This window comes from uncultured Porphyromonas sp., from assembly GCF_938039215.1.
Taxonomy (GTDB): domain Bacteria; phylum Bacteroidota; class Bacteroidia; order Bacteroidales; family Porphyromonadaceae; genus Porphyromonas.
The window spans coordinates 1-56,086 of the sequence record NZ_CALHVI010000020.1; the positions used below are offsets into that span (position 1 = coordinate 1).

General features: G+C 54.6%; 56 protein-coding genes and 1 riboswitch (1 of these 57 cut by a window edge). Of the genes, 20 read left to right on the top strand and 36 right to left on the bottom strand.

The features are described from left to right. Nucleotides 1-225 precede the first annotated feature (225 nt). Together Q0336_RS02405 and Q0336_RS02410 are read left to right on the top strand one after the other, a co-directional pair. Nucleotides 226-819, top strand: a complete 594-nt coding sequence (locus Q0336_RS02405; protein WP_298525441.1) for a 7-carboxy-7-deazaguanine synthase QueE — start codon at nucleotides 226-228, stop codon at nucleotides 817-819. Nucleotides 820-832: 13 nt separating this feature from the next. Then, complete coding sequence (locus Q0336_RS02410) at nucleotides 833-2,758, top strand: OmpA family protein (RefSeq protein WP_298525217.1); 1,926 nt, start codon at nucleotides 833-835, stop codon at nucleotides 2,756-2,758. A gap of 83 nt (nucleotides 2,759-2,841) precedes the next feature. Here Q0336_RS02410 and Q0336_RS02415 read toward each other — a convergent pair whose 3' ends face one another. The 3 genes from Q0336_RS02415 to Q0336_RS02425 all read right to left on the bottom strand — a co-directional run bounded on the left by Q0336_RS02415 (nucleotide 2,842) and on the right by Q0336_RS02425 (nucleotide 5,948). Then, nucleotides 2,842-4,992: a TonB-dependent receptor gene (locus tag Q0336_RS02415; protein ID WP_298525220.1), complete on the bottom strand. Its 2,151-nt coding sequence runs from the start codon at nucleotides 4,990-4,992 to the stop codon at nucleotides 2,842-2,844. A gap of 248 nt (nucleotides 4,993-5,240) precedes the next feature. Continuing rightward, entirely contained in the window at nucleotides 5,241-5,540 is a 300-nt protein-coding gene (locus tag Q0336_RS02420) for a glutaredoxin-related protein (protein WP_298525222.1), read from the bottom strand. A gap of 21 nt (nucleotides 5,541-5,561) precedes the next feature. Next, nucleotides 5,562-5,948 carry a rhodanese-like domain-containing protein gene (locus tag Q0336_RS02425; RefSeq protein WP_298525225.1) on the bottom strand — a complete coding sequence of 129 codons (387 nt, stop codon included), beginning with the start codon at nucleotides 5,946-5,948 and terminating at the stop codon, nucleotides 5,562-5,564. 564 nt (nucleotides 5,949-6,512) lie between these two features. Here Q0336_RS02425 and Q0336_RS02430 point away from each other — a divergent pair. Then, nucleotides 6,513-7,574 (top strand): acyltransferase, encoded by a 1,062-nt coding sequence (locus Q0336_RS02430; RefSeq protein WP_298525228.1) that lies wholly within the window; start codon nucleotides 6,513-6,515, stop codon nucleotides 7,572-7,574. Between the two features lie 304 nt (nucleotides 7,575-7,878). On the opposite strand, the gene lpxA is transcribed toward Q0336_RS02430, so the two are convergent. The 6 genes from lpxA to Q0336_RS02460 all read right to left on the bottom strand — a co-directional run bounded on the left by lpxA (nucleotide 7,879) and on the right by Q0336_RS02460 (nucleotide 17,616). Continuing rightward, nucleotides 7,879-8,649, bottom strand: coding sequence for an acyl-ACP--UDP-N-acetylglucosamine O-acyltransferase (gene lpxA / locus Q0336_RS02435; protein ID WP_298525231.1), 771 nt, complete (start codon nucleotides 8,647-8,649; stop codon nucleotides 7,879-7,881). A gap of 21 nt (nucleotides 8,650-8,670) precedes the next feature. After that, complete coding sequence (locus Q0336_RS02440; protein WP_298525234.1) at nucleotides 8,671-10,047, bottom strand: efflux transporter outer membrane subunit; 1,377 nt, start codon at nucleotides 10,045-10,047, stop codon at nucleotides 8,671-8,673. Next, nucleotides 10,031-13,234: an efflux RND transporter permease subunit gene (locus tag Q0336_RS02445; RefSeq protein WP_298525237.1), complete on the bottom strand. Its 3,204-nt coding sequence runs from the start codon at nucleotides 13,232-13,234 to the stop codon at nucleotides 10,031-10,033. Before Q0336_RS02445 ends, Q0336_RS02440 begins: the two co-directional genes overlap by 17 nt. A 30-nt stretch (nucleotides 13,235-13,264) precedes the next feature. Beyond that, nucleotides 13,265-14,464: an efflux RND transporter periplasmic adaptor subunit gene (locus tag Q0336_RS02450; protein WP_298525240.1), complete on the bottom strand. Its 1,200-nt coding sequence runs from the start codon at nucleotides 14,462-14,464 to the stop codon at nucleotides 13,265-13,267. A 461-nt stretch (nucleotides 14,465-14,925) separates the two neighbouring features. Continuing rightward, nucleotides 14,926-15,155, bottom strand: a riboswitch (cobalamin riboswitch). Between the two features lie 170 nt (nucleotides 15,156-15,325). Next, entirely contained in the window at nucleotides 15,326-16,303 is a 978-nt protein-coding gene (locus Q0336_RS02455) for an ecotin family protein (protein WP_298525243.1), read from the bottom strand. Nucleotides 16,304-16,416: 113 nt separating this feature from the next. After that, entirely contained in the window at nucleotides 16,417-17,616 is a 1,200-nt protein-coding gene (locus tag Q0336_RS02460) for an aminotransferase class I/II-fold pyridoxal phosphate-dependent enzyme (protein WP_298525246.1), read from the bottom strand. 585 nt (nucleotides 17,617-18,201) lie between these two features. Between Q0336_RS02460 and Q0336_RS02465 the strand changes: the two genes are divergently transcribed. The 5 genes from Q0336_RS02465 (at nucleotide 18,202) to rpsO (ending at nucleotide 25,178) form a co-directional block, all read left to right on the top strand. Beyond that, the gene (locus Q0336_RS02465) at nucleotides 18,202-21,432 is read left to right on the top strand and encodes a S41 family peptidase (protein WP_298525248.1); all 3,231 of its coding nucleotides are present in this window, start codon (nucleotides 18,202-18,204) and stop codon (nucleotides 21,430-21,432) included. 93 nt (nucleotides 21,433-21,525) lie between these two features. After that, the gene (mutY, locus tag Q0336_RS02470; protein ID WP_298525250.1) at nucleotides 21,526-22,638 is read left to right on the top strand and encodes an A/G-specific adenine glycosylase; all 1,113 of its coding nucleotides are present in this window, start codon (nucleotides 21,526-21,528) and stop codon (nucleotides 22,636-22,638) included. A gap of 73 nt (nucleotides 22,639-22,711) precedes the next feature. Then, nucleotides 22,712-22,864, top strand: a complete 153-nt coding sequence (gene rpmH, locus Q0336_RS02475) for a 50S ribosomal protein L34 (protein WP_021667957.1) — start codon at nucleotides 22,712-22,714, stop codon at nucleotides 22,862-22,864. A 214-nt stretch (nucleotides 22,865-23,078) separates the two neighbouring features. Further along, nucleotides 23,079-24,617 (top strand): FadL protein, encoded by a 1,539-nt coding sequence (locus Q0336_RS02480; protein ID WP_298525253.1) that lies wholly within the window; start codon nucleotides 23,079-23,081, stop codon nucleotides 24,615-24,617. A gap of 291 nt (nucleotides 24,618-24,908) precedes the next feature. Continuing rightward, nucleotides 24,909-25,178 carry a 30S ribosomal protein S15 gene (rpsO, locus tag Q0336_RS02485; protein WP_021667960.1) on the top strand — a complete coding sequence of 90 codons (270 nt, stop codon included), beginning with the start codon at nucleotides 24,909-24,911 and terminating at the stop codon, nucleotides 25,176-25,178. Nucleotides 25,179-25,292: 114 nt separating this feature from the next. Here rpsO and Q0336_RS02490 read toward each other — a convergent pair whose 3' ends face one another. Next, a complete protein-coding gene (locus Q0336_RS02490) occupies nucleotides 25,293-26,165 on the bottom strand; it encodes an NAD(+)/NADH kinase (protein ID WP_298525256.1) in 873 nt (290 codons plus the stop codon). 110 nt (nucleotides 26,166-26,275) lie between these two features. Between Q0336_RS02490 and Q0336_RS02495 the strand changes: the two genes are divergently transcribed. From Q0336_RS02495 to Q0336_RS02515, 5 genes are read left to right on the top strand one after another with little or no spacing between them, the layout of a single operon-like run. Next, the gene (locus Q0336_RS02495) at nucleotides 26,276-26,995 is read left to right on the top strand and encodes a pyridoxine 5'-phosphate synthase (RefSeq protein ID WP_298525258.1); all 720 of its coding nucleotides are present in this window, start codon (nucleotides 26,276-26,278) and stop codon (nucleotides 26,993-26,995) included. A 36-nt stretch (nucleotides 26,996-27,031) separates the two neighbouring features. Continuing rightward, nucleotides 27,032-27,712 (top strand): MotA/TolQ/ExbB proton channel family protein, encoded by a 681-nt coding sequence (locus tag Q0336_RS02500; protein WP_298525260.1) that lies wholly within the window; start codon nucleotides 27,032-27,034, stop codon nucleotides 27,710-27,712. A gap of 33 nt (nucleotides 27,713-27,745) precedes the next feature. Continuing rightward, the gene (locus Q0336_RS02505; protein WP_298525263.1) at nucleotides 27,746-28,177 is read left to right on the top strand and encodes a biopolymer transporter ExbD; all 432 of its coding nucleotides are present in this window, start codon (nucleotides 27,746-27,748) and stop codon (nucleotides 28,175-28,177) included. A gap of 3 nt (nucleotides 28,178-28,180) precedes the next feature. Next, complete coding sequence (locus Q0336_RS02510) at nucleotides 28,181-29,044, top strand: energy transducer TonB (protein WP_298525265.1); 864 nt, start codon at nucleotides 28,181-28,183, stop codon at nucleotides 29,042-29,044. 30 nt (nucleotides 29,045-29,074) lie between these two features. Continuing rightward, nucleotides 29,075-29,629: a DJ-1 family glyoxalase III gene (locus Q0336_RS02515; protein WP_298525268.1), complete on the top strand. Its 555-nt coding sequence runs from the start codon at nucleotides 29,075-29,077 to the stop codon at nucleotides 29,627-29,629. A gap of 2,039 nt (nucleotides 29,630-31,668) precedes the next feature. On the opposite strand, the gene Q0336_RS02520 is transcribed toward Q0336_RS02515, so the two are convergent. The 17 genes from Q0336_RS02520 to Q0336_RS02600 form a co-directional block, all read right to left on the bottom strand. After that, entirely contained in the window at nucleotides 31,669-32,538 is an 870-nt protein-coding gene (locus tag Q0336_RS02520) for a hypothetical protein (protein ID WP_298525271.1), read from the bottom strand. Nucleotides 32,539-32,549: 11 nt separating this feature from the next. Next, nucleotides 32,550-32,834 carry a hypothetical protein gene (locus Q0336_RS02525; protein ID WP_298525274.1) on the bottom strand — a complete coding sequence of 95 codons (285 nt, stop codon included), beginning with the start codon at nucleotides 32,832-32,834 and terminating at the stop codon, nucleotides 32,550-32,552. Nucleotides 32,835-32,848: 14 nt separating this feature from the next. Continuing rightward, nucleotides 32,849-33,400, bottom strand: coding sequence for a hypothetical protein (locus tag Q0336_RS02530; RefSeq protein ID WP_298525277.1), 552 nt, complete (start codon nucleotides 33,398-33,400; stop codon nucleotides 32,849-32,851). Nucleotide 33,401: 1 nt separating this feature from the next. After that, on the bottom strand, nucleotides 33,402-34,376 hold the full coding sequence (locus Q0336_RS02535; RefSeq protein ID WP_298525280.1) for a hypothetical protein: 975 nt from the start codon (nucleotides 34,374-34,376) through the stop codon (nucleotides 33,402-33,404). Nucleotides 34,377-34,379: 3 nt separating this feature from the next. Next, a complete protein-coding gene (locus tag Q0336_RS02540) occupies nucleotides 34,380-34,973 on the bottom strand; it encodes a DUF6046 domain-containing protein (RefSeq protein WP_298525283.1) in 594 nt (197 codons plus the stop codon). Between the two features lie 11 nt (nucleotides 34,974-34,984). Continuing rightward, on the bottom strand, nucleotides 34,985-35,449 hold the full coding sequence (locus Q0336_RS02545) for a terminase (protein ID WP_298525287.1): 465 nt from the start codon (nucleotides 35,447-35,449) through the stop codon (nucleotides 34,985-34,987). Then, nucleotides 35,418-35,642 carry a hypothetical protein gene (locus tag Q0336_RS02550; RefSeq protein WP_298525290.1) on the bottom strand — a complete coding sequence of 75 codons (225 nt, stop codon included), beginning with the start codon at nucleotides 35,640-35,642 and terminating at the stop codon, nucleotides 35,418-35,420. The genes Q0336_RS02545 and Q0336_RS02550 overlap by 32 nt, the downstream gene beginning before the upstream one ends. A 7-nt stretch (nucleotides 35,643-35,649) precedes the next feature. Further along, nucleotides 35,650-37,242 (bottom strand): hypothetical protein, encoded by a 1,593-nt coding sequence (locus tag Q0336_RS02555; RefSeq protein ID WP_298525293.1) that lies wholly within the window; start codon nucleotides 37,240-37,242, stop codon nucleotides 35,650-35,652. A 1-nt stretch (nucleotide 37,243) separates the two neighbouring features. After that, nucleotides 37,244-39,496: a phage tail tape measure protein gene (locus tag Q0336_RS02560; protein WP_298525296.1), complete on the bottom strand. Its 2,253-nt coding sequence runs from the start codon at nucleotides 39,494-39,496 to the stop codon at nucleotides 37,244-37,246. Nucleotides 39,497-39,887: 391 nt separating this feature from the next. Next, the gene (locus Q0336_RS02565) at nucleotides 39,888-40,208 is read right to left on the bottom strand and encodes a hypothetical protein (protein ID WP_298525299.1); all 321 of its coding nucleotides are present in this window, start codon (nucleotides 40,206-40,208) and stop codon (nucleotides 39,888-39,890) included. A 24-nt stretch (nucleotides 40,209-40,232) separates the two neighbouring features. Next, on the bottom strand, nucleotides 40,233-40,682 hold the full coding sequence (locus Q0336_RS02570) for a hypothetical protein (RefSeq protein WP_298525302.1): 450 nt from the start codon (nucleotides 40,680-40,682) through the stop codon (nucleotides 40,233-40,235). Between the two features lie 5 nt (nucleotides 40,683-40,687). Further along, nucleotides 40,688-41,896, bottom strand: a complete 1,209-nt coding sequence (locus Q0336_RS02575; protein ID WP_298525305.1) for a DUF2586 family protein — start codon at nucleotides 41,894-41,896, stop codon at nucleotides 40,688-40,690. After that, on the bottom strand, nucleotides 41,889-42,482 hold the full coding sequence (locus tag Q0336_RS02580; protein WP_298525308.1) for a hypothetical protein: 594 nt from the start codon (nucleotides 42,480-42,482) through the stop codon (nucleotides 41,889-41,891). The genes Q0336_RS02575 and Q0336_RS02580 overlap by 8 nt, the downstream gene beginning before the upstream one ends. After that, a complete protein-coding gene (locus tag Q0336_RS02585; RefSeq protein ID WP_298525311.1) occupies nucleotides 42,440-43,066 on the bottom strand; it encodes a hypothetical protein in 627 nt (208 codons plus the stop codon). Before Q0336_RS02585 ends, Q0336_RS02580 begins: the two co-directional genes overlap by 43 nt. Before the next feature lie 118 nt (nucleotides 43,067-43,184). Further along, nucleotides 43,185-43,649: an N-acetylmuramoyl-L-alanine amidase gene (locus Q0336_RS02590; RefSeq protein ID WP_298525314.1), complete on the bottom strand. Its 465-nt coding sequence runs from the start codon at nucleotides 43,647-43,649 to the stop codon at nucleotides 43,185-43,187. A 3-nt stretch (nucleotides 43,650-43,652) separates the two neighbouring features. Continuing rightward, complete coding sequence (locus Q0336_RS02595) at nucleotides 43,653-44,741, bottom strand: phage capsid protein (RefSeq protein ID WP_298525317.1); 1,089 nt, start codon at nucleotides 44,739-44,741, stop codon at nucleotides 43,653-43,655. Nucleotides 44,742-44,771: 30 nt separating this feature from the next. Continuing rightward, on the bottom strand, nucleotides 44,772-45,713 hold the full coding sequence (locus Q0336_RS02600; RefSeq protein ID WP_298525320.1) for a hypothetical protein: 942 nt from the start codon (nucleotides 45,711-45,713) through the stop codon (nucleotides 44,772-44,774). A 135-nt stretch (nucleotides 45,714-45,848) separates the two neighbouring features. On the opposite strand from Q0336_RS02600, the gene Q0336_RS02605 reads away from it, so the two are divergent. From Q0336_RS02605 to Q0336_RS02635, 7 genes are all read left to right on the top strand, one after another. Next, nucleotides 45,849-47,399, top strand: a complete 1,551-nt coding sequence (locus Q0336_RS02605) for a hypothetical protein (protein WP_298525323.1) — start codon at nucleotides 45,849-45,851, stop codon at nucleotides 47,397-47,399. A 30-nt stretch (nucleotides 47,400-47,429) separates the two neighbouring features. Next, entirely contained in the window at nucleotides 47,430-47,699 is a 270-nt protein-coding gene (locus Q0336_RS02610) for a hypothetical protein (protein WP_298525326.1), read from the top strand. Between the two features lies 1 nt (nucleotide 47,700). Beyond that, nucleotides 47,701-48,120 carry a phage protein Gp36 family protein gene (locus Q0336_RS02615; RefSeq protein WP_298525329.1) on the top strand — a complete coding sequence of 140 codons (420 nt, stop codon included), beginning with the start codon at nucleotides 47,701-47,703 and terminating at the stop codon, nucleotides 48,118-48,120. 2 nt (nucleotides 48,121-48,122) lie between these two features. Next, nucleotides 48,123-49,394 carry a DUF935 family protein gene (locus Q0336_RS02620; protein WP_298525332.1) on the top strand — a complete coding sequence of 424 codons (1,272 nt, stop codon included), beginning with the start codon at nucleotides 48,123-48,125 and terminating at the stop codon, nucleotides 49,392-49,394. A gap of 218 nt (nucleotides 49,395-49,612) precedes the next feature. Continuing rightward, nucleotides 49,613-50,758 (top strand): phage minor head protein, encoded by a 1,146-nt coding sequence (locus Q0336_RS02625; protein ID WP_298525335.1) that lies wholly within the window; start codon nucleotides 49,613-49,615, stop codon nucleotides 50,756-50,758. A gap of 95 nt (nucleotides 50,759-50,853) precedes the next feature. Continuing rightward, complete coding sequence (locus Q0336_RS02630; RefSeq protein ID WP_298525338.1) at nucleotides 50,854-51,378, top strand: phage virion morphogenesis protein; 525 nt, start codon at nucleotides 50,854-50,856, stop codon at nucleotides 51,376-51,378. A gap of 18 nt (nucleotides 51,379-51,396) precedes the next feature. Then, entirely contained in the window at nucleotides 51,397-51,900 is a 504-nt protein-coding gene (locus Q0336_RS02635; protein ID WP_298525341.1) for a hypothetical protein, read from the top strand. A 43-nt stretch (nucleotides 51,901-51,943) separates the two neighbouring features. On the opposite strand, the gene Q0336_RS02640 is transcribed toward Q0336_RS02635, so the two are convergent. The 9 genes from Q0336_RS02640 to Q0336_RS02680 all read right to left on the bottom strand — a co-directional run. After that, the gene (locus tag Q0336_RS02640; RefSeq protein WP_298525343.1) at nucleotides 51,944-52,159 is read right to left on the bottom strand and encodes a hypothetical protein; all 216 of its coding nucleotides are present in this window, start codon (nucleotides 52,157-52,159) and stop codon (nucleotides 51,944-51,946) included. Nucleotides 52,160-52,315: 156 nt separating this feature from the next. Further along, nucleotides 52,316-52,972: a DUF3164 family protein gene (locus Q0336_RS02645; RefSeq protein WP_298525346.1), complete on the bottom strand. Its 657-nt coding sequence runs from the start codon at nucleotides 52,970-52,972 to the stop codon at nucleotides 52,316-52,318. A gap of 39 nt (nucleotides 52,973-53,011) precedes the next feature. Beyond that, nucleotides 53,012-53,377 (bottom strand): hypothetical protein, encoded by a 366-nt coding sequence (locus Q0336_RS02650; RefSeq protein WP_298525348.1) that lies wholly within the window; start codon nucleotides 53,375-53,377, stop codon nucleotides 53,012-53,014. Nucleotides 53,378-53,383: 6 nt separating this feature from the next. After that, on the bottom strand, nucleotides 53,384-53,620 hold the full coding sequence (locus tag Q0336_RS02655) for a hypothetical protein (protein ID WP_298525351.1): 237 nt from the start codon (nucleotides 53,618-53,620) through the stop codon (nucleotides 53,384-53,386). Nucleotide 53,621: 1 nt separating this feature from the next. Beyond that, nucleotides 53,622-54,176 (bottom strand): hypothetical protein, encoded by a 555-nt coding sequence (locus tag Q0336_RS02660; RefSeq protein WP_298525354.1) that lies wholly within the window; start codon nucleotides 54,174-54,176, stop codon nucleotides 53,622-53,624. A 1-nt stretch (nucleotide 54,177) separates the two neighbouring features. After that, a complete protein-coding gene (locus tag Q0336_RS02665) occupies nucleotides 54,178-54,717 on the bottom strand; it encodes a hypothetical protein (protein ID WP_298525357.1) in 540 nt (179 codons plus the stop codon). 4 nt (nucleotides 54,718-54,721) lie between these two features. Continuing rightward, entirely contained in the window at nucleotides 54,722-54,940 is a 219-nt protein-coding gene (locus tag Q0336_RS02670; protein ID WP_298525360.1) for a hypothetical protein, read from the bottom strand. Between the two features lie 22 nt (nucleotides 54,941-54,962). Next, the gene (locus Q0336_RS02675; protein WP_298525363.1) at nucleotides 54,963-55,424 is read right to left on the bottom strand and encodes a hypothetical protein; all 462 of its coding nucleotides are present in this window, start codon (nucleotides 55,422-55,424) and stop codon (nucleotides 54,963-54,965) included. A 4-nt stretch (nucleotides 55,425-55,428) separates the two neighbouring features. Then, a protein-coding gene (locus tag Q0336_RS02680) for an ATP-binding protein (RefSeq protein WP_298525365.1) crosses the window boundary here: on the bottom strand, nucleotides 55,429-56,086 show its 3' portion. It continues 59 nt past the right edge of the window; 658 of the gene's 717 nt are visible here — the last part of the coding sequence; its start codon lies beyond the right edge, outside the window — the gene reads right to left on this strand; it ends in the stop codon at nucleotides 55,429-55,431.

Genomic DNA, 56,086 nt, shown 5'->3' on the forward strand with positions numbered 1-56,086 from the left:
GGTCGACCGACCTACCGTAGGTCGTCGATGCGACCCACAGTAGGTTTTCTTGGCGACCTACCGTGGGTCGTATTTTGGGGATGCTTTAGGGCGGTGGCGTAGCGGGTGGAGCAAGGGGAGAAGAGCCAGCTGTTCCTAGTCTTCGGGAGGGAGGGGCGTAGGCCTTGGGACGTAAGGGCTGGGGGAGTCGTCGTATCTTTGTCTACGATGAACGAAAAGAATACTATGCTTGTCAATGAGATATTCTACAGCCTGCAGGGCGAAGGGGTACACATGGGGAAGGCCTCCATCTTCATCCGCCTGAGCCGATGCAACCTCCGCTGTAGCTTCTGTGATACAGAGTTTGACTCGGGAGTCGAGATGACTCTGGAGGAGATCCGTGATACCATCGCCGTCTATCCAGGAAGACGCATCATCTGGACGGGCGGAGAACCCACCCTCCAGCTCACCGATGAGGTCGTCGCCTACTTCAAGGCACTCGGCTACTATCAGTCCATCGAGACCAACGGCACACGCCGCCCCCCTCGTGGGCTGGACTACATCACCTGTAGCCCCAAAAGAGAGGCAATGCGCCTCCTGCACCAGAACTTCCCCGAGGGCGTGGGGGAATTCCGTTTCCCGATCGGTCGTGATGTAGATCTCCCTCCTGCCATCAGCGACCTTCCTCCTGCGGGGGCGTACCTCGTGAGTCCGATCTTCGTCGGAGAGACGCAGGGCGATGTCGACCGTGAGGCGGTAGAGCTCTGTGTGAAGTACGTCCTAGAGCATCCCGAATGGCAACTGAGCCTACAGATGCACAAGCTTATCCACATCCCTTAGTCTCTACATCCACATGCCCTCGCTTCGTCACGGACTGCATGCCCTCTTCCTCATCTTCCTCCTCGCCTCGTGTGCCCCTTCGGTGCTGCGTGAGGCTGAGGAGGCGAAGCGTGCTGGGGCATACCATCGTGCCGAGCAGCTCTATAAGCGTCTGTATGCGAGCACTCCACGTAAGAAGGCGGGGGATAAAGGGCACTTTGCCTACGAAGCGGGGATCGTAGCCCTAGAGGCAAGGCACTACGCTGCGGCGCAGAACCTCCTGAGGGCCGCAGAGCGCCTACATATCCCCGACAGCCTACTTCGAGAGCCCCTAGATCGGGTACGCTTATCCACCGAGCTGGCCTCGATGGCGGAGCAAGTGGAGACTTCTCCCTATGAAGTGCTCCCCTTCGAGCCTCTTCGCTCAGCCTACAGCGACTATGGGGTCACGTACAGCGCAGATGGGAAGACCCTCATCTTCGGAAGCAATAGAAGGCGCTACGGAGCGAAGAAGGACGATTCGCCTGTGACGGGTGAACCCCTAGGAGCGCTCTATTCTCTTAGCCAGCGTGCCGATGGGTCGTGGGCGGTGCGTCCCGATAGCCTCAGGGGGCTGAGCCTTCCGAGAGTAGAGCAGGGTGCGCCAAGCCTCAGCCCTGATGGGAGAAGGCTCTACTACAGCATGGTCGGCTTCGATCGGGGAAGGCGCAATGTCCCGAAGATCTATGTCTCGGAGCAAGGGGAGCGGGGTGAGTGGCGAGGAGGTCGGGAGCTCCGTCTCTTCGCCGACAGCACGATCCTCGTGGCTCATCCTTCGGTGAGCCCGTCGGGGCATGTGCTCTTCTTCGTCAGTGATGCCCCAGGAGGACGAGGGGGTAAAGACCTCTATCAAGTGCGCCTCGATGGCGGGCGTGTCGGAGAGCCCTTCCCTCTAGGCGCTGAAGTCAATACCTCGGGGGACGAACTCTTCCCCTATGCCGTGTCGGACAGCATCCTTTACTTCTCGTCGGATAGACCTAGCGGGCTGGGCGGGCTCGATATCTATCGGGCGGTCTTATCCCCCGAAGGTGTGTATCGGGTGACAGCTCTTCCTGCCCCGATCAATAGCCCTTCGGATGACCTAGCCTTTGCCCCTAGCCCCGTCCCCGATGCGTGGCCTCGTGGGGAAGGTGAAGACCTTGCCGAAGTGGGACTTTTCGCCTCAGCAAGGGACGATGCTCGGGGTCGCCCGCATCTGTATGAGTTCCGTAGGGCGAAGGTCACGACGACGATCATGGGGCTCGTCCTCGATCGGGAGGGTGAGCCTATCCGAGGAGCTACGATCCATTTGGTGGGCAATCATGCCGAGGAGATGGAGCGAGTAGTCACGACGGATGGGGAGGGAGCCTTCCGTCTCCCTGCCCGCTCAGCTATGGAGTATGTCATGCTGGCCTCTGCTCCGAACTACCTCAATCAGTATGTGCGTCTCAGCACCGATCCAAGTGGGGAGAGCGAAACTTATTCGGTGGAGTTCTACCTCGCCTCTCGTGTCGCTGTTGAGCAACTGAGGGAGGTGCACTATGCCTTCGATAGGGCAGAAGTCTTGCCCGAGAGTGAGCCCGCACTTCGGTCGCTCTACAAGCTCCTCACCGACAATCCCGAGGTGTCTATCCGCCTCCTCTCCCATACTGACCGCCATGGACCTGCGGGCTACAACCTTCGTCTCTCCCAGCGCCGAGCCGAAGCGGTCGTCCGCTACCTTACCGAGCTTGGGATCGCACCAGAGCGCCTCCGAGCAGAGGGCTATGGGAAGTCCCGCCCCTATGTCGTCTCCCGACGGACGGCAGAGGCTTATCCCTTCCTCGCAGCAGGGAGCACGCTGACGGAGGACTTCATCGCCCAGCTCTCTTCTCCCGAGGAACAGGCGATCTGCGATCAGCTCAATCGGCGCACGGAGTTCCAAGTCATCGACTCGGAGTAGACCCTTCTCTCCCGACCCATATATACACGCCGTGGGGCAGTCTCCAGCTGGAGGAGACTGCCCCACGGCGTATATGAAGTATGCTAGAAGCGGTAGCTGAGGGAGAGGGTCGTCATACGCCCATTTCCCTGGACGTACTCAGCATCACGGGCGACGAGCTGTGACTGGACGGGGTAGTAGCTCGTGTTGAGGAGGTTCTCTACCCCTACCCCGAGGGTGAAGTGTCCTAGAGCATAGCTAGCCTGTCCACTTACGAGGGTGACGGGCTGGACGGGACCTTCGGCCTCTTGGTAGTCATTCCCTCCTGGGGTGGCAGGGGCGAACCGAGCACGCCGCCCCGTATGTAGTCCGTAGAGTCGAAGGGATAGCTCCTGGATCGGACGGTAGGTCACATGAGCGGTGACCTTCAGAGGAGGGATGGACTGCCCAGACATGTAGGTAGACCAAGCTCCCTTACTCGTCTCCTTGTATCCCTCCAGAGCAGAGAAGGTAGCTCCTACAGAGAGCTTAGGGCTGAGCGTGGCATCAGCAGAGAGCTCGACGCCTAGGATACGCTGGGGGGATCGGTCTACGACCCAGAAGCCACTCTCACTCTTGAGGTCGCTCCCGAGGGCAGCATAGGTATAGTAGACAGCTCCCTGGAGATCTAGGCGTGTCCCCTCACCGAAGAGATGCTCCAGAGGAGAGTAGAAGCCCAGTTCATAGTTGTGCGTGCGTACGGGGTCGGTCTCGATCTTACCGAGGACATCGGACTTAGCTGAGCGTAGGGTGCGCCCTAGGTCATAGATAGAGAAGCCTTGGGAGTAGGCGAAGTAGGGCTGGAATGAGTGCAGTCCGTTGTAGGTCAGCCCAGCATTCACCGACAGATTGCGATAGCGTAGGGTCCCGCCAGAGACGTGTATCTGAGGGTCTGTCTTACGTACACGCAGTACGTCGTAGTCGGGGACTTGGACATTGATCCAGTCGTAGCGTGCACCAGCCTTGAGGGTGAAGTGATCGGCCAGATTCAGCTTCCCTTGGGCGAAGGGCGCATAGTTATACGCCTTGAGTTCGGGTACCCAGTATCTTCCGTCGACGAGTGGTTGGCTGGTCTTGTCGAGGAGGAAGTCTACGCCATAGAGGAGATGGAGGGTCGTCTCACTGGCTAGACGAAGGCGGGAGAGGAGCTGTGCCCGTGCACCCGTCTGTAGCGCCTTGGTCAGTGCCTGTCCACTGGTCTCCTCCCAGCGAGGGCTCTTAGGATTGTGCTTGCGGTAGTCGGTGACGACCTTGACACCACGAGCGAAGAGCGATACTTCGAGGTCTGTGTGGCTGAATAGCTCCTGAGAGGTCAGCTTGATATAGGCGTTGTGGTTGTGGGGTATCCCTTCAGGGATGGCTTCTGCAGGTTGTTTCCCTGGCACACCGATACGGGGCGATACGAGGTACTTCCCTCCCGAAGCGATGAGCGGGCTCTGCTGCTCGGAGCGGAAGAGATTGTACATCGCCTCGAGGTGGGTACGCTCACTGAAGGCATAGCCGAACTTCACCAGAGCATTCAGACTCTTCGTGTCTCCCAGCCCGTAGCGTGGTGAGAGGTAGACACCACCAGCGCTGATAGGCGAGCCTGTCTGAGTGAAGGTACCGCTAGCTAGATAGCTGAAGTCTCCTACCTCGCCATAGATCTGACCGCCGGCTCGGTAGCCTGAGGTCTTCTCCGAAGTCTTGAAGAAGTTGTGATCGGTATAGGCAAGGGTCGCCATCCCGCCTAGGGGGCGATGCTCCTTGTTCTGCTTGGTGATGATGTTGATGATCCCCCCATTGGCCCCGTTCCCGAAGATCGCTGTAGCGCCCTTGATCACCTCGATACGCTCGACGGCGGAGGGATCAATGGTGCGTAGGTCTCGGCTAGTAGCACGGAGCGGGGTGGACTGAGGGATGCCGTCGATGAGGACGAGGATGCTACGCCCTCGGAGGGTATTGTAGCGCTCGTTGACGGAGTTCCCCGTGGGAGGTACGCCAGGGACGAAGTAGCCGACGATCGCCTGCATGTCAGGTAAGATCTGGCTCATCTCTTGGATCTGCTTGGCTGAGATGATGGTGATGCTAGCAGCTGCATTCTGCTTGACCTCGGGCATACGTGTCCCGACGACAGTGACCCCATCGAGGGTGCGGTCGATAGCCTCGGTCTGTGCTAGGGCGGGTAAGCTCATACTTCCCAGTACGAGCATGAAGGATAGATGTCTGGATATCATGAAGTCATCAGTATAATGAAGGGTCATACCCCGCTTCTCTTAGCTTTGAGAGGGTATGACCGGGGGAAGACCTCCTGAAGTAGAAGGGATATGCAAAAGTACGTAAATGCGATGCTCCTGATTCGTAAATTCCAAATTTCCCTACATATAGGTAGATCCCGCCCGTGGGACTACGAAGTCATCTACCTACAAGCGTGGAGAGGATAAAAGAAGATCGCCCCATCCAGCGGATGAGGCGATCTAGATGCTTAGCACCCCGAGCCATCGAGGCTACAGGTGGCGCCTTCTTGGGGCGGACGACTCTGCAGTCCCGCCTCTTCGGGAGAGAGCGTCACGGAGCCATCTTCGAGGACGAAGCAAGGGATGCCCACGGCTCCTCGCTTCTTAGCTTCATTGAAGAGCGTGAGCTCATCTCTTAGTTTGAGGAAAGCTTTCAGCTCCCGTACACTGAGCCCAAAGTCGATGACCTCGTAGCGTGCATCCCCTTGGACTTGCTCCCAGACATGGGTACAATCGGGGCAGGAGGCCATCCCATAGATCTTGATCATCTGGAGTCTAAGGGTGCGGGGTTATTTCTCTACGGGAAGTCCTTCGGATACCCAATTTAGGTAACCTCCTTCCATCTCGACGATCTTGAAGCCACGGGACTGCATCAGCGTGGCGGCAGCGTGGCTACGCTTGCCACTGCGGCAATAGACGTAGTGGGTGCGCTCTTTGTCGAGCTTCTCGAGTCCTTCGATGAAGGTCTTTTCGCTCAGCCAGTCCAGGAGGATAGCTCCCTTCAGGTGACCTTCGGCAAATTCGGCAGGACGGCGAACGTCTAGGATGACAGCGGTGCTGTCTGCCTGAGCAGCAGCGATGAAGGCCTTAGGGGCAAGGAGCTGGATAGGCTCGTCGGTAGCAGATCCCGAGCAAAGGCCCAGGGAGGAGATGAGGGTCATGATCAGATGTTTCATATAAACGGCGGGTGATGATGAGGCGAAGGGAGTACGTATGCTCCCCTCCTTTTGTCCCTGCAAAGGTCGAGATTTCCCCCGAGATAAGCATCGGCTTCGCTCCGTAGCCCTGAGCTAAGACTTTCTTGGGTCGAAGAGGTGGGCTACTTTATCCCTTTAGGGTAGGCTCTGAGGAAGGAGTGAAAAGTGACCTATGGTGGGTCGCCGAAAAAACCTACAGTAGGTCGCTTCGACGACCTACCGTGGGTCGTCAAGGCGACCCACAGTGGATTTTTCTTGCGACCTACGGTAGGGTTGTTTTTGGGGGTGCGCTAGCCCGCTCAGCAAGCGGGCAGTGGCGATGGGGAGAGCTGAAGGATGGATGCGGTTGGAGAACGGACATAGATGTGGAGGTTTCTTGACCTGTCTGACCTCCTGCTGGAGCCCTTTATTAGGGAGGAGTGATTAGAGGAAGATTGTGTTGTTATGCGTTAGCTCTGGGATTATTCTTGAGGGGCAGCTTCCAGGACTTTGACGTATATTAGCGCCAATTTAAGAGTAAATTTCCTTTCAACGAAAGCTAATATGATCACTTCTCTACAAGCTTTACGCTTCATCTTTGCGCTGTTTGTTTTTGTGGAGCACTTCCCTGTAAATGCGGAACAGACTAGCCTCCTCCACGGTGCGGGGCCTATGGGCGTTTCCTTCTTTATTGTACTCAGTGGTTTCGTTATGAGTATTGGCTATGAGAAGCGTGTGCAAGAGGCTTCCTTTCGGTGGAAGGACTTCATGTTCAAGCGTCTCATTCGTCTATGGCCCCTACATCTTCTGTGTCTAGGTGCATGGATTATCCTAGCCTATGGAGCCTGGGGAAGTAGTGCCATATATCCTCTACCTCTGCTGGGAAATGCTTTGCTACTGCAGTGGTTGCCGATTGAGCATATTGAAGGTAATGGTGTGGCTTGGTGCCTATCGGTCTTGGTCATTTTCTATGCTGTCTATCCTTTCGTTGCACGGTTCAAGACACGCAGCCTTCTCCTGCTTCTTGCTGGGATCAGCATAGGGCTCCATGTCTTAGCCGCTGTCTATGAACCCACGAATACGAATGCATACTGGTATTTCTCGCCTGCTAGCCGCATGCTCGATTTCCTATTGGGGATGATTGCTTTTCGTTGCTATCAAAGTGCTCTGGAGTATGGTTGGGAGCAGAAGTGGTCTCGCCTGCCTGCTGTGTTTCGCTGGGGGATCGAACTTCTTCCTTTTGTCTTGTATGCTGTAGCTCTCTTCTATTTGATACTTGACTTTACGCACCTCAGGTGTGTGATCCTCTTCTACCTACCTAGCTTCCTCACGATATTCCTATTTGCTCTTGCCTCTAAGAGTGGAGAGAAAGACGGGATTCCAGAGTTGCTTAGCAAGAAATGGCTCATCTATCTGGGTCAGGTCAGTTTTAGCTTCTACATGGTGCATAACCTAGTGATCCTCTCGGTAAAGAAGGGGCTCGAGTATTTTGCTCCTACAACTCCATGGGAGTTACGTCTCGTGATCAGCTTAGTAGGAGCTATCATAGCAGGAATCCTCGTAAACCGCTACTTTGAGACTCCAGTGGCAAATCGTCTAAGTAAGCTTCTCCCTGCAAAGAGATAGCATTTGATACATCTTCTCCCTGCTTCTCCCTTTGGGAGATATCTATATCACATGGAAAGGATATATCTCCTGATCAACGTCTGACTCTTAATGATGTATGACGCTTTTTCTCTTTTCCTATGAATTGGATTAGTTGAAGAACTAGGAGGATTAACAGGGTACTTCAAAAGCTGATATGGGCAAAAGAATAGGTCCCGCTCCGACGAAGTCGTCGGGGCGGGACCTTGCTATTTCTCCGCAGGGAAGGCGGGTAGCGAAGGGCTGGGACTTGGGGGACTCGGCTAGACTACCTGAGGGAGATGGATCACTTCATGATGAGGGACTTCGAGGAGCTGAGGAACTCGATGACGTGGCGAACCTCAGGGCCGTCGGGTACCTGCTCCTTGATCTGAAGAATGGCATCATAGAGGCTGATCTTCCCGTTGAAGACGAGGCGATAGGCCATGGCAAGGTGCCGCTGAGTACGCTCGTCGATGCCCCCAGCCTTGGAGAGCATCCCGGCATGGATACCTGCGTAGACGGCGGGATTGTCCTTGACGGTGATGTAGGGAGGTATGTCTTCGCCGAAGCGACAGCCCGTGAGGATGAACGCCAGATCACCGATGCGACACTGGGGCTTGGCCGTGACGTTGCTACTGAAGATCGCCTTAGATCCGATGGTGCAGTCACAGGCGATCTTCACCGCATAGCCGAAGACATTGCGATCGCCGATCAGGCAGTTGTGCGAGATGTGGGTCCCCTCCATCAGGATGTTCTCACTACCGATCTGGGTGGCGGTATCCCTGCGAGAAGCTCGGCTGATGACGACATTCTCACGGATGACATTGCGGTCGCCGACGATGAGGGTCGAGGGCTCTCCCTGCCAGGTGAAGTCCTGGGGAGAAGCTCCGAGGACAGCGTTCTGATAGATGGTATTCCCCTGGCCAATACGGGTGCCGTTCATCAGGCTGACGTGGGGATAGATGGTGCAGTCATCACCGACGACGACATCGTCTTCGATATAGGCGAAGGGGTAGATCTTCACACGCTCCCCAATCTTGGCACCAGGAGCTATATAGGCTTGTGGACTGATCATTGTGCTTGAGATCATAGCGGTTTAGTAAGCACCTCCACCGAGGGCGTTGTATAGGTTGACGACAGCCTGCATCTTGCTGAAGCTATCCCGCACTTGGGAGAGTTGGGCTTGGAGGAGCGCTTGCTGGGCGGTGATGACCTCGAGGTAAGAAGAGGTCTTCCCCGTCTTGAAGAGGGTCTCGACGATCTCTACATTCTTCTGGAGACTCTCTACCTGGAGGGCTTCAGCCTTGACCTTGGCCTCAGAGGCTTGGTAGAGTGCAAGGGTATTGCTCACCTCAGCACCGGCATTGTAGAGGCTCTGCTGGAAGGCAAGGCGAGCCTTCTCCTCTTCGGCCTCTGCGACACGGAGGCCAGCGACGAGTTTGCCCCGAGCGAAGATGGGTTGAGCAAGGGACCCCAGGGCCGAAGCGATGAACTTCATCGGATTGGACACCGCCTGTCCAAGGGCTCCCGTCCAGCCGGCATTCCCGCTGATGGTCAGCGAGGGGTAGAAGGCCGAGCGAGCACTCCCCGTCTGGTAGTAGCAACTAGCTAGAGCCATCTCCGCAGCACGTACATCGGGACGAGCCGAGAGAAACTGAAGGGGGATGCCGACAGCGACGCTCGTGGGGAGCTCTTGCGCTTCAAGTGTCGAACGACTATAGGAACGGGGCGACTCTCCGAGCAGAAGAGCCAAGGCATTCTCCGTCGTGGTGATCTGGCGCTCGATCTCGGGGATCGATGCCTCTACCTGATGGAGGTTGGCACGGGCGGACTGCACGGAGGACTCCATGGTGCGGCCGAAGTCCTTCTGCGCCTGCATCACCTCAAGGGTGTGGGAGGCAAGGGTAGCAGCCGTGCGACTGAGCTGGAGCTGACGGTCGAGCATCACGAGGGTGTAGTAGCTGTTCGCCACATTTGCGATGACTCGGCTACGCACGAGCTGCTGGTAGGCTTGGGCTCGTAGGAGCTGAGCCTGAGTCGAGCGTGAAGCATTGAGGAGCGAACCGAAGAGATCCACCTGCCAGCTGGCTTGTACGGGGAGGGTATAGCTGTAGGCTGCGGGCACATCCTCCGTCTTGCTAGCTGAGATCGAAGGGGTGAGGGAGAGCGAGGGGAAGAAGGAGAGGCGGGCGGCCTTGAGCTGTGCTTCGGCTTGCTGAGCGGAGAGATTAGCCGTGAGGAGATCGACATTCTGCTGGAGCGCCTTCTCTATGAGTGCTTGCAGGGAGGCATCGGTGAAGAGCGTGCGCCAGGGTGTCTTACCAAACGAGCTGGTATCGCTACTCAGCGTATCGATCTGGTCGCTACGGTAGACGGAGGTATCTACCGTGGGACGCTGGTACTGCTTATAGACACCACAGCCCGAGAGGGTGAGACTGAGGGCGAGGAGGGGGAGGCTATGCTTGAGCTTCATCTTGTGGAGTGGTCTTGGAAGTGTTGGAGAACTGAAGGACCTCACCCGAAGGCTTCGAGGTGATGATGTCGTCGAAGCGCAGGGGCTTGAAGCGCTCCTGTAGGCTCTGGAAGACGACGAAGAGGGCGGGGACAATGAAGATCTGCAGGATCATCCCGATGAGCATTCCCCCGACGGTACTTGCCCCGAGCGTGGAGTTCCCATTGGCACCGACACCGCTAGCGAACATCAGCGGGAGGAGCCCGACGATCATCGCCAGCGAGGTCATCAAGATCGGGCGAAGACGAGCCACAGCCCCCAGGATAGCACTCCACGTGAGAGCCATACCCGTGCGACGGCGGTCGAGGGCGAACTCGACGATGAGGATGGCATTCTTCGCCAAGAGGCCGATGAGCATGATCAGGGCGATCTGCATGTAGATATTGTTCGTGTGCCCGAAGATATTGCCGAAGAGGAAGGCTCCTGCTAGACCGAAGGGGATGGAGAGGATGACGGAGAAGGGCAGGAGGTAGCTCTCGTACTGGGCGCTCAAGATGAGGTAGACGAAGAGTAGGCAGAGAGCAAAGATCATCGCCGTCGTATCCGAAGCTCCCTGCTCCTCACGAGTCAGACCTGCATAGTCGTAGCCGTAGCCCGCAGAGAGCGTCGTGCTGGCGACTTCGGAGACGGCCTTGAGTACATCTCCCGTGGCATAGCCTGGGGCAGGCGAAGCCATCACATCGATCGAGGTGTAGAGGTTGAAGCGGTTCACGCTCGCAGGACCATAGACCTTCTCGGTGGTGATGAAGGAGGTGATCGGAGCCATCTCGCCCGTACCCGTACGTATATAGATATTGCTTAGGGCATTGATATTGAGGCGCTGCTCGGGCGAAGACTGAAGCAGCACACGATAGAGCTTACCGTAGCTGTTGAAGTTCGCTACGTACATTCCTCCGAAGTAGCCCTGTAGGGTGGATAGGATGGCTTGAGGAGTGGTGCCTGCACGCATCGTAGCGGCTACATCTACGTCGATGACGTACTGGGGGAAGCTGGGATTGTACTGCGTCATAGCGTAGGCGACCTCGGGGCGAGCATTGAGTGCAGCTAGGAACTTCTGCGTCTCGGCGAAGAACTTATCCAGCGATCCCCCAGACTTGTCAAGCATCGTCAGTGATACGCCTGATGCCATCCCGTAGCCAGGGACCATCGGAGGGGTCATCGCTAGTACCGAAGCATCCTTGATCGTCGCTCCGTAGGCGAAGAGCTTACCTGCGACTGCGCTCGTCGTGCTCTTACGCTCACCGAAGGGCTTCATGCGGATGAACATCGAGCCGTAGTTTGAGCCCGAGCCACCTATGAGACTGAAGCCCGAGATACTCATGACTTGCTCGACACCATCCTGTGCCTTAGCTACGTCGGCGACATCCTTGAGGAGCTTCTCTGTCTTCTCTCGGCTGGTGCCTGGAGGGGTAGCGACGGTGACCATCACCGTACCCGTATCCTCCTGAGGTACGAGTTCGCTACTGGTGAACTTCATCAGCAGTACCATGATGACGATGCTCACGAGGACGATGACACCCGAGGTGACCTTGTGGCGAACGAAGAACTCTACCCCCTTGCGGTAGGGGCGAAGAACACGATTCTCGTAGACGGCGTTGAAGGCCAGATGGAAGCGATCAATGAAGCTGAGCTTCTTCCCCTCGTGCCCCTTGTGTGGCTTGAGCAGGAGGGCGCAGAGTGTAGGACTCAGCGTCAGTGCATTGACGGCGGAGATGACGATCGAGACAGCCATCGTCACTCCGAACTCTCGGTAGAAGGTACCGCTGATCCCAGAGATGAATGACACGGGTACGAAGACGGCTGCCATGACAAGGGTGATCGAGATGATCGCTCCCGAGATCTCGTGCATAGCGTCCATGCTAGCCGTTCGGGCGGAGTCGTAGCCTTCATCGAGCTTGGCATGTACAGCCTCGACGACGACGATGGCATCATCCACGACGATAGCAATGGCTAGTACGAGCGCCGATAGCGTGAGGAGGTTCAGCGAGAAGCCGAAGATCTGGAGGAAGAAGAAGGTCCCGATGAGCGAGACGGGTACTGCGATGGCAGGGATGAGCGTGCTGCGGAAGTCCTGAAGGAAGATATAGACGACGATAAAGACGAGAAGGAAGGCTTCGAGGAGGGTCTGGATGACGTGCCATATGGAGGCATAGAGGAAGTCTGTCACGTCAAGTACATAGGTCATCTCCATGCCTGGAGGGATGTCCTTCTCGAGCTCCTTGATCTCGGCCTTAATCGCTGTGACGATGTCGTTGGCATTAGAGCCTGCGATCTGTGAGACCATCCCTGTGATGGCTGGGTTGCCATTAGAGAGGGAATTACTGCTGTAGCTGAGTGAGCCCAGTTCGATCTTCGCTACATCCTTCAGGCGGATGATATTACCCGAGGCATCGGACTTGAGTATGATGTCCTCGTACTCGGTGATGCTCTTCAGACGACCCTTGTAGCGGAGTGAATACTCATAGGTGCGGTTGCCAGATTCGCCGAGACTACCAGGGGCAGCCTCGAAGTTCTGTGCCGAGAGTATCGCCGAGACATCGCTGGGGATGAGGGAGAAGGCTCGCATCTTGTCGGGATCGAGCCAGAGGCGCATGGCGTAGGTGCCTTGGCTGAAGGTGTTGGCTGAGCCTACACCAGGCACTCGCTTCAGTGCGGGCAGGATATTGATGTCGGCATAGTTCGCCAGGAACTGTGAGTCGTAGCGCCCATCCTTACTCGTCAGGGAGTAGACGAGGAGCATACTGGACTGACGCTTCTGCGTCGTCACACCGACACGTACGACATCTGCGGGAAGAAGGGATTGAGCCTGCTGTACACGGTTCTGCACATTTACGGCAGCCATGTCGGGGTCGGTGCCCTCCTTGAAGTAGACGGTGATCGAAGCTCCCCCTGAGTTGGTAGCCGTGGAGGTCATGTAGGTCATACCCTCGACCCCGTTGATCTGCTCTTCAAGGGGGATGATGACGGAGTTCAGTACCGTCTGTGCGTCTGCCCCAGCGTAGGCTGTGGAGACTTGGACGGTGGGAGGGGCGAGGTTGGGGTACTGCTCGATGGGCAGCTGTATGAGCCCGATGATCCCGAGGATGACGATGATGATGGAGATCACCGTCGACAGCACGGGGCGGGTAATAAACCGGTTGAAATTCATTGCTCTGTATGCTTGCTGTTGGGGCGGGGCTTAGTGCTTCTCAGCGGCAGCGCCCTTGCCCATCATCTGCTGGCGTATCGCTTCTTGTTGCTTGGCATAAGCCTCTTCGGAGAGGGGCTTGATCGTCTCGCCCTCCTTGACCCCCGTGGTACCTGCTACGAGGATGCGGTCTCCTGCCTTGAGCCCACTGGTGACAGTGTAGCTCTGCCCATCGTCTACGGGGCTGACGGTGATCTCCGTGAACGTGAGCTTGCCGTCCTTGTCGACGGTATAGACGAACTTCTTGTGCAGCATCTCTACTGTCGCTGTCTGAGGCACGAGGATAGCACCTTGGGTTTGGGTGGGTACAAGGATCGTCCCCGTGGAGCCGCTACGTAGACGACCTTCAGCATTGGGGAAGTCAACACGTAGGGTGATCGCTCCCGTCGTCTTGTCGACGACACCGCTGACTCCTTGGATCGTGCCTTCGGCAGGGTAGGTGCTACCATCGGATAGGCGAAGACGTACCTTCGGTAGGCTCCCTGTGGATACGCTCGCTCCTCCCGTGAGGGTCTGAAGCTCACGCTCAGAGACGGAGAAGTAGACATAGGCCTGACGGGTGTTGGATACCTGCGTCAGGGGCAAAGTGCTCTGAGGGCTGACGAGATTCCCTATGCGGTAGTTGATCGAGCCTACGACTCCAGAGACGGGGCTTGTGACGGTGCATAAGGAGAGGTTCTCACGGGCGGAGGTGAGGGCTGCTTTGGCGACGGCGACATTAGCCTCAGCGCTCTTGAGGGCGTTGGACACTTCCTCGAAGTTGCTTGCACTGATGATGTTCTTCGCTAAGAGGTCTTGGCTATTGCGATGATTGAGTTGGGCGGTAGCCAGCGAAGCTTGGGCGGCGGAGAGGCTTGCCGAAGCTTGGGCGACGGCAGCACGATAGGTCACGTCGTCGAGCTGGAAGAGGGGCTGACCTGCACGGACACTTTGTCCCTCGGTGATGAAGACCTTAGTGATGAAGCCCGAGATCTTAGGGCGGATCTCCGCATCGTCCTCGCCTCGTATGACAGCGGGATAGCTGTTGTCAGCGGAGAAGTCGCCCGAGGAGAGGGTTCGGACGGGTAGCTCTTGAGGTCCTTGAGCACCCATTTGTTGGCTTTGCTCGCCCTTGCATGAGGAGAAGAGCGCCACACCTGCTCCCGAGAGGAGTAGGCTAAGGTAAGACGTGAGAAGTCGTCGACGTGTCATGATTGATAAATAGCTTGTATGGATATATCTATTCTTATTTACTGTCCATAGGGCTGCCCAAGGAGGCTGGGGAAAGAGCCGCCTAGGGATACAGATCTAGCCCCTTCGCTTACCCTCAGGGTAGGGGCGTAGATAGGGGCGAGGGTACTTCACTGATGCCACCTAGGCATCGGACGGGGTGCTCTAGCGGCACCTCTACTGTGGGCTGTACCCTTCGGGGAGGTTAGATGGGAAGTAGGGGGTGAGGTTTAACCGATGGAGTGATAATTGCTCGAACGAATAAGCCTCAGGAAGGAGTCCTGACCAGCGAGCTTCCCCACCGTCTTGGACGCCACCTGAGGCATATCCACTAAATTATTACGGCAAATAACTACCGGTTGCCCACTTGATTCAAAAGAGCGGACATCCTCTTTGGGGAATAAATTCCAAGCGCAGGGGACCCACACTTGTAGCTTTCCTCGAAGCATTTGAAAAGGCATTGCAGGTCTTCTGACTCATGCACCCTGTCTTCCTACCATCCTTCCCAGAGACACAGAACCTCCAGTGGCCGGATCCGAAGATCCTCAGTAGGGAGCGGTATGATGCACATACAGCAGCGGGACTGTTCGAGATTCGCACTCGATTCCCTTTTAAGCCTGACACGACGCACACAGATCTTTGCGTGCCAAGCACAACGCCTCCACAAAGATAGATATTTATCTCTGAAAATACCTTCCCTCCGTCGCCCTAAATGAAAAAGTCGCCTTGTCGGCGACTCTTCCTGCTTGGCAGTCCTTGTAGAGGACTGTGAGATCTTGTGGAGATAAGGGGGCAGGCCTAGTGGAGGGTAGGCTTGGGAAGCGAGAGGACTAGGGGTGTGAGCTAGTGGGTGATGGCCGCAGGGGTCGAAGTCGCCTGCTCTGAGGTAGCGGTGCTGCCTAGGAGGCTGCGCTTGCCGTCGGGGTGGTAGAAGCGACAGAGGAGCGAGAAGCCTTGAGGAATGTAGACCATCACGGACTCACCTGCATTGCGTAGGACGACGAGCCCCATGTGACGGATGAGCTTCTCCTCAAGGCGGTCATCGGGGCAACCCATGCGGGTGGACATCGTCTTGCCGTCACTCTTGAAGATGTAGGGCAGGTTGAGTCCTTCGGCTTCCATGTCGAGCTCGAACTTCCCGTTCAGTACATGGATGTTGCAGTCTACCTTCATGCGTCGGCTGGGGATGAGCTCGATGTAGTAGTCAGGGCTATCGCCTTTGTGTCGCTCGGGGGCAGTGATGGTGTAGAGGACGTAGCCCTTCTTCTGGGAGGCCTTCTTTGAGGGTGCGTCGGGGGAGAGTAGTACGGGCTTGCCCATGGCTCTCCAGTAGCGGTAGGCTACCTGGATGGAGTCGTTGGTGGTGACGGCGATCTCCTTGTTGCCTCGGAAGGGAAGAAGGAGCGGTTCACCGAAGATATAAGGCTTAGCGTCTAGCCCCTCGATGGGCTTGTCGAAGAGGGTGACAATGCCCTCGCCCTGGCGGTAGCGGAAGGATGAGAATTCTCCGATCGGTTCACCCGTGATGAAGCGCCCATCGATGCTGGTATGCGTGGGATCGCTGTTAGGGAGGGCGGGCAAGAGCTCTACACGGAAGTCCTCCAGCGGGCTGACATGCGGGAGGGTGAGGCGGTAGGTGTGTGCTGGTAGAGCTACGTCCGAATAGTCGGCTGAATAGCTGACGACAGACCCTTCTGCCATCTGAGCCCCCTCCTCAGAGGATTGTCCCCCCTCACGAGTGGTACGACAGCTAGTCGCCAGAAGGAGCAGGCTGGTCAGTAGGAGCGACAGAGAGGAGTGAGTGAAGCGGAGAGCAGTCATACAAGAGGATCTATAGAGGGTATATCTATATGCTTAACGGGTATCCTACCTTTTTATGAGATAGGATACCCGTTGTAGTCATAATTAGGGATCTCTTTGGAGGAGCGCTAGGCCTATGGGCGAGGCTCTAGGGGAAGATCCAGAGCCTGGAAGACCTTGTGGATCTTAGTGATCGCTTCGTCGAGCTGCTCGTAGGTATGGGTAGCCATCAGAGAGAAGCGGATGAGCGTATCCTCTGGTGCTACTGCTGGTGCTACGACGGGATTGACGAAGACACCCTCTTCGAAGAGCATTGCCGTCACACGGAAGGTCTTCTCGTTGTCTCGGATGAAGAGCGGTACGATAGGCGTAGCCGTATTCCCGATCTCGAAGCCGAGTTTGCGGAAGCGGTCGAGGCAGTAGGCCGTCTTCTCCTGCAGGGCGATGACACGCTCGGGTTCGCGGAGCATGATCTCGAGCGATTTGTGAGCGGCTGCTGTAGCTGCGGGCGTGCAGCTAGCGCTGAAGATGTAGGAGCGTGCTTGATGTCGGATGTAGTTGATAGTGGTCTTGCTACCGGCGATGAAGCCTCCGATGGAAGCGAAGCTCTTGCTGAAGGTACCCATGATGAGGTCTACATGGTCCGTCAGACCAAAGTGATTGCAGACCCCACGACCGTGGTCTCCGAGTACGCCGAAGCCGTGGGCTTCGTCTACCATGACCGAGGCTCCGTACTTCTCAGCGAGCTTGACGATCTCGGGGAGCTTGCAGAGATCACCCTCCATGCTGAAGACTCCGTCGACGACGATGAGCTTGATACGCTCGGGGTCGCACTGCTGGAGGCGACGCTCTAGAGCGGCCATGTCGTTGTGCTTGTAGCGGAGACTCTTAGCTGGAGAGAGGCGAATGCCTTCGATGATGGAGGCATGATTGAGGGCATCCCAGATGATGTAGTCTTCACGCCCTAGGAGGCACGAGATCGTCCCTAGGTTGACTTGGAAGCCCGTGGAGAAGATGATCGCATCTTCCTTGCCTGCGAACTCCGCTAGTGCCTTCTCCAAGGCGATGTGTGTGTCCAGTGTACCGTTGAGGAAGCGACTACCGGCACAGCCCGTGCCGTACTTCTCTACCGCAGCTATAGCCGCAGCCTTGACTTCGGGGTGATTCGTCAGACCGAGGTACGAGTTGGATCCGAACATCAAGACCTTACGGCCATCGATCGTCACCACGGTGTCCTGGTCACTCTCTATCTTTCGGAAGTAGGGATAGATCCCAGCTGCTTGAGCCTTCTGGGGCTCGGTATAGCATGCTAATTTCTGCTCTAGTAAGTTCATTCGTTATCTGTCAAGAGCTCACCCTCGCTAGGCAGAGTGCCTAGGACGACCCTCTGGTGTGATCGTCAGGGCGGAGCTAGGGGAGGGTGTCAGCATCATGAGGTGATGATGCCCCTCGTTCTCCTATATTACTTAGGGCTCAGCTGTGGGGGAAAATGTCCTCCTGCCGAGCGTTACAAATACGGGCAAAAGTACACATTTCTTGCAAAATCGTGCAATCCTAACTCCTTTATAGCTCTGCTAGCCCCGATTCTGAGGGCTTTTCGCTCCTGCATTGGGCGGGGTAATTTTGTTTGGCTCGGGGGGAGAAGGGCTTGCTCCTTCGTCTCTCTACCGTGCTTGCATGGACGGAGGAGGGGAGGGGGAAGCCCCGTGCCCCTACCACCTCCATCGGACTTCCAGTAGCGCCTCTGGGGAGGAAGCAGTAGTGCTTCACGGGAGGCGCTACTGGTGCCCCTAGTTGGGCTGCGGAGCTGGTCTGAAGCACTCGCCCTCGCATTGCGAACGAGGGTATCGCCCCTTCCCCCCAATTGTCGTACCTTTGAACCAAGAGTAAATAGACACATCTCCAAACTTAATAAACCAATGGATCTCAAGAAACCTCTACTCTATGGTGCGCTTCTCCTCTCTGCTACGCTCTCGGCTGTAGCTCAGGAGCGTCCTCTATGGCTTCGCTATCCAGCGATCTCCCCCGACGGCAAGACGATCGCCTTCGCCTACCAAGGGGATATCTACACCGTGCCCACCTCGGGGGGCGAGGCTCGTCGCCTCACCTCGGGCTCTGCCTATGAGTGCCATCCGGTCTGGTCTCCCGATGGCAAGCAGATCGCCTTCACCTCTGATCGCAATATGCTGGGCACTAATATCTACATCATGTCAGCCACGGGGGGAAGTGCTCGCCAGCTGACGACGCACTCGGGGACGGAGATCCCTCAGAGCTTCACTCCCGACGGGCGGTATCTCGTCTTCAAGGCGCACATACAAGACCCCGCCTCCTCGGCACTCTTCCCTAACTCCTTCCTCTCTGAGCTCTATCGTGTACCCATCACGGGTGGTCGTCCCGAGCAGATCCTAGCGACTCCTGCCGAGGCCGTCTGCTTCAGCCGTGATGGTCGCCGTATCCTCTATCAGGAGGTGAAGACGTTTGAGAACGAGTGGCGCAAGCACCACACCTCTTCCTCCTCCCTCGATCTCCTCGAGTACGATCTAGATAAGAAGACCTACCGCTTCGTCGCTCGCCATGACGGCGAAGACCGAGATCCCGTCTATGCACCTACGGGCAAGAGCTTCTACTTCCTCAGTGAGCGAGGCGGAGGCTCGATGAATGTCTACGAGGGAAGCCTCACGGGACCCAATACCGAGGCTCAGCCCTTGACGAAGCTCTCGGGCGACCCCGTCCGCTTCCTCTCCTCTTCGCTGGATGGGCTCCTCTGCTTCGGCTATGCAGGCGAGATCTATACCCTCGTCCCTGGAGCTCGGGAGCAACGTGTACCCATCCGCATCACCAAGGACTACCCCGAGGACGAACAGCTGCATCTGACGATGAGCCGATCCTTAGGTTCGGCAGCCGTCTCTCCCGATGGCAAGCAGGTAGCCTTCACTTCTCGTGGGGATGTCTTCGTCACGGCGACGGACTACACGACGACCCGTCAGATCACCCATGGCTCTGAGGCCAATCGTGGGGTGACCTTCGGGGCGGATAATAAGAGTGTGGTCTATGCAAGCAGTCAGGACGGTACTTGGGATCTCTATCTAGCCAAGCTAGGGCGTAGCGAAGACCCTAACTTCCCCAATGCTCATGCCATCAAGGAAGAGAAGCTCATCCCTTCGCTCAAGGGTGAGAAGATGTACCCCCTCTTCTCTCCCGACGGCAATGAGGTCGCCTTCCTCCTAGACAGAGAGCGTCTCATGGTCTACAACCTCAAGACCCGCCAGACTCGCCAGATCACTGACGGCAAGCAGTCGCTGAGCGACTACGTCTGGTCGCCCGATGGTAAGTGGATCGCCGTCTGCTATGTCTCTCGCAATCGTGCTCCCTATACCGACATCGGTATCGTCACTGCCGAGGGAGGCCAGCCCATACACAACCTGACGAACAGTGGCTACTTCAGCAGCAATCCCCGCTGGTCTAGCGACGGGAGCATCCTCCTGTATGAGACGGATAAGTACGGCATGCGCAACCACGCCTCTTGGGGCTCTATGACCGACCTCATGGCGATCTTCCTCAATCGTGAGGCCTACGAGAAGTACCGCATGAACGACGAAGACCTTGCCCTCCTGGAGGAAGCAGAGAAGAAGGCTAAGGCCGACACCACTAAGTCGAAGGATAAGAGCCCAGCCACAGGCTCGGCGGAAGCTAAGAGCAAGAAGCTCGTCATCGAGTGGGACAACATCGACATGCGCACGGTGCGTCTGACGCAGAACTCCTCAGACTATGGCGACGTGATCCTCACTGCCGACGACAAGAAGCTCTACTACTTCGCTCCCTCCGACGCAGGGCAAGACCTCTGGGTCTATGATATGCGCAAGAAGACCTCCAAACTTCAGAAGGCACTTGGCCTCTCTGATCCCTTCTTCGCCTCCGACAAGAAGGGGACGAAGCTCTTCATCCTAGGGGGGTCGCCCATGACCCTTGATCCCAAGACCGACGCTACCAAGGCCATCACCATGGCGGGCCGCCGTCATATCGACCGAGTCAAGGAGCGTGAAGTCATGTACGAAGAAGTCGTTCGTGAGGAGGCCGCTCGCTTCTACCGCAAGGATATGCACGGGGTGAACTGGAAGCAACTGACGGATCACTACCGTACCTTCCTCCCCTATATCGACAACAATCAGGACTTCGCTGAGATGCTCAGCGAACTGCTGGGTGAGCTCAACGTCTCCCATACGGGAGCCCGTGCCCGTAGCTCCTCTTCGGCCTTCCCGACAGCAGAGCTCGGTCTCTTCCTCTCTCCAGTGAAGGGCTCTGGCGCTCTCCTCGTCGATGAGATCGTAGCAGGCGGGCCCTTCGACACCTCTCGCACCAAGCTCCAGAAGGGCTGTATGATCACTGCCCTCGAGGGGGTAGAGCTTCGTGAGGGGCAGGATTACTTCCCTCTGCTCAATGACAAGGTCGGTAAGCGTCTACTCGTCTCCTTCCGCACTCCAGCAGGGGAGCAGCACGACGAAGTCATCCGACCCATCTCCTCCTCCGAGCTCTCACGCCTACTCTATCAGCGCTGGGTCAAGCAGCGTGCCGCCGAAGTCGAGCGTATCTCTGGCGGAGAACTGGGCTACGTACATATCCCATCCATGGGTGACCCCAGCTTCCGTACCGTCTACTCGGATGTCCTCGGCAAGTACTACCAGAAGAAGGGGATCGTCATCGATATTCGCTACAATGGAGGTGGTCGCCTGCATGAGGATATCGAAGCCTTCTTCACCGGTACCCACTATGCTGATCAGGTCGTCCGAGGCCGCCAGTATTCGGAGATGTCTTCCCGTCGCTGGAACCGCCCCTCTGTCCTCGTGACCTGCGAAGCCGACTACAGCAATGCGCATGGTACGCCCTGGGTCTACCAGCATCTCAAGGTCGGTAAGGTCGTCGGGATGCCCGTAGCAGGGACGATGACCAGCGTGAACTGGGTGACGCTCCTCGATCCCAGTGTCTACTTCGGGATCCCTGCCGTAGGCTTCCGCCTCAAGGATGGTCGCTATCTGGAGAATACCCAGATGGAGCCTGATGTCGTCGTGCCCCTTGATCCGAATAAGGTGCTTCAGGGCATCGATACCCAGCTCGCTAAGGCTGTCGAAGTGCTCAAGGCAGAGACGAAGTAGCGCCCTCGCTCCTTCCTCTATACTTATAATAGACGTAGCCCCTGCATCCCAGCGATGCAGGGGCTACGATGCTATAGCGTATCTTTGTGCCCGATGAAGAGGACTACTGCCGAGGCGCTCCCGCCTATGCCCCATACCCGAGAGATCCAGAGCCGCCTAGGCGCATGGTACGATGAGCATGCCCGCCCCTTGCCTTGGCGAGAGGATGTCTCTGCCTACCACGTCCTGCTCTCCGAGATCATTCTCCAGCAGACACGGGTAGACCAAGGGATGAGCTACTACTTCCGCTTCACCGAGCGTTTCCCTCGTGTCGAAGATCTGGCGGCGGCATCGGAGGATGAGGTGCTCCTGCTCTGGCAGGGCCTCGGCTACTACTCCCGAGGGCGCAACCTGCGCCGAGCAGCCGAGATCATCGTCTCAGACTTTGGGGGCGAGATCCCTCGTACCCTTGAGGAGCTCAGCCGATTGCCAGGGGTCGGTCCTTACACCCGAGGGGCTATCCTCTCCTTTGCCTACGATCTCCCTTATCCGACAGTTGATGGCAATGTCTATCGGGTGCTCAGTCGTCTCTTCGCCCTCTCAGCTCCGATCGATACCACGACGGGGCAGCGTCTCTACTGGGCTGTGGCCGAGGCTCTCCTCGATAGGGCACACCCAGGGCGACACAACCAAGGCCTCATAGAGCTTGGTGCCCTCTGCTGTCTTCCCCGTCGGCCACACTGCTCGGAGTGTCCGCTGGAGCCCTATTGTCTAGCACATCGCTCGGGTATCGAAGAGCAGCTACCGATCAAGCAGGGGAAGACTAAGGTGCTCCCCCGCTACATGTACTACTTCCTCGTCAGGATCACCGATGAGGCGGGCAGGTCGCATCTCTTGATCCATCGCCGTGGAGCGGGGGATATCTGGCAGGGGCTCTATGAGCTTCCACTCGTAGAGACGGGTGAAGAGGGGATAGAGGTCGAGACCCTCACCGAAGAGGCGAGCTTCCGCCGACTTCTCTCGGGGCTCGAGGCTCCACGCTTCCATAGTACCCCCCTCTCGAAGCACGCACATCGCCTCTCCCATCGCCAGATCTACGCCACACTCTTCCTCATCGAAGCCTCGGGGGTAGATCCTTCGCTCGACTATCTCCTTATCCCTGAGAGCGAGCGGGGAGCTTATGCCTTCCCCATCCTCATAGAGCGACTGCTAGCTCAGGTTAGATAAAAATGCCTATCTTTGTGGCTCAAAATGCAGACCATCAGGAAATAGTAAGCAATAAATATATTAGACAACCGAGATGAAAAGAACGTTCCAACCATCGAACCGTAAGAGAAAGAACAAGCACGGCTTCCGTGCTCGCATGGCTTCTGCCAATGGTCGTCGTGTACTCGCTGCACGCCGTGCTAAGGGTCGTGCTAAGCTCACCGTATCTGACGAATACGTAGGCTAAGAGCTACTCTTCGGAAATTGACTCTGCAAGGGGTCTTTCGTAGTGCGCACTACGAGAGACCCCTTGCCTTTTGTATCGGCTCGGGAGAGGAGGAAGGCTGGGAAAGTGAATGGGCTTTGCACAGGATTGAGGAAAGTGTGCAGATTTGTCTATCTTTGTTTGCCTCTCTAGGCGCTCCATAGGGGCAGAGAGGCATCCTTTATCCTAGATAGTAATGAAAAGAAATCTACTTACTGGGCTTCTTGCCCTCACTTCTCTTACGGCAGCCCAAGCAGGTGGCCTGCTGAACAATACGAGCCTCCATGCGCTCTATCTGCGTAGTCTGGCTCGTAATGCCTCGCTCGCTATCGACGCTACTTACTACAACCCCGCAGGGCTCGTCTTCACGCCCGACGGCTGGCGCTTCTCGATTAATAGCCAGACTGTCCTCCAGCGCAGAGACATAGAGGCCACCTTCGCTCCCTTCGCTTACGGCGGAGGAAGCGCTACGAAGCACTTCGAGGGGAAGGCTATGGCTCCTATCGTGCCTACCCTCATGGCCTCCTACAAGCGTGGCGACTGGGCCTTCTCTGCCGTAGCAGGTGTCTTCGGTGGCGGGGGTAAGGCTAGCTTCACCAGCGGTCTCCCTCAGTTCGAGTCGGGGGTAGCGATGATCCCTACCATCACGCAGGCGATCGCTCAGCAGGCTTCTGGCCTCGCTAACCTCCCCGATGATGTCCTTCCTCCGATGGCAAAGCTCGGGCTATCCCGTGTGCTCAATCCCCTCAAGGCGGCTAACAAGTACAGCGTAGACAGCCAGCTCGAAGGCCTGCAGTATGTCCTCGGGCTACAGCTGGGAGCTAGCTACAAGATCAATGCTCATCTGAGTGCGTACCTAGGGGCTCGTCTGAACTATGCCTACAATACCTACTCGGGCTACATCCGTGATATCAAGGTCAGTGGAGAAGATGGAGCGATGCACAGCGCACCTCTCTACTTCGGTGCCATCGCTGCTGGGATCGAGGCGGCTAAGCCTATGATCAATGGTCTGCCCGATGCCGTCAAGCAGAAGGTACAGCCCTTGCTCGGTGTCCCCGCTCTGCTGGCAAAGAACTCTACCGACAAGCATATCGAAGTCAAGCAGACGGGTCTAGGGCTTGCTCCTATCCTCGGGTTGAACTTCAACTACGAAGGCCTCAATATCGGTGCTCGCTATGAATTCCGTACGGCTATCGAGGTGAAGAACAAGACCAAGGCCAATGACTCGGGTATGAGCCAGTTCGCAGACGGTGCACGTGTGGCCAATGACCTCCCTGCCGTCCTCGGCCTCGGTGCTTCTTATCGTGTCCTCCCCACACTTACGGCTGCTGTCAGCTACAATCACTTCTTCGAGAAGGATGCCCGTATGGCTGGCGACAAGCAGAAGTCGCTCGAGCATGACACCAACGAATACCTCTTCGGTCTCGAATGGAATGCGCTCTCTTGGCTCGACGTAAGTGGTGGTGTCCAGCTGACACGCAAGGGGGTGAGTGATGCTTACCAGAGCAACATCCACTTCGATATGAGTTCTACCTCCTACGGGTTAGGCGTAGGGCTGCACCTGACGAAGGAGATCCAGCTCAACCTTGCCTACATGATCTCTGACTACAAGGATCACACGAAGGAGGTCAAGGCATACGCTTCTCAGCCCGCTCTCGGGATCACGCTCCCTGCCAAGGAGGTCTATTCGCGCAAGAATCAGATCTTCTCGATTGGGCTCGACTACACGCTCTAGGATAGGGTAGGGGCTCACCACGTGTGAGCCCCGCCTTCCTCTAGGCGAGACGGCTTCTTGGCTAGCACTCGGGGGCAGGCTCTTGATACAAGCCCCCTCCAGAGCGTCTACTCTTCTCCCGCCATCTTCTCATCCGAGGAGAGGCACTAGAGGCCAACTCGCTAATTCTTTGTATCTTTGCGCTCACGATCCGAACGTCGTCTGACTGCTCCTGACTTCCCCCTCTAGGGAGAAGGCGGTGAGACGAGCTGACGACGGCGGTATTTTGTTTCACTATCCACAATACAACGTATGTATTTAGATTCAGCTAAGAAGACCGAGCTCTTCGAAAAGTATGGTAAGTCCTCTACGGACACGGGTAGCCCTGAAAGCCAGATTGCCCTCTTCACCTTCCGTATCGCTCATCTGACGGGTCACCTTCAGAAGAACAAGAAGGACTACAGCACGCAGCGTGCGCTTAAGATGATCATCGGTAAGCGTCGTCGCATGCTCGACTACCTCCAGAAGGTAGACATCGAGCGCTATCGTGCGATCATCAAGGAACTCGGTATCCGTCGCTAAGACTTACGAACGCCCCTAGCTGGGGGTGCTTCATACCAAAGACTCCGCCCCAGAGCTGTCACTAGGACAGACTCTGGGGCGGAGTCGCTTTAGGGGGATGCCTGCTCGAGGCTCCTACTCTCGGACCGGAGCTGCCCAGAGGAGCTTCTTGCGCAGGGTGTCGGTGAAGGAGTAGTCGTCCAGATGCAGCAGGCGAAGCGTATTCATCGACTTACGTATGCGGATACCTACACCGCAGGGGAGGATCTTCGTCTGCCCGTCTAGTACGATGAGGAAGGTATTGTTACGAGCCGATACGGTGAGTTCGATCGTCTGCTCCTCGGGGAGTACCAGCGGACGCATCGTGAGCGAATGCGGAGCGATCGGAGTGATGAGCATGGCGCGCGTCTGGGGCATCATCAAGGGGCCGTAGGCGCTGAGCGAATAGGCCGTCGATCCCGAGGGCGTAGAGATCACCAGACCGTCACACTCGTAGTTGGCGAGCTCCTTCCCCTCCAGACGAGTGTGAAGCGTGATCATAGAGCCTGTCTCACGCTTGAGGAGAGCGATGTCATTGAGCACTTCTCCGTAGTGCGTCCCATCGACTTCGACGGAGAGGAGCATACGTTCCTCCGTCGTGTAGTTCCCTTCGAAGAGTCGCTCGATCAGCGGTAGCGCCTCTTGGATACTACGATCGTTGAGGAAGCCCAAGCGTCCCATGTTGAGCCCGAGGATCGGTGTGCCTTCGGCGAAGACTCTACGTGCCGCCCTGAGGAGCGTACCATCGCCCCCGAGACTGATGACGAAGTCCATATCCAGAGGACTGAAGTCTGAAGGGATGTAGCCCGCTATCTTGGGGTGAAGACCGAAGTCCTCAGCGAGCGTCTGACGAAACGCTCGGTCACACCAGAGGCTGACATCAGGGCGATCGAGAAGGGAGAGAAGCTGGGTGAGGGGCTCGGCATGAGCGGCTAGATTAGGCGAGGCGATGAGCGCAATCTTATACATATAGCGGTGTAGACCTGCGTTAGTTATCGTAGGTAGGTCAAATAAACTTACCTTTGCATCATTAGGTGTATATTTATACTCCTAGGTACAAATGTATAAAAGATCGACGTATGACTCAACTGAGTGTCAATGTAAATAAGATCGCCACTCTACGCAATGCTCGTGGAGGGAATGTCCCCAACCTTGTCCAAGTAGCCCTCGACTGTGAGCGCTTCGGAGCACAGGGGATCACGGTACATCCCCGACCAGACGAGCGCCACATACGCTACCAAGATGTCTACGACCTGAAGCAGGTTCTCTCGACAGAATTCAATATCGAGGGGAATCCTATCCCCTCCTTCATGGAGCTCGTAGGACGAGTGCGCCCGCATCAGGTGACCTTGGTCCCCGACGCGCCCGATGCTCTGACGAGTAGTGCAGGCTGGGATGTCGCTACAAACCGCTCCTTCCTCACCGAGATCCTCACTCAGCTGAAGGAGTGGGGCATCCGTACCTCGATCTTCGTCGGTACTGATCTTAGGAACCTCGAAGAAGCAGCAGCTATTGGCACGGACCGTGTCGAGCTCTATACCGAGCCCTATGCCGCCCTCTATGCCGAAGACCGAGAGCGGGCGATCGCTCCCTTCGTCCAAGCGGCCGAGCATGCCCTTAGCCTCGGGCTGGAGCTCAACGCTGGGCATGACCTCAGCCTTGAGAACCTCGCCTTCTTCTCTTCCTCGATCCCTCGCCTTTCGGAGGTATCTATCGGGCATGCCCTCATCTCCGATGCCCTCTACCTCGGGCTGGAAGAGACGATACGGCGCTACCGCTCGTGCCTTCACCAAGACTAGCATATCAACAACCATTAATTATCGATAACAAAACACGTGGATACTACTGCAACGGCTTCTCTAGCCCAGACTTTGGCTGATACAGCACCTCAAGCTTCTCTTTCGATCCTTGACCTAGCCACCAAGGGCGGATGGATCATGATTGTCCTCCTAGCGCTATCACTCCTCGGGGTCTATATCTTCGTCTCTAAGTATCTTCAGCTCCGTGCTGCTGGACGTGAGGATAAGTACTTCGTCGAGCGCATCAAGGACTATGTCCTCGAGGGCAAGACTCCCTCCGCAATCAAGCTCTGTGAAGACACGAATACGCCCTACGCTCGCATGATCCGCAAGGGGCTTACACGCATTGGCCGTCCGATGTCGGATGTACTGGTCATCGTAGAGAACGTTGGGAATATCGAGATTGGTCGCCTTGAGAAGGGCCTTCCTCTTCTGGCTACTGTCGCTGCTGGTGCGCCTATGATTGGCTTCCTTGGGACGGTGACGGGGATGGTCCGTGCCTTCTATGATATGGCTAACGCTGGCTCGGGCGGGGTGGACGTTGCCCTGCTCTCCAATGGGATCTACGAAGCTCTTGTCACCACCGTCGGGGGGCTCATCGTCGGGATCATCGCCCTCTTCGCTTACAACTACCTCGTCGCTGAGCTGGATAAGGTCGGAGGCAAGATGGAGGCCAAGACGATGGAGTTCATGGACATGCTCAACGAAGTGCACTAGGCGCTCCGCTCTCCCACTTATCGTTGAAGTCGTATGGCACTTAAGCGCAAGACCAAAATCGCCGATACTTTTAGCATGGCATCGATGACGGATGTCATCTTCCTGCTTCTGATCTTCTTCCTCGTGACCAGCACGATCATCGTGCCCAATACGATCAAGGTCACCCTTCCCAGCTCTGCTCCTCAGTCGGCACCGGAGACTCCTTCGGTGCGGATCACGCTGACTCCCGACCTGCGCTACTATATGTCTATTGACCGCAGCGCACCTGTCGAACTGACGCAGGAAGCTCTTCGGGAGCAGCTAGGCATCTTCGCCGCTGAGCATCCCGAGACCTTCGTCTCGATCCAAGCGGATGAGCAAGTCCCCTACAAGGAAGTCGTCGCAGTGATCAACGCTGCCGCGCGAGCTTCCCTCAAGGTCGTCTTGGCCACACGGGCGGAGACCGATCCTACCCCAGCTCTGTAAGTCATGGCGCAGATCGAACCATCAGCTCCTCAGCGTCAAGCGATCGCCATCGCTTCGGCAGTGCTCTTCCACGTCGGGCTACTTCTGCTCCTTTGGGTGCTGAAGTTAAGCTCTGAGCGTCCCGTGCCCAAGCCGACGGAGGTACTCATCGCTGTGAACGTGGGGAATGTCGCCTCCGCTTCGGGGACCGTTGAGCCTGGGGGCACGCCGGATGTCACGGAGCCTGCCCCCGAGGTGCAAGCGCCGCCGAAGCCTTCGCCTCAGCCTGCCCAGCCTGCGATGACGCTGCCCGAGACGACTCCGAAGCGTGCTCGCACCCGAGTGGCGGATCAGCCCCTTCAGACGCAGCAGCATGAGAAGAGCCTTCAGCTCGAGGCTGCCCGTCGGGCGGAAGCTGAGCGCCAAGCCAAGGCCAAGGCCGAAGCTGCGCAGCGGGCTGCCGAAGCGCTTGCTGCTCAGCGTCGGGCGCAGAGCCAGCAGATTGGCAATTCGGTGGCTGGAGCCTTCGGCAAGCAGGCGGGCCAATCGGGGAGCCAAGGCACAGCGGCTTCGGGCGCTGGCAACCAAGGCGACCCCAACGGGAGTCCTTCGAGCTATGCTCTTGCAGGGCGCAAGATCATCAGCAACGGCGGCGCTCTTGTAGCTCCCCAGGTGCAGCGTGCTGTCGAGGGGAATGTTCGTGTGCGGATCATCGTCGATGGGAGCGGCTCAGTAATTCGTGCCACCATCGCCCCCGGCACCAATATCGCAGACCCTACTGTCCGCCAAGCAGCCTTGGAGGCGGCCCGCAAGACGCGCTTTAACGCCGTCCCCGGCTCGGACGAACAGGAAGGGACCATCACCTACCACTTCAAGATACGAGCTTAGGCTCATCACCATCTACTTATCCGTATCCCTATGTCTCAGAATGTGTACGTCTTCCTCGCAGAAGGCTTTGAAGAGATGGAGGCCATTGGGACAATCGACCTCCTTCGTCGTGCTGGTTTGTCCACGCACATTGTCGCTGTCGGGATCGAGCCTCACGTACGGGGGGCTCACGGGGTCGCCATCGAGGCGGATCTCTCCATCAGCGAAGTGTACAGCGCCGACGCTATCGCCTTGGTCTTGCCGGGCGGACTTCCTGGGGTGACTAACCTCGAAGGTTCTCAGCGTCTCTCACAGCTCATCCACGAGGTGAGCCACGACGGCAAGCTCCTTGCGGCCATCTGCGCTGCACCCTCGGTCTTCGGCAAGGCGGGCTTGCTCGAAGGCAAGGAAGCCATTGCTTACCCAGGCTTCGAAGGCAACCTACAAGGGGCGACCGTCTCGTCGGCTCCCGTGGTCAAGAGTGGGAACATCATCACGGCCAAGGCCGCAGGTTACACCTTTGACTTTGCGCTTGCGATAATCGAAGAGCTCCGAGGCAAGGCCAAGGCGGACGAAGTCGCATCTGCGATCGTCTACGCACGCTAAGCCGTCTCCGTCCCTTCCCCACATTAATTTCTCTCTCAAAGAAGGAAGCTTGTCCCTCGGGGCGAGCTTCCTTTTTTTATCTCCCGTCCCCCTGTGCTCGCGCTCTTCGTCCTTATCGCCTCCCTCTGTTCTCCTCCTTCGGCCCTAAGAAAGGGGGCTGTCACACCCCCAAGCGGACTATTCCCTTTGCCTGTCAATCTACCCCTCCTCAGCACCCGCATTCCCAGCGGGTTTTGGGAGGGGTAAAATTTCCGTATATAAGAAAATTTATTTCCGCATATGCGGAAATTTATTTTCGTGCGCACATATAATCGGGAAAACGAAATGTAGTGACGGAGGAAAACGAAATGTAGTGACGGAGGAAAACGAAATGAGGTAGAAAACCTCCGTAAATTAATTGGCAGCATCTGGTCTAACCATTGATGCTGCCAATTGCATTATGCCTACTAGGCGGAAAACACGAGGATATTGAACGGCCTGAGTAAGCTATCTCTTGGAGATCCTGTCGTGATAGTAATGTGAGTTACGTCTCGATCTCTGTTATAGGTAACAGACGTGGAAGCATTGCCTAGCGAACCTCCAATCTCAAAGTCATTGGTTGATGTGTACACGATGACATCACGTGCGAACTTATGGCTGATGTCAAAGTGAACAGAGCCACCTTGAATGCGAGAAGGAGCTGTGACAAACACACCCATCTTATACAATGCAGACGGGTTAGCTAGGTCTCCTGGAGACGATGTGAACTCTAAACTAAGGATACCAATCACTTGCCCGGGCGTAGAAGACCAATCATGCGCCTGCAGCGATGGCGTAGGCTTACTGATCACTCTACGGGCGAGGCGAATCCCCTCAGAAGTCACGAGCTCTTGTACAAAACCGATCTCCTCTGCATCCCCGTTGGCAAGGCGGTTAGCTGTGAGTGTCGCCCCTACAAGTTGCGTCTTAGGTAGTGGTAGCTGGCTGTCTTGGTATCCATTGAGCTGACCTGAGAGCAGGATCATGCTCCCCAAAGGTGGGACTTGAGTGCCCGTAAGAACTGCCCGACTAGACGCATCAGCATACATGGTATAGGACTTACGAGAGAGCTCGTAAAGATTAGCCGTGTCAGCCGTGTGTACGACACCGGCCGAACGGGACTGTACTGTGCCAATGCTACCCGATGAACCAAGGGGCATTACATGGGCGACCCTTATGGTACGTGCTCCCTTATATACATCGCCCTGGACTTTGATATCAGAGGCTGTCTCACGTATGACCACGCTGTAGTCCTTACCAGCTTGTATGTCAATAGTCAGGGTTGCGACCTCGAGGATCTCGCCTCTATAGAGAAGCGACCCAGTCTCCGTTTTTGTTGGGGACTTGACAATTATGGGGCGATTTGACTTTGGCCCGTCAATGATCCCCACCAACTCCTGGAGCTGGAGTATCTGTCCTTGGATGAAAGACAGAGTCTCTGTTGACAGGGGATACTGCCCCGACTTCCCAGCGCTATTAGTTGCTGTAGTGTAGTTTGCTCGGTTCATGTTTGAAAGGGGATTAATTATCGATTAATCGAGACGTATTGAGGATGCTTGGTTGGCAACTTATATCTATTGATCAGCCATTGAACCTCGGACAGTTTGGAGTCGAATACGTCTTGGGGGATGCACACCAAGAAGCTCGTCGAGTCTGCTCCGTCTCTTTCCGATCTTGTGATCAATGATGTCTCCGATGGAGGGAGAGCGATGGGCACAGGGGTGCCCGAGGCTGACTCTGTCACTGCAAATGGCACTCTACCCGTTGGAGTCAAGTCTTCAATGCGATAATGGATACCCAGAGAGGACGGATATTGCTCCTCGAGCATCCCCAGTAGCGAGCAAACTTGTCCGTTATGCTTGAGCTTATATCGGTCTTGCTCGAGATCCTGCAGTGATCTGGCATGCAACTGCCGTAGAGGAGCTGATGCTGCGCCGAGCAGAGCCAAGATAAGAGGCTTGCGTAAGAAGAAGGGCAGAGCATCCTTAAGGACATCGCTCCAGTCAACCATGCTAGTATTGTTAGATTGAATTGAACGGCTCATATGGCTTGTAGGCAATGGAGAGCGACCTGATCTTATAATACCCAGACGACGGGCGGTGGAAGCCTGTAAATTCCTTCCAATCATCCTCCCCAGAGGCGGAGGATGATGCCGATGTGACTACGCTTGACTCAACTCCTGCGACTCGTGAAAGAGCTACGACCAGATCAGAGGGTCTAAACACCCCATCGAATGGTAATGATGTGGTGTTGCGCTCTACGACCTTGCGTATCTCCCTCTGCCTATCCTGAGATGGAAGACCTGAGTCAAGCAGAAGAGATGGCTGCATGTATATCTCTAGGCTCAAATCAAGATCGTCACCAGGTGCTGAAATGACACGCACAGCTACTCCCGCATCCTTGATTTGGGCAATATATGACCTAATGCCACTGAGCACACTCTCGGATAGGACCACTGGTGCTCCTGTCTCATCTACCCCAGCGACCTTGAGATAGACGGTGTCTTGATACTCGCTAGCTACAGCGTAGCGTACAATATGAGCTCTAGCTAGATCATCATCACTAGCTCCAGCTGTATCGAACTCATCCGAATAGGGCTTGAGACTAAACCCATGCAGGTAAGACTTAGCACGATTGGAGTACCAAAACAGCGTGTGAGGCTCCGATGCGGCTATGAGGTCTATCACCTCTTTCCGGTGGTCGTCGTAGATTGTCTCTAGCTTAGCAATGCCAGCGGAAAAAGACCAGAAGAGGAGGCTCTCGATGGAAACTTTGGAGAACTGTTCATCATAAGTCTTACCGGGAGTTAGACCATAAGCCTTAACAACATCCTCATTTGCTCCGAAAGCCTCTGTCATCAATCGCCTGATGTCTGCAATATTTCGTGCCATAGTGTAGTCGTTTAGTCGGTGAATGAGATTAGGTAGCCATCATTGGTTAAGCTGACCCTATCGACGGGAAGGAGGCAAAAGCGCATCTGCTTAGCCGCCTCAGTTGGGAACATAGGATCTGGTTGCCCTCCAAGCTTGCGGTAAGCTCGCAGGCCAAGCCGTGGCCACTCTCCGAAGGTCCCTGGGGAACCAAGGAGAAGGAAAGAAGCGGTCTGCGCCTGAACTTGACCAAGTTGCATGCGACCTGTGCTCAAATCAAGGTCTCCCGTATCGGATGAAAGTACGATCCCCAGCATCAGTGTATCTATTATTAATGTTTGACGTTAGCATCCTCATAGTCGCTTGGCTTGCTCGCTCGTAGCCTTGTGCTTGACCAAGAGGCTATAGCCCCCTTAAGTGCTGCACCACCATCATTAGGCACCGGTGACCACCTTGCCAGAGCCTGCTTAAGTGAATTAAGATCAGATTCAATGGCGTTGAGCCGATCGGTCAGTCCATCTATGTTGACTAAGCCTCCCAACTTACCTCCATTGAAGATGAAGCCCTCGGGAGTGATCTTGAGTGATTGGTCTCCTATCTTGATGTCAATGCCATCTAACTCATCAGCAAGGAGGACTGCACCAGTGTCCGCCCCATCGACGAGACCCACGATCACAAATGATCCGACCTTAGGGAAGAGCGTCATCCCATCCGTACCCTCCTGGTCTCCTTGAAGGTTACAAGCCAAGAGGGGAGCTGATTCATCTAAGGGTTGACAGTCCACGGTGCGAGCAGTCTGATCTACGGAAGTAACCTCGCAGGCTTTGAGGTAATGGGTGCTTGCCCCAGAGAGCTGTCGGACGATGTTTGCTATTTGGCTCATACTATTCTGCTACTCTATAGCCTAAGGTGACCTCTTGACGGAAGCCCTCAGCCCCATATTTGATGGTTACCTTGCGTGCCTGATAGACACCCATCCGCTTGCCATCTAAGCGGATGCCAATGTGATCAAGTTTATCGACAAGCCGAGCTCCGAATGTGGTGAGACTACCGGTAAGACCATCCCGTTTTAGGCGGCGAAGCTCCTGCTCCGCCCACTTGCGCAGCTCCGGCTCACTCTTGTTGTAAGTCGTAACGGTACGTAGCTCCCCATCCTTGTCGCCCAGCTCGATCTTTAGCTTCTTGCGCCCCTTTCGCCCCTCGGGCATGATCGATACAGCCTTGAGATGGATACGTATAGCATCGGCATGTTGCTCTTTGAGCTGAGTGTCGCTGATGAGATTAACCCCGGAAGCTATGACCTGTCGAGCATCCTTACCTACCTGATGATCAAAGAGCACTCCGGCATAGAGCACTGCTTGCCCATCCTCGTAGCGGTAAAAGCTACGTATCCCTTGCTCCTTAAGCTGGCCAAGGAGGCTAGCTACATTGTCCGCCTTCACGCGGTAAGCTCCTAAGTGCTGCTCTCCCATGACTCGTAGAGGAGACGTGATACCTTGGTCTTTTAGCACCTGCTCCAGAGTGGCAGATCGATAAGCCTTGGGTACGGTTGGGGTAGTCTTGAGTCGATACATCTCATCCTCACACTCCAGGACGATAGGTGTCTTGGCGCTGATCTCACGGATATACCCAACAAACGCCAGCTGTAGATCATCGTCATAGCCAAGGTAGACACACACCTTATCTCCTCTACGAAGGGGTACGCCCTCCTTGTGATCCCAGAGCATACGCTTGGGTAGGGTGAGCTTGCAGGTATCGGTCAGCTCATCAGTGCTGCGCTGAATCTCGCAAGCAGTCAGCTTGTCGATAACCCACTTACGGGCGGAATCGATCTCAACTCTAGCTGTTAGGCGATACATAGGCTAGTAATCTGTACTGACGACATTATACTCATTGTCAGATAGAGCAGTGATGGATAGCTCTTGGTAGTTGCTTGCCGTATCCTGCGTTAGGGAGAAACTCTTGACGACGATGCGGTTGACCTCAAAGACATCGAGGAAGGCACTCTGAACTTGAAGGGCCTTATTGACATCTAAGTAGCGACGTAGCTCACGCAGGGCACCCTCAGGATAGATATCGGCAATGTGGCCATCATCCGTGCCCTGAATGCCAACCTGGATACTTAGCTCATAATCCCCATTGCTTATGTACTCCTTGACAGTACCCTCTAAGCCTACGACTTGAGTGGTCGTGATCTGCTTGGTTCGGGTGAGGGAGACTACGGCATCTTGGAGCAGTAGTGTTGACCCATCCTCTACCCTAATACGTAGTGGGCAGAGGGTGTATCTACCCTCCCAATAGGATGGGTCGGTAATGGGTAAGGCGACTTGACTCGGCACATACTCCTCCCCTCCTCGCTCCCAAGAGATTGATCCTTTCGGCTTATCAGGGAATCGATAGAGGAGGACCTTGCCTGCGCTAAGGGCAGTCGGTACGATGGTTTGCAGTGTGGACATAGAGGAGAGGACTACTTGCTACCCTCAGCGAGTAGCGTGGCAATGTAGAGGTCTTGGTAGTGGGTGATCTTCTTTAGGAGCTCTGGTGTGACCTCCGAGTCGATTGTCATGCGATACTCCATCCAGCGCCCAAAGGCAATGAAGGACTCAATGACATCGACGACATTGGCCTTGCTGTCGATGGCCTTGATAGCATCACTAAAGCTCTTGAGTTGCTTGCCGAAACCAGCATCAACCTCATCACTTGAGAGGGCCTTGTCTAGAATGCGATCAATTGAGCGTAGGATCTTATTGACGAGCTCAGGGCGAGTAATATTCTGCGCTGCTCGTAGCTCTTGCCATCCTCCCTCATTAGCCCACTTGCTTATCGTCACCTCAGAGATGCCGATCCGCTTAGCTATGGTCTTCTGCTCCTCGCCTTGTAAGTAGAGGAGGCGGGCAAAGTCACGCTTCTCCGCTCGTTCTTTCGCTGTCATAAGACTTGGGTTGATTATCGGTCATGGGTGGATCTTGAGAAGGGTGCCACTCTTGCTCAAGGGAAAGAGCGTCATCCTCGGGGAGGAGCTCCCAATCTGAAGCCTCAATATCAGGAGCCTGGATGATATAGGCAACTTGCTGTAGTCTACGATGCACACACATCTGTCCGTCTGGAGCAATAATCTCTTTCATACCTTATCTATTGATAATTAATTGTAAAACCCTTAGCCGTTGCGTCTCTGCCTATAGTCTCCATCTCCTCCTTTCGCTCAGAGAAGAATTTTCTCGGGAGGAATATCATCTTCCCAGTGACCTCCTTGGCGTTGTCTATGAGGTACCGGAGAGACTCGGCGCTCAGAGCTTCGCATGTTGATAGGTTTATGTGATCGCCAAGTCCCTTAATCTTAACAGATTTAAGAGACACACAACCGCTAAGAATGGATATATAGCCACCGATGGAACTTACATCTACCACTCCATCAATAGATATAAGAGAGCGATCGCCATTAAACATACTATCTGCAGATTTAGATGGAGCAATCCCCCCACTAAAAACCACACGCTCTAGTGAACGGCACGATGCAAACGCATAATCGGCTTTTTCGATGATTGGTAATTCGCCAATATATACATTCCTGACTGCAAAGCATTCGTACGTAATCGTGACTATTGACTTGCAGGAGGGCATATCTCCAATGATTACCTCTTCCACCAATTTACACCCATTTGCCATACTCTCAGCAGATATTGCTTTTGGCAAATTGGGCAAACGGATCACCCCCTGGAGCGCCGGGCATTTCATGAGCATCGAATTCACGCTAATAGTCCTTTCCACCCCTACTATATCAGGGATGCGCTTAAGATTCGGGCTATTGGACATTGCATGCTCTAGATCTGGGTTGTCCCAGCCGGCGTACACCTCTATAGTACGACCTAAATACTCCTGAACCCAGCCATGCAGTTGAGTTTTCTTAAACAGCACAATATGCATAGGCTCGTACGCTTTGATTTTGGGGATAAAGCTAGCAAGGCCAGACTGCTCCCTCACGTCTATGTCCTTTGCCTGTAGCGCTGATGCTAGCCTATCGATTGTCGTGTGTAGCTCCAAGAGATAGTCACCTGTCGATTTTTGTCCCTGCATCGGAACGTTTTCCCCGAGAATAATCCGGTGGAGTATACTGAGGTAGTGGTTGTGGAAGTTGGACCACTGCTCTTCAGATAGCTTAGGGCTGTCTGTTGTGGTCTCCAAATAATAGGCATAGGCATCCTTACCAGTATTACCCGGATCCCCCTTAGGACCTCTTATATACTCGACCCACTCCTCGTAAGATGTTACTAGACCCCGAGCGAGGGCGGACTGATAAGCGTCGAGCCCAGTCTCCCCTCGCATTATAGACGAGACCTCGGCGGTAACGATGTAAGCCGATGTCATTGCTCCTGGAGCTCGCTCATAAGCAGGGATCACCTCGGCGAAGTCTTGTTTTACCCGCTGACGCTTATAGCCACCGTCATCAGATGGAGTGAAGTAGCTAATCTCGATATCCCACTTGCCCGGCTTTTGGCTTGAGGCAGGGAAGGATACTTCGAGTACGTTATCCCGAATACTAAACTCGGGGGAGACCTCGGCCCAGCGCATGTAGGGAATAAGTCGCACAGAGAGCTCCTTTACTCTAGAGAGGTCTATCTTATGGCTCTCGATGGCGGTATCAGCTGGAGAGCTAGCCAATTGGATAGCCTGCTGATGGAGGATGACTGATATGATGGCATCGTTACCTTGAATGATTGGTAGCATACTACTGGATGGCTAAGTTAGCGTCATTGACCGCTGATAAGAGCGTCTCGACGATGATTGACCTGACCTCGCTCGGGTCAGTGGATAGGTTAGTTGTCTGGATGGTGAGAGACTCTACAAGCTTGCCTATGTTGATTGTGACATTGTGGATCTTACCTGACCCTCCTGAGGTCTTACCACTGGAGGTAGGTGCCCCATTGTTAGTAAGGTACGTGCCCCCATTGCTAACTGTACCTGAGGCAGTGGGCTTACTCCCTTGGGATGGCTTATCTGGTCGCTGAGGCTTACTGCTCTGGGGATCCCCCCCGTCACCGATGAATTGGATGAGGCTTTTGTCGAGCTGTACACTTCCCTGCCCTTGGCCCTCCTTCTGCTTGCTCTTGGCTTTTTCCTCCGCTTCAGACCGAGCCATCTCCTCATCATACGCCTGGCGGAAGGCATTAGCCGTGTCCGCACCGAACTTGCTCATCGCCCCCGACATCTTGCTGAGGGCATTGTTGATACCATCCCCGTCAAAGCTGAGGGCGGATATAATCAACTCGCCAAGCCCAGTAAAGACCTCCTTTGCCATATCCCAGATACCTGAGAAAACGGTCTTGAAGGATGCCCAGAGCCCCTTAAGCACAGCACGAAACTTGGCCGATGTATTCCAAAAGTAGACCCCGAGAGCAGCTATAGCGGCAATGGCTAAGGCAATCCACCCAACGAGGGGGATAGAATAGATAGCTGTACTAACGACCGTACAAGCAGTCGTCACAGCCGTAGAGAAAGCAGAAAAGGCGACACCCGCCATAGCGCTAAAGGTAACCTGTGCGGTTCCTCCGGTGATGAGCGAAAGGATATAATAGCCGATTCCCTGGATGCCTGACCAGATTGTGCGTGCAATAAATGCTGTCCCTGCAACTACTCCCTTCCAGACCGAGACAGTAAAGCCGATCATCTTTACTCTAGCAAGTGACAAGAAATTGAGGAACCCAGACCAGAGTGATGATCTACCGATAACACCTGCTAGCCAGGATACCCCTCGCCAAGCATATTTAGCACCATTGCCGACAGCAGTTAGTAGAGGGATGAGCCCCATGATAGGGACTATCGCCTCTCCGATCGTAACTCCCCAGATAGCGAAGTCTCCAAGGTTATTGAAGATCTCGATCTTGATATCCTCGAATGCCTGCCTTATGCGTGCTTGCCTTTCAGCAAAGCCTTCCATGACGACAGAAGCCTGATCGGATGCCGACGAAGTATCCTGGATCGCATTTGTATAGCGCTCCACTTCGTCGGCACTCCCAACAAGGGCCATGGCAGCGTTCGTGTTTTCTTTGCCAAAGAGCTTGCTGAAGAGCGCTGCGTCATCCATGACGGGTCTGAGTAGCTCTAGGCGCTCCTTGAGGGAGCGTCCTCTGTCGGCTAGATCCGTGACACTTACACCCGCTGCGGAAAGTTCTTTCCGAACATCCTTGGGCAGGAAGCGACCTTGACTCAGGGTAGCAAGGACATTGCGTAAGGCTATACCTCCTTCGCTGCCTTTCTTCCCCGCTTTATCCAAGACCTGTATCGCAGCGTTGGCTTCTTCAAAGCTCACACCTGCCCCCTTAGCCGCCATCCCCGCCTGCTCCAGAGCCTCCTTAATCTGAGGGAGTTCAGCAGACCCCTCCTGCCCCGCAGCTGCCATGACATGCATCATGCGAGCCATCTCCTCCGATGCCCGTATAGGGTCAGACAAGTCTACTCCATACTGGTTCATCGCAGTATTAAGCGTCTCGGCAGCCGCTGCCGCATCACCTCCCATTAGCTTGGATAGGGTGGCAACATGCTCCCCCATAGCCTTAAGAGCCTCGGGGGTCTTAGCTAACTCTGGGGAGAGCTGGCCAAGTATCAGCTTATAAGACTCCACGGCCCCGGCAGCATCAACCCCAAAAGCTTTCGCCGTCTCTCGAGCGTAGCTCTCAATCTGCCTAAGCTCTTCGCCTGTGACTCCAGTAATCGCCTGCAGGTCGGTGAGTGAGGTGTTCAGAGCCACTCCTGGGGCAATGAGTCCGTTGAAGCTATGGGTGACACGCTCGATGCCTCTGAGTAGCCCGTCGAAGTTAATAGCAGCTGCCGACAAACGCTCAAATGCCGACTTTGTCTCCTCGACCTGCTCTTTTGTTTCCTCTACCCTCTGCCCTACAGCTTGGAACGAGGACTCGATCTTCTTGATCGTCTCAAGCAAGTCACCTTTCGAGTTAAACGAGACCTCGATGTTTGTTTCCATTGAATTTTACTACCTTAGGGGTGAGAAAAGAGTACAACTATGACACAGATCCTGATCCAAATATTCAGCTACTTGCTGATGATTGGCTTTGTCCTCTTAGTAGGGTATTTCGCCTACGTATTGATCACAATGCCGTTTTCCGGCTGGTGGCAGAAGCCCACGACTGAGAATGGCCGTCGATCTATTTACTAGCCATCACCTCCGAGGGCAAGGGCGACAGCCCGCTGCATTTGAGCCTCTTTACGTTTTTCTATCCATAGGGACTGGGCGAGAGATATCGCCCAGTCCTCTTCATTTAGAGCCTCGGGGTCAACACCGAGGTGAGCCCGTATGAGGGCGCATCCCATGACATAGTCATGATAGCTATCAGACTCGTCAATCAGATGCGCCTCTATACGTTTTTTAGGTGAGCCTTGGCAGAGATGAGGAGCTCGCTCGAGGCATTACCTGCTGCCATCAGCAGGACACCATCCTCGAGGACGGTATCACTCCCAGCCACCTTGCAGTTGACGAGGAGGATACGTGAGGACTCCACGGGATCATCCTTGGCGACCTTGCCCACGGCCTTGATCGTGTTGAAGTCTGGACGACGTAGGTAGAGACAGTGCGTCTCACTCTCGTCTTCCACCTCGACTAGGTAAATACGACTATACTTGGCCTTGAGCTCATCAAGAGCCTCCTGGGAGAGTTCCCCAATACGTTTATTACTCATGATTAACTAGCAATTAATGTGTGATTACTTGCCCATTTGGCCCCACTCAATGTGTGACGCTACGAGCTCTAGATCAGTAGTGATATCGGTGTCGCCTTCCTTGGCCTTGCGAGGGTTGTTACTGATCTCACAGTTGCGGATCTTGTCGGTAATGATCAGCCCCGTATTCTCATCGAGGTAGGATACTGAGATGTCAAACATCCCAAGATCCTGGAGGCGACCTGTGCGACTCTTGGCCTGTAGAGGTAGGAGCTCGTCAAGATAGACCGTTAGCTTTGCCTCTACGGTGATACGACCCTTGCCTCGCCCAATAGCATAGCGACCTGCACCATACTTATTGACGATCTCTTGCTTCTCCTCATACTCGATGGAGGTAATACCTATCAGGGGGATACCTTGGATAGCGACTTTGACTGTGGCCCATCCATATAGCCGCCCGTTGATGAGGGGCGTGCCGTTGTTATCTAATGCCATATTACTTATACCTTATATATCTTAGTGGTGAAGCCAAGACCTATCTTGAAGCGTCGAGCGACAGCAACAGGCAACTTGATGATAGTGAACTCAATCTCAGAGGTGGAGAGGATAGGCTGGTCTGGGTCAATGTACACCTTATACCCCGAGATCTCGCCCGCCTTACTCATCTCTTCGATAGCTCGGTTAGCTTGAGTCTCTAGGTGTGCGACGGAGTGACTCTCCAGCTTACCCGTAGACTCATCGAGATAGATATTACCTGAGAGCTTAGGGATCATATAGCGTCGTATAGATCGCTCAGCCTTGTCCATCGTGCGCACTCGTTCCAGGTAGCAGTAGTCGCTCGTAGACTCATCCATCGTGTGGCTATCCGAGGCATACACGCCAGAGACATCAGGATAAGTGACAGCGAAGAGGTAGTGTGCCTTGTCTAGGGTGTCGACGACTGCATCATCAAGTGAGCGTAACAACGAGCCATCCCCGAAAGCGGGCAAAGACAGGCCTAAGGGGAACTGCTCGACCCAGCCAATGGACTGATGCACCTTGGATAGGGAGAGGAGTCCCAGGAAGGCACCTAGGGCTGACACACTAGACTTGGTAGCTCTATTGTCAGCATGGTTGTAGAGCTCAGCCCCTCGTCCCTCGCCATCCTGAGCAATAACTACAGACACACGGCTCTTACCCTTGCCAATAAGGTTAGTTGGCAGGCTCGCTACCGGAGATGCAACCTTGGGAGCTAGGAGGGTAACAAGAGGCATAGCTGACCTAGCCAACTCATCGGCAACTCCCTGGAGCGTAGTGATGAGTGCTGTATCGGCAACCTTATCTCCAAGCCAGATGCCGACTTGTCGCAGACGACCTTGAGCATACCTCTGCATCATCTTGAGCTCAGCAAAGGTATAAGCGCCCCCTGACGGCTTGGCGAAGAGCCCAACATAGAGCAGAATCCCTGGATGGATACGGAAGATCTCCGATAGCTGATAGTGCAAGACTCGGATCTCCCACTTGGCGTGGTCCGCTGTGATACCGAGGGCTTCAGCTCGCTCGATACTGGATACTGGGCGGATGCGATCGGCAGCAGAATAGCCATCGGTAACGCCCGACACAGCGGTGGGGAGGGTCTCGACATAAGCGATGTATCCCGAGATGTGATCTTCTCCTGGCGATGATGTGGGGATAGCCCCATTGCGCCTAATGATCTCTAACTTATTCATTGGCTGTCTTTTCTTGCAGATGATCGGGGATAATCGTCTTGAGCTCATCTGCACTCAGCCCCGGACGAGTGTAGTAGCAGACATCGGGATCTACGAGGTTACGACCATAGTTAGCCGCATCGTTGAACGTGAAGAAGGCCGTGCCATCACTGGTCATAAAGACGATGTCCAATCCATGATCTCGGATGATCTGTTGGGCGATGCTCGAGAGTGCTGTAGGCGCTTCGTCTTTCGCAGCCTCAGCTTCTCCAGAGGAGGAGTGCTCCTCTGTATCGCCCGTAGATGCCTCTTGATCAGGAGAAGCTTGAGCATCCTTCTGGGAGGCTTCAGCTTGCCCAGAGGGAGAGGGATGCTTCTCTGTATCGCCCGTAGATGCTCCTTGATCAGGGGAGGCATCAGCGCTATTATCAGCTGACTCAGTAGATGCTGCTGTGGACTTAGCTCTACCCCGGCGAGGCTTTTCGGGCTGGTCTGATTGTTTCTCCTGGTCGTCACCCGCTGTGGAGGGAGTAGGTGTCTCGATAGGAGCGTTGGGGGTCGTATCTACCTTTTCGTCCTCGATAGGTAGCTCTGGATCTTGTGCCATGAGATTAATATGATGATTACAATTATGATGGAGATGAGTAGAGGGAGATTGTTAGCCAAGGCCGAGGAGATGCCTCCCTTGGTCTCCGTCTCTTGCTTGGTGGTGGCAACGCTCGTCTTATGCTCGACTCGCTGGTGTGTAGTGAGCGTTGGCATGACGGTGAGGCTATCCGTATGAGCATTGATGGAGATAGAGTCCCCTCGACGTTTGATATGGAGCGACGTGCGCCCTTGACGGGTATGATAGCCCGCACCATCAGGGAGGGTCGTCAGCGTCTGCATCAGGAGGGTCATCTCCGCTCGTTCCTCGGGGAGGGTGACGGGATGTGGGGTGATCTCTAGACGCTCTCGTACGCTGTCCGAGGAGTGTGCGGATGTCTGTGTCTTGTGACGTACGCTGCAACTGCAGGCGTATAGGACAATGAGGCCACAGATGACAGCCAGGCCCTCTAGCGATAGCCTGCTCCAGGCGTGCGAGGCGTAGGTTGATGTCTGAGTTTTCCCCAGAGAGTTTCGTGAGCTCGTTGTGCACATCATCGTACATTGTTTTGTACGTGTCATGTACTTCTTTCGCTGTACGGGCATGCCTAAGTCTAGTGCTGGTGATCCACCCCAGGAGCATCCCTACACCTCCCGTGGGTACCAGCCACTGTAGGAGTTGCAGGATGCTATCTGTCATGGGTGATACTTATTATTAGTGATACTACTGGTTGATGCCTATCGAGACCAGCCAGGTTGGCACAGAGAAACTCGGACAAGCTTTCGGGGCAAGCTGGTTATGTCCAAGGATCTTGGCCCCTGGGAATCGACGATGGAAGTCAAGGACATACTTCTTGAGGGCTTCTAGTTGCGCAGGAGTACGTGTATCTTTAGGTGTCTTACCATCTTTGGCACACCCGCCTACATAGACGATGTGTCGTGAGACGGAGTTGTATCCTGCAGCGCCATTAGTGACTTCCCAGGGATCTACCTGGGCATCCTCGTTGTTAGCGACAAGACGCTCTACACGGCCATCGAGGTGAATCATGTCGGTGTAGCCCACTTGAGACCACCCTCGCCCCCCCTGGGATTTGGGAGATGTATGCCAGCGCCGGATGTCGTCACTACTGACGGCACGCCCCTCGGGCGTAGCCGTGCAGTGAATGACTAGTTGAGAGAGACGTGCCATAGCTTAAGCAGCTGCGCTGACGATAGCGGCGGTGCAACCCTTGCTACGCAGAGGCGTACAAATGGAGCGGTGGCCGAGGTTATAGAGATTGCGGTGATGGAGTGGGTCTGTAGAAGCTGTGCTAAGATAGATCTTCAAGGATCCTGATGCTCGCATCATTGACTTATCATGGAAGAGCACAGAGGCTTGCTTATGCTTGGTCTGCGGAATAGCTCCATAAGCCAGCTTGGTTTTCGCCGTGATGTCATAGTAGGGCATTTCAATCCACTCGTAGATGTCGAACCCGTAGAGACGAGCGATGGAGCCATTGACATTATCCATGTTATACTGTCTCACGAAGTTTTCGCTAATGCTGAGGAGGTCCTGCACATGATCTGAGCATAGCACCAGCACACGCTGACCCTTCGGGATATGATTGTTGTCGCACCACTTCTTCATCTGGAGGAGGTCAGCAATGGTTAGTTTCTTACGACCACCTTCTTCAGCTGTACCGCCAGAGGTGAGGAAGACAGGTGAATCCTTCTCTTTGTGAGATTGAGGTGCTATGGAGTGTATTGCTTTATCTCTGATAGACCCTTCGATCGCCAACTTATGTCGCTCCTGAACCGTCCCTAGCTTATCATAGCTAAGCGTGGCGAGTTCCTTGTCTGTGACGGCCGTCGCTTCGGTCTCGAAGGTTGCCAGTGATACTCCTCTATCGGCATCTTCGAGCGTCTGGATACCGAGTGGATAAGTATTATTATCGATCAGGACCTTGGGATCGCCTCCAAGCTCAGCGAAATGGATGACATCGTTATTTGCATGTTCACTGTAATCTGTGATACGAGAGTACCACCCCAGCTGATCCAAGTCCTGACGCAGTCGCTTGAGTACGATGCCGGTATAGAACTCTTGGAAGAGACCTGCATTTGCACAGCCCGGCTTGTAGAATGCCCCGACGCACAGGGTGATAAGGATGGCGGCTACGGCACCAGCCCACAGAGGGGCACCCACGAGGAGCGCCAGCAAGGCACCCACCGTCGCATTGAAGATGAGCCCCCCGACTGCGACGAAGAGAGGGACTACCCACTGAGGGATTTTCGATTTAATCATAGAAAGGTTGGTAATAGGTTGAAGTTAGTACTAGTACTGAGGTACCTCGACACCGAACTCTGCCTTGTAGAGACGGGCATAGGTGGGGTAGTCATTCTTGCGTAGTTGCTCAAGCTCATCAGTGGGGACATCTGAGAGCTTCGCAAACTGGGTAGGCGCAGGTCCACCCTGAGGCTGGATGATGCTAGAGGGGCGCTTACCTTCCTGGATGTTAGCCAGTGTCTGGCGGAGCATCTCTCCACCCAGCGCAGCTCCGATCTTGCTGTAATGCTCCCGCTGACCCTCAGTGATCTTACCACACTGGATGGCATCATTGATCTGATCCTGAATGATCGACTGCTGGAGTGAGTTTGCTTCATCTACCCGCTTCTTGAGCTGAGCGATGGCACTGATCACCTCGGCTTCGCTTGCGGTGGTAGGTAGCCCTAGAGCTAGGGCAATCTGTTCGTTCATTGTTTCATTAGTAATAGGTGAGACTTGCTGTTTTAATTGGATAAGCGGGATATCTGCCGACTCCTCCCCCTTTCCCAGGGTGATCCGCTTGCCATCTTGGTTGTACAGCTCCACAGCGAGGGCATCATCATTGGCACCGATGTCTACGATGGAGACTTCATCGAGCTTACTTTTACTGATAGTCATACGGGTCTGCCCTGGGAGGAGGAGGGCGGGATCATCACTAAGCTCAATGACCGTCAGACCTGCCGATGCCATGCGGAGCATATCATTCTCCCACTTATTGGCGATCTTCATGGCGAACTCATCTGACTCGTCGAATACAGGTGTACCGATGATCTTATCTCCCTCAACACGGATATTCTCAATACGCCCAATAGGCATATCCTCTCTGCCATATCTGCGATGCATCCAGAGGAGGACGGGATTACGCTGGTACTGGGATAAATCCACACCTGAGGTGAGGACTCGCGAGCCGTAGGAGTTGAGGCTACTCGTGCTGATGATAACTTGCTTCATTGCTCTGTGATTGATTTCTGAGGCAAAGGTCGGGAGGCTGTATAAGGGATGGAAAAACCACTGCAAAGACTTCACTGAAAGTTGATTAGAGGGTATTGTTGGGGGACTTTTGTAGTCAAAAAAGCCCCCCTAATCATGGCATCTCCCAAGCAAAAAGAAGCCCTTGAGCGCTGGAAGGCTCGGTGTGAGCTCATACGCTCGACTACCGCCTTCATCCCGACTGAGACCCCAAGCGAGAAGGACAAGCGTATTCGTCGTCTCCTTGGTGACTACAATGCCTTCGTCGAATACTACTTCCCTCAATTCACCTGGGACGAAGAGCGGCAGCGTCATATCTCTTGTGCCAAGTTTCACGTAGATGCTGCCAAGACGATACGAGATAATGCCAACCTGAAAGCTGTCTTCAAGTGGGCCAGAGGGCATGCAAAGAGCACGCACATGGATGTCATGGTACCTCTATGGCTTAAGGCGCATCAGTATATAGGCCGGCGCTTAATTAATGTGATGGTCTTAGTGGGGAAGAACTTAGATAATGCCAAAACTCTCCTCTCAGACATTCAGGCTGAGTTCGAGAGCAACCAGAGGTATATCGCAGATTTTGGCGTACAGGTGAATCAAGGGTCCTGGGAAGAAGGTCGCTTCGTCACGGCCGACGGCATAGCATTCTTCAGCCTTGGCCGTGGTCAGTCACCTCGAGGATTACGCCACAGAGAGCACCGCCCCGACTACATCGTGATTGACGACTTGGATGATGATGAGATCGTACTTAACAAAGACCGTGTCAATAAGCTCACCGCTTGGGTGCGTGAGGCCCTCTATGGAGCACTAGATGGTGGTAGAGGGCGGTTTATCATGGTTGGTAACCTCATCGCTCGTAACTCCGTGCTCCAGAACATAAGCTCTATCCCTGGGGTCTACGTCTCTCAGGTCAACATCCTTGACTCTCAAGGAGAGGTTAGCTGGTCCGATAAGTGGACACGGGAGGAGGTGCAGGCACAGAAAGACTTCATGGGGTACCGCTCCTTTGAAAAGGAGAACATGAATAACCCCATCCTCGAAGGCTCCGTGTTTAGGGCCGAGTGGATCAGGTATAAGAAGATTCCCTCCCTCTCTACCTACGAGGACATGGTGCTCTACATAGACCCGAGCTGGAAGAGCACTAAGAAGAACGACTACAAGGCTGCTAAGCTCTGGGGTACGACCAAGACGGGAGAGCTGCACTGCATCCGCCCCTTCCTCCGTCAGTGCTCGGTAGCCGAGATGGTTCGATGGGTCTACGACACCTATGAGTGGGTCACGGGGCTAGGGGCCACGCTCCGCATCTATATGGAGGCAAGCTTCATGCAGGATACCTTGCTCGACGAGTTTTCGACCGAGGGGAATCTAAGAGGCTACCAGCTACCCATCACGGGGGATAAGCGGGCTAAGCCTAACAAGTTCGCTCGTATCGAGGCGATATCTCCACTCTGGGAGCGAGGTAAGGTGTACTATAATCTTGACCTCAAGGATGATCCTGATATGCTGGTATCCATTGAGCAGACTTTGAGCCTTGAGGCTGGTATGTCTGGACATGACGACGGCCCCGACGCTGACGAAGGAGCTATCTGGCTCCTGCAGCGTCGTAGTCGCACGCAAGATATAGCTCCTCGGATTGGTCGCCGCCCCAAGAACCGTAATAACTGGTAACCCTCATTAATCTCTAATTAATCACCGATTATGGACATCCTCTCAATCAATCGCAACCTAGCCAAGGCTATCAATCTCATCATCTACGACTACGAGCTAGCGAGAGCTAAGCGCCGTGCTAACCGCTACACTCGTCTGACAGGCCTAAGGTCGGTAGTCATCCTCACAGAGCGCAAGAGGCTAGGGATAAAACGCATCCTACCCATAGCCATCAAGCTTGACTCCGTACCTCCCTATAAAAGGGGGCTCTGCATGCGTAAGGCTCTATATGTAGCACCTCGCTATACCCACCCTCAGTAATATGTACATCACGGACCAAGACTATCGCCTTGCTATCTCAGAGGAGGAGCAGGCGATCATAAGCGAGTATCCTCAAGAGTGGCAGGCAGCAGAGCTTGCCTCTATGGAGTTAGCCTCAGGTTACCTCCGTGCTAGATACGATGTGGATCAAGAGTTCCGCAGAGAAGGCTCCGAGCGTAGTCCTCTCCTCGTGCTAACCATCGTACACCTCACACTCTATCAGATGTGCCACCGCCTGCCGATGGCTATGGCAATGGAGCGGTACAGAGAGCTCTATGATGGGGCCATCCAGTGGCTATCAGATGTACAAAAGGGGAGAAATAACCCCAACCTGCCGACCCGAACCGATCCCGAGACGGGCAAGACCGGGCTAGACTCCATCAGATCGGGATCACTCCCCAAATCCACCTACCACTACTAGCTATGTCAAGAGCAAGACAATCCAATATCAAGACCGAGCGTGATAGCAAGCTCCTTGAGCTAGCTAAGAGTATCCAAGCTCGTCGTATATCAGCCGAAATTCAGAGCAAGACAGATACTCTCACATCCAAGGATATTGCCTCTTGGAGACGAGCGTGGCAGATAGCCTTGTCGGTCGACAATCCCCGACGTATCCTGCTGCATGACATCTATAGAGACAGCCTCGTCGATGGGCATCTATCTGGGTGTATCGAGCAGCGGAAGAACCGCACCAAAGGTCGTCCCTTCCGCCTCCTTGACGCTGACGGCAAGGAGATCTCCGAGGCAACCGCTCTCTTCGAGAGGGAGTGGTTTTCGGATTTCATAGACCTAGCCCTAGATAGCATCTTCTGGGGACACTCTCTCATTGAGGTCGGTGAGGTAGTGCGCCCCAAGATCGGGGGATTACGCTTTTCGGGGGTCTGGCTAGTGCCACGAAATAACGTGATCCCTGAGTATGGTGTCATCTTGAGAGACCAAGGCGATGACATCCAGCAAGGCATCCCCTATAGATATGGCGACTACTCCCGTTGGCTCATCGAGTGCGGTAAGCCGAAGGACCTCGGTCTACTCTTAGGCTGTGCCCCATATTACATTAGCAAGAAGAATATGGGGGCCTACTGGGATACGTTTGGTGAGATCTTTGGCATGCCGATGAGGATTGCAAATACCTCAGCGACCAACAAAGCGGATATTGCACGTATTGAGGCTACGATGGAGGATATGGGCGCTGCCTTCTGGGGGGTCTTCCCTGAGGACACCAAAATATCGTTCCAGGAGTCAAGCCGTGGCGATGCCTACAATGTCTATGACAAGCGCTTAGACCGATGTGACCGAGAGCTAAGCAAGATTCTTCTTAATCAGACAATGACGATCGACAATGGAGCCTCACTCAGCCAGAGTCAGGTGCATCTGGAGATTTTTGACAATGTCTGTATCTCTGATGCTCGTCGTATGGCTTACATCATCAATGACCGGCTCCTGCCCTTGATGGCTGAGTCTGGCTTCCCCGTCGATGGGCTGACCTTTGCTTGGGACTATACCGACGACATGAGCGATGCTGAGATACGTGAGCAGGAGCGGGTCATACTCCAATACTACGATGTCGATCCCCAGTACTTCATAGACCGCTACGGAGTGCCTATCACAGGGCGCAGGGAGGCAAGCAATCAGCCCCTCCAGCCGATAGCTGAGGATAAAGCGCAGCATAGCCTTCAGCCCGATTTTTTCGCCTAAGGGGGCTAGGCTCTACACCTCAGCCCCCAGCTAAACGACCTGCCCTAGCTGAGCGCTACAGCCTACTGCATCGTCAGCTTGGTAGCCTCTACTCAGCCACCTGCCCCGTGTGTCTGGCGAGCAAGAAGGGGAAAGGGGAAGGGATGCGAGCATACCGACAGGGGATATTTGCTCGAGCTGCCAAGCACGTATATAAGCATAAGGGGTTCAAAGCATCAATGCTCCAGGATGCGCCGGTAAGAGCCGCCATCGAGGAGAGCTATGACATCTTGCGGTCTTCACTCGAGCACATCTCACATGATACCCCCGAGGCGGTGCGCTCTGTCCTGGATGATAACACCTACATCTTCTCGGGCTTCCGCACCTATCACTCTCTGAGAGAGCTGGGGCTAGCGCTAACGACCGAAGAGGGGCATATCCGCTCCTGGGGTGACTTCAGAGAGCAGGTGCTAGAGGTACATCAGAAGTACAATGTCAATTACCTCGAGGCTGAGTACGACCACGCTGTGGGATCAGCCCTGATGGCGGACCGCTGGCTAGAGCAAGAGCGCTCAGGAGGGAGGTATAACCTCCAGTATCGCACGGCTGGAGATAGTAGAGTACGACCCGATCACGAGGCGCTTGAGGGCATCACCCTACCCAAGAGTGATCCATTTTGGCTCAGCTACTACCCGCCTAACGGCTGGCGCTGTCGTTGCTCCGTCGTGGAGGTCTTGCCAGAGGACTACCCAATCTCGGATAGCGACAAGGCTAGCGCTCTCGGGGAGCGTACGCTGAAGGGCAATAAGCAGGAGGTATTCCGGGGGAATCCGGGCAAGGACTTACGCATCTTCCCCGACAGGCACCCCTACTACGGCTCTAAGGGTATAGCCCATTGTGGCGTAGCTCAGCATGCCAAGGGTGACAAGGATGTCGAAGGGGATGCTTGCAAGGTCGTACGAGAGATTGAGCAGGCAAGAGTGGCTAAGAAGAAGATCGAGCTAACGATCGAACAGAAAGCCTACCGAAAGACTCTGCAGGAGAAAGCCTGGGAGCGCTACAGAGATGCTTACCTGTCGAGCAATGGCATCCAGATCAAGATCACCCATAAGGGGATCAAAGAATACCTCAACCAGCCTCATGTGCACTACTTCGCCAAGAACGAACTGATACGCAGGCTTCCTCAAGTACTCAAAGATGCAAAGTACCTGGGGGCTGTGCCCTATCATAAGAGTAACCCGAACATCGTGCGGTCTCATCTCTTCGAGCTGACGATCAATGGGGACAAGACCTGGATCATCGCCCGTGAAGATCTAGCTGGCGAGATCACCGTATACAGCATCACGGATGATCCGAGCATCCTAGACTACCTCAAAAAGAAATAGCCCCTAAGCAACTCCCCTGCTGGAACTACAATCCAGTTCAGAGTTGCCTAAGAGCTATCTCCATGCCACAAAGATAAGCATTTCAGTCCAATCATATGCGCTCAAGCAAACAGCTCTTTGGCGACATCCTCGAGGATATGCGTGTGAAGCTTGCCGATGAGTTCGATCGCAACTTCCAGCGCAAGGCCTTTTTCGATCGCCCCTGGGCTCCTCGCCAACCAAGGCCAAAGGAGCGAGGCTCTCTACTGCTGGTCTCTGGCAAGCTACGGAGGTCTCTAAAGTCCCACATCCGAGATACGAGTGTGGTATTCACCTCTGCCGTGCCCTATGCAGCCGCACACAATGAGGGGGTAGATGGCATGCTGCACGTCAAAGCCCATCGACGACGATCCTATCAAGCGACACGCCTAATCCGAGGCAAGCGAGGGCTAAAGCGTGCAAGAGTCACCATCTCCGCTCACCTGGTCAGAAATCACTACATGCAGCAAAACCTACCAGCCCGCCCTTTCATTGGCTGGCATCCTAGGCTAGGTGACTACATCAGCAGTATCGTTAAGTCACAACTAGAGTCATGGATGGCGGAGATCAAGCAGGAGGTCGAGAGCCACAACAAGCACTAACCAATCACCCTACATAATATGCGACGACATCTCTTCGACAGCATCTGTGAGCGTCTCAAGGGAAAGATCCCCGAAATTAAGTACTATGACCTCTGGAACGAGAGCATGAGTGCTATCCAGACGGGCCCAATCTTCGACACGCCAGCTGTCTTTTTTGAGTTCGATCCAGTGACCTTCAGCCACCAAGCTCGGGGCATCCCTCGAGGGACCGTGACACTGACCCTGCATGTCATCACCAAGTACATCCCGCTACGCCCTCTACGTAGTAGCGATGCCCCCACGGGATTAGCTCACCTCGAGCTCTTAGAGCGCATTGAGTCTGCCCTGACGGGCTTCTCGGGGCAAGGCTTCAGCCCACTCTTACTATCATCCTCCGAGATAGACCATAACCACGCCGAACTACAAGATCACAAAGAGCGCTTCAAGACTTCCGTGAGCTATCCGTCTAACTTCGGGGCGGGTGGTAGTGGAGTACGCCTATCGTCACCCATCAGCCTTACCATCACCGAGGCGGAGGGCTAATGCAGCAGTGGCGCTAAGGTCAGTCCTTAGCGCCACTGCTGCATTAGCTAGTCCAGGCTTTTCGCTGCTCATCCCAGCGGTCAAAGAGCGGGCCAAGAGATGAGACATCCTCCTCCTGGGGGGGATCATCGAGGGTAGCTACCAGACGTAAGTAGTACATCATCGTGCGTAAGCTACAGGGATAGATGGGATAGACATACATGCGCCAGATCATCGGATAGCTACGACGGTGATTGCCACGCTCGTAGTAACGATCCACGATCGCAACCACCCGCTTAGCTTTGTCAACCGTACTTTTTCGGTGATTATGCTTCTTCCCATTCTCCATACCCTGACCTTTGTGAGATTTGATTACCTTTGTAATGCCAACTACAGAGGCTCTCGGCTCACTTCGGGTCGGGGGCTTTTGCTTTTACTAGGCCTCAGTGATACCGAGGGGGACATCCGTCCACTTACCGGTGGCCCCCTTTTTCTGGGCTCGGACAAAGTCCTTAGTCCGCACGGGTCGGTAAGATTCCTTGATGATGGCAACACCTTCACCAAATCGGTGGTCTTGAATAGTCTCAGTATACTTTTCGAGCTGGAGCACCTTGTCAGCCTTGAGATTACCCTTGTTATCTCTGCTGAGGAGGTCAAGGATGATAGCCACCAGATTACGTGTCGCCTCATCGCCAGCTAGTGACGAGATGTACTCCTTAACCATGGAGATCCCGTCTTCGACGGTGTCATCCCATCCGTCTCGCTGGTAGTAGCCGACGATGATACGCCTATGCTCATCGGTTGAGATTAAGCTGTGGGAGCGTTGCCCCTTGGTTTTTACCCCCATGACATCCTCCTTCATCTTGATAACCTGGTCGACGCTATCGTAGACCTTCTTCTTGATCTCTACAAGACGACGACTGGCCTCTTCAAGCTCGGGGAAGAGATCATCTACAATTGTCGAGGCAAGATTGCGGACAGCTTCTCTGTCCTCCTTGGCTCGCTTGGCTTCTTCTTTTCGGCGATGCTCCGCCATAATCGTCTGCATTTTAGCAAACTCTTCCTCCGTCATTTCGACTTGCACTGTACTCATGTCTTATCGGTGATTAATTGGTGATTAATTGCTAGTTGATTAGGCCCGCTCTCGCTCGATAGCTCTCAGTCGCTTGCCTAGGCTACGAGCAAGGGTATCGGGGGTGTTGGGGTGCACAGCTACAGCTGAGATCACGTCTGGATCGTCTATTAAGGCAAGCTCCTCGAGGAGCTCCTTAGGGGTGGAGGTATTCTCCGCCACCATGAGGCGGATCATCGTATCTCCATTATAGGCGAGATCGGCAAGGACATCAGTGGGTGTCGATGGATTACTTGCCACGGATACTCGTACCCAAGAGTGGCTATCCCCGGCTAGCTGGCGCAGCAACTCAGGAGAGGTGGTAGTATCATCTGCTAACGCCTGGCGTTGCTCTGGCGTGTAGCGGTAGAGGTCGGCTGGTATCATTATCTATTAGTAGGGATTAGGGATGGTAGCTCTCTCCCCGACCTGATGCCTATGATAGGTTGTTTGGTCTACTCGGATGTAGTGGAGACCGGTGCTGTCCCTGAGCCAGATATAATACTCGTCATTATATGTATCAGGGATATACTCTTTATCCTCGATGACACCAGTGTAAGATCGGGGTTCAAGGCAAGAGGTTGCTCCAATAAGAGCTAGGGCGATGAGTAGTAAGATTGATTTTCTCATGTTAGTATCTTTTACCGTGGAGTCTGGGTCTGGTCTTGTTATATCGCATCTTAAGCTCGATATGGTTGAGCAGATCGATACCATACATATGTGCAACCGCCATGACTCCGTATAGTGCCGATAACACAGCCTGTCTATCTCCATCAGGTTTTAAGACTAGGTCTTCGGTGATCGAGTAACAGTACAGCGGGAATGACCCGTAATACTTCAAGGAGACGTAAGCCGGACATACTATGTCATCTATTATCCACCCCATCTGCGCTATGATATCGAGCAGTCGCATGGCTGCGTCTGCCAGCTCCTCTTCGAGAGTACCCTTAATGTGGCAAGCATAGACACAAACAAACTCTTCGGTCTCTAGCTTGTCCATATATTTTTCCACATATGCGTACCGTCCTTGACGATCTGCCTCTATAGCTTCACAGAGCTCAGATACGACCAGCATAATATGATGATTTAACGGGTACTCATCTGCCCAAAATCCTTTAGATACCGAGGCCTTGTTTACCCTTTTGGCAAGCTTTTGCCAGGCAAATGAGTCTATTGATTCACACATGTTATCTTCTTTTTGGGTTGAGTTGCAGTCTGCATATGTTATATCTCAGCTTGAGCTGGATGAGCTTATAGAGATCGACTCCTAGGTGATGAGCCAATCCAAGCAGTGTCTGCATACCGTGACGGAGCTTGAGGCTTAGCCGGGCATCAGAGGTGAGATCACGCATGATACTATACATCACACGTAGGGTATCTTCCGGATGATCGAGATACACAAATCCCCCAATATAATCTCGGCAATGCTTACCATGTACGACTAAGAGGTCAAGCATCCTCATCCCTATCTTTGCAAGTCCTTCCTCGAAGGTGTCCTTGATAGAGTTCTCAAAGGCATCCACAAAAGCATCTGCCTCCATATCCTCTATACCTTGGGGGATGCGTATCTTCTTAATTAGATCTTCTTGCTCTATAGCACCGATGACATCTTTTAGGATGAGCATTATACAGTCTTCCTCATGATACTCACAGGAGACAAATCCTTGATCGCAAAACTGAGAGTTTACCTCTTGGGCTAACTTCATCCAGAGGTTATCAACGTTCATGTAGTCAACCATTTTCCTGAGGTGTTTGGGGTTCCTGGAGGTCAGAGAGTCGCTCCTTATCTTGGTTCTCGAGGCGCTCGCTGAGCGTCATCGTTGTGCACACGCCCCAGAGGGCAACACCGGCGATCCAGAGGGTCACCCAAGTACGGCTATCCGTGAGAGCGTCCATGCCAAGAGCAAGGAGCAGGCAAACAAAGCCGATGAAGATCGTTTCTCGTTTCATGTCTGTAGTTATTATGTGGTTACTAGTTGGCGAGTGTTGAGGGGGGGAAGTAGGGCGCTGTTGGCGCATCTCCCTTGGCGGTGATAGCCTCGACGGCGAGGCGGTCACGGGTCTTGCCGTTGAAGAGCCCGATTAGGTTGCGAAGGCGCTCTCGTGGGATCTTATTGAATGATTGGTAGCCCGTAGCTCGGCAGGCAATACCCTTGATGAGAGAGGGGCTTTCGGCTTTGCCTTCACTTCGTAGGTAAGCACCAATAGCTGCCATGACTCGCTTACGGAGCTTCTGGATGTCCGCCCCCTCGGTGCGCTTATCCAGCTCCTTTGCAAGTGCTGCACACACGTCTATGAGGTCATGCGTCTCCATATCCTTCGAGGAGGTGCAGCCATAGGGGGCAAGGAGCGCCTCCTTATCTTCGGGGCTAAGCCCTAAGTTGGTGCAGAGGGTATGATACTTTCTGATGGCCCCTGCTTGCAGGGAGTCCATCGCTCTAGTTCCTTTCGCTTTCATTGTCGCTCTTAGGTGTAGTTGGTTCGACATTCTTCTTTTTGCGCTGGTCTCGCTGGCTGGGGTCGGTGGTAGCAGTACCCCAATAGCCCTCGGCCCCCTTATCCCAAATGATATAGTCATCACCGCCGACCTCACCAGTAGCGTAGCGGGAGGTCACCATGGCTCTGTAACCTTCGATACGGATCTTCACGTCGGCATCGTATCGGATAGCTTGGGCAAGCGCTCCCTTAGGTTCGCCCCCCTTCTCGTGGGCGACGACGACAAAGAGCTTCTTGCGGTAGCGCTGGGAGAGGTGCTGGTAATCACTCAGGCGCAGTCCCCTGAGGTAGTTGATCGAGTCGATAATCACGATCTCGGGGCTCTGTCGCTTGGCGAGGCGCTCAAAGAGCTCATCATACCCCTCTCTATCGAGGAGCTTGACACGTCGCCCAGCCTCCTCCATTCCTCCAGCAATCCAAGCGGACTGCATCGTAGGGCTCAGTCCCTGCTCCAGGCTATTGTAGAGTACCCGACCGAACTGGCTGAGGTACTTAGCCAGTTGCAAGCAAAAGCTAGTCTTACCACTACCACTACCCCCGTAGATAAGCCATGTACCACGCAGCACAGGCATACCTATACTATCTCGCCAAGGGCCCGTA

What these genes read in the sequence shown, in the direction of transcription:
- Q0336_RS02405 (WP_298525441.1), top strand. Translation starts at nt 226, where the DNA reads ATGCTTGTCAATGAGATATTCTACAGCCTGCAGGGCGAAGGGGTACAC.
- Q0336_RS02410 (WP_298525217.1), top strand. Translation starts at nt 833, where the DNA reads ATGCCCTCGCTTCGTCACGGACTGCATGCCCTCTTCCTCATCTTCCTC.
- Q0336_RS02415 (WP_298525220.1), bottom strand. Translation starts at nt 4,992, where the DNA reads ATGATATCCAGACATCTATCCTTCATGCTCGTACTGGGAAGTATGAGC.
- Q0336_RS02420 (WP_298525222.1), bottom strand. Translation starts at nt 5,540, where the DNA reads ATGATCAAGATCTATGGGATGGCCTCCTGCCCCGATTGTACCCATGTC.
- Q0336_RS02425 (WP_298525225.1), bottom strand. Translation starts at nt 5,948, where the DNA reads ATGAAACATCTGATCATGACCCTCATCTCCTCCCTGGGCCTTTGCTCG.
- Q0336_RS02430 (WP_298525228.1), top strand. Translation starts at nt 6,513, where the DNA reads ATGATCACTTCTCTACAAGCTTTACGCTTCATCTTTGCGCTGTTTGTT.
- lpxA (WP_298525231.1), bottom strand. Translation starts at nt 8,649, where the DNA reads ATGATCAGTCCACAAGCCTATATAGCTCCTGGTGCCAAGATTGGGGAG.
- Q0336_RS02440 (WP_298525234.1), bottom strand. Translation starts at nt 10,047, where the DNA reads ATGAAGCTCAAGCATAGCCTCCCCCTCCTCGCCCTCAGTCTCACCCTC.
- Q0336_RS02445 (WP_298525237.1), bottom strand. Translation starts at nt 13,234, where the DNA reads ATGAATTTCAACCGGTTTATTACCCGCCCCGTGCTGTCGACGGTGATC.
- Q0336_RS02450 (WP_298525240.1), bottom strand. Translation starts at nt 14,464, where the DNA reads ATGACACGTCGACGACTTCTCACGTCTTACCTTAGCCTACTCCTCTCG.
- Q0336_RS02455 (WP_298525243.1), bottom strand. Translation starts at nt 16,303, where the DNA reads ATGACTGCTCTCCGCTTCACTCACTCCTCTCTGTCGCTCCTACTGACC.
- Q0336_RS02460 (WP_298525246.1), bottom strand. Translation starts at nt 17,616, where the DNA reads ATGAACTTACTAGAGCAGAAATTAGCATGCTATACCGAGCCCCAGAAG.
- Q0336_RS02465 (WP_298525248.1), top strand. Translation starts at nt 18,202, where the DNA reads ATGGATCTCAAGAAACCTCTACTCTATGGTGCGCTTCTCCTCTCTGCT.
- mutY (WP_298525250.1), top strand. Translation starts at nt 21,526, where the DNA reads ATGAAGAGGACTACTGCCGAGGCGCTCCCGCCTATGCCCCATACCCGA.
- rpmH (WP_021667957.1), top strand. Translation starts at nt 22,712, where the DNA reads ATGAAAAGAACGTTCCAACCATCGAACCGTAAGAGAAAGAACAAGCAC.
- Q0336_RS02480 (WP_298525253.1), top strand. Translation starts at nt 23,079, where the DNA reads ATGAAAAGAAATCTACTTACTGGGCTTCTTGCCCTCACTTCTCTTACG.
- rpsO (WP_021667960.1), top strand. Translation starts at nt 24,909, where the DNA reads ATGTATTTAGATTCAGCTAAGAAGACCGAGCTCTTCGAAAAGTATGGT.
- Q0336_RS02490 (WP_298525256.1), bottom strand. Translation starts at nt 26,165, where the DNA reads ATGTATAAGATTGCGCTCATCGCCTCGCCTAATCTAGCCGCTCATGCC.
- Q0336_RS02495 (WP_298525258.1), top strand. Translation starts at nt 26,276, where the DNA reads ATGACTCAACTGAGTGTCAATGTAAATAAGATCGCCACTCTACGCAAT.
- Q0336_RS02505 (WP_298525263.1), top strand. Translation starts at nt 27,746, where the DNA reads ATGGCACTTAAGCGCAAGACCAAAATCGCCGATACTTTTAGCATGGCA.
- Q0336_RS02510 (WP_298525265.1), top strand. Translation starts at nt 28,181, where the DNA reads ATGGCGCAGATCGAACCATCAGCTCCTCAGCGTCAAGCGATCGCCATC.
- Q0336_RS02515 (WP_298525268.1), top strand. Translation starts at nt 29,075, where the DNA reads ATGTCTCAGAATGTGTACGTCTTCCTCGCAGAAGGCTTTGAAGAGATG.
- Q0336_RS02520 (WP_298525271.1), bottom strand. Translation starts at nt 32,538, where the DNA reads ATGGCACGAAATATTGCAGACATCAGGCGATTGATGACAGAGGCTTTC.
- Q0336_RS02525 (WP_298525274.1), bottom strand. Translation starts at nt 32,834, where the DNA reads ATGCTGGGGATCGTACTTTCATCCGATACGGGAGACCTTGATTTGAGC.
- Q0336_RS02530 (WP_298525277.1), bottom strand. Translation starts at nt 33,400, where the DNA reads ATGAGCCAAATAGCAAACATCGTCCGACAGCTCTCTGGGGCAAGCACC.
- Q0336_RS02535 (WP_298525280.1), bottom strand. Translation starts at nt 34,376, where the DNA reads ATGTATCGCCTAACAGCTAGAGTTGAGATCGATTCCGCCCGTAAGTGG.
- Q0336_RS02540 (WP_298525283.1), bottom strand. Translation starts at nt 34,973, where the DNA reads ATGTCCACACTGCAAACCATCGTACCGACTGCCCTTAGCGCAGGCAAG.
- Q0336_RS02545 (WP_298525287.1), bottom strand. Translation starts at nt 35,449, where the DNA reads ATGACAGCGAAAGAACGAGCGGAGAAGCGTGACTTTGCCCGCCTCCTC.
- Q0336_RS02550 (WP_298525290.1), bottom strand. Translation starts at nt 35,642, where the DNA reads ATGAAAGAGATTATTGCTCCAGACGGACAGATGTGTGTGCATCGTAGA.
- Q0336_RS02555 (WP_298525293.1), bottom strand. Translation starts at nt 37,242, where the DNA reads ATGCTACCAATCATTCAAGGTAACGATGCCATCATATCAGTCATCCTC.
- Q0336_RS02560 (WP_298525296.1), bottom strand. Translation starts at nt 39,496, where the DNA reads ATGGAAACAAACATCGAGGTCTCGTTTAACTCGAAAGGTGACTTGCTT.
- Q0336_RS02565 (WP_298525299.1), bottom strand. Translation starts at nt 40,208, where the DNA reads ATGAGTAATAAACGTATTGGGGAACTCTCCCAGGAGGCTCTTGATGAG.
- Q0336_RS02570 (WP_298525302.1), bottom strand. Translation starts at nt 40,682, where the DNA reads ATGGCATTAGATAACAACGGCACGCCCCTCATCAACGGGCGGCTATAT.
- Q0336_RS02575 (WP_298525305.1), bottom strand. Translation starts at nt 41,896, where the DNA reads ATGAATAAGTTAGAGATCATTAGGCGCAATGGGGCTATCCCCACATCA.
- Q0336_RS02580 (WP_298525308.1), bottom strand. Translation starts at nt 42,482, where the DNA reads ATGGCACAAGATCCAGAGCTACCTATCGAGGACGAAAAGGTAGATACG.
- Q0336_RS02585 (WP_298525311.1), bottom strand. Translation starts at nt 43,066, where the DNA reads ATGCCCGTACAGCGAAAGAAGTACATGACACGTACAAAACAATGTACG.
- Q0336_RS02590 (WP_298525314.1), bottom strand. Translation starts at nt 43,649, where the DNA reads ATGGCACGTCTCTCTCAACTAGTCATTCACTGCACGGCTACGCCCGAG.
- Q0336_RS02595 (WP_298525317.1), bottom strand. Translation starts at nt 44,741, where the DNA reads ATGATTAAATCGAAAATCCCTCAGTGGGTAGTCCCTCTCTTCGTCGCA.
- Q0336_RS02600 (WP_298525320.1), bottom strand. Translation starts at nt 45,713, where the DNA reads ATGAAGCAAGTTATCATCAGCACGAGTAGCCTCAACTCCTACGGCTCG.
- Q0336_RS02605 (WP_298525323.1), top strand. Translation starts at nt 45,849, where the DNA reads ATGGCATCTCCCAAGCAAAAAGAAGCCCTTGAGCGCTGGAAGGCTCGG.
- Q0336_RS02610 (WP_298525326.1), top strand. Translation starts at nt 47,430, where the DNA reads ATGGACATCCTCTCAATCAATCGCAACCTAGCCAAGGCTATCAATCTC.
- Q0336_RS02615 (WP_298525329.1), top strand. Translation starts at nt 47,701, where the DNA reads ATGTACATCACGGACCAAGACTATCGCCTTGCTATCTCAGAGGAGGAG.
- Q0336_RS02620 (WP_298525332.1), top strand. Translation starts at nt 48,123, where the DNA reads ATGTCAAGAGCAAGACAATCCAATATCAAGACCGAGCGTGATAGCAAG.
- Q0336_RS02625 (WP_298525335.1), top strand. Translation starts at nt 49,613, where the DNA reads ATGCTCCAGGATGCGCCGGTAAGAGCCGCCATCGAGGAGAGCTATGAC.
- Q0336_RS02630 (WP_298525338.1), top strand. Translation starts at nt 50,854, where the DNA reads ATGCGCTCAAGCAAACAGCTCTTTGGCGACATCCTCGAGGATATGCGT.
- Q0336_RS02635 (WP_298525341.1), top strand. Translation starts at nt 51,397, where the DNA reads ATGCGACGACATCTCTTCGACAGCATCTGTGAGCGTCTCAAGGGAAAG.
- Q0336_RS02645 (WP_298525346.1), bottom strand. Translation starts at nt 52,972, where the DNA reads ATGAGTACAGTGCAAGTCGAAATGACGGAGGAAGAGTTTGCTAAAATG.
- Q0336_RS02650 (WP_298525348.1), bottom strand. Translation starts at nt 53,377, where the DNA reads ATGATACCAGCCGACCTCTACCGCTACACGCCAGAGCAACGCCAGGCG.
- Q0336_RS02655 (WP_298525351.1), bottom strand. Translation starts at nt 53,620, where the DNA reads ATGAGAAAATCAATCTTACTACTCATCGCCCTAGCTCTTATTGGAGCA.
- Q0336_RS02660 (WP_298525354.1), bottom strand. Translation starts at nt 54,176, where the DNA reads ATGTGTGAATCAATAGACTCATTTGCCTGGCAAAAGCTTGCCAAAAGG.
- Q0336_RS02665 (WP_298525357.1), bottom strand. Translation starts at nt 54,717, where the DNA reads ATGAACGTTGATAACCTCTGGATGAAGTTAGCCCAAGAGGTAAACTCT.
- Q0336_RS02670 (WP_298525360.1), bottom strand. Translation starts at nt 54,940, where the DNA reads ATGAAACGAGAAACGATCTTCATCGGCTTTGTTTGCCTGCTCCTTGCT.
- Q0336_RS02675 (WP_298525363.1), bottom strand. Translation starts at nt 55,424, where the DNA reads ATGGACTCCCTGCAAGCAGGGGCCATCAGAAAGTATCATACCCTCTGC.